The 55,543-nt window shown below is 72.2% G+C and carries 53 protein-coding genes and 1 pseudogene; 28 read left to right on the top strand and 26 right to left on the bottom strand.

Translation table 11 applies throughout. The features are described 5' to 3' along the window. The first annotated feature begins 289 nt into the window (after nt 1-289). Both ABEA87_RS07310 and ABEA87_RS07305 read left to right on the top strand, forming a co-directional pair. Nucleotides 290-574: a hypothetical protein gene (locus tag ABEA87_RS07310; RefSeq protein ID WP_345627252.1), complete on the top strand. Its 285-nt coding sequence runs from the start codon at nt 290-292 to the stop codon at nt 572-574. Next, nucleotides 541-975, top strand: a pseudogene (locus tag ABEA87_RS07305) (dihydrofolate reductase family protein); the annotation flags it as partial. The gene ABEA87_RS07310 and the pseudogene ABEA87_RS07305, both read left to right, overlap by 34 nt. Before the next feature lie 53 nt (nt 976-1,028). Here the strand turns inward: ABEA87_RS07305 and ABEA87_RS07300 are convergent. After that, entirely contained in the window at nt 1,029-2,558 is a 1,530-nt protein-coding gene (locus ABEA87_RS07300) for an MFS transporter (protein ID WP_345627251.1), read from the bottom strand. A gap of 124 nt (nt 2,559-2,682) precedes the next feature. Here ABEA87_RS07300 and ABEA87_RS07295 point away from each other — a divergent pair, with 124 nt between their 5' ends. From ABEA87_RS07295 to ABEA87_RS07270, 6 genes are all read left to right on the top strand, one after another. Beyond that, nucleotides 2,683-3,414 (top strand): TetR/AcrR family transcriptional regulator, encoded by a 732-nt coding sequence (locus ABEA87_RS07295; protein ID WP_345627250.1) that lies wholly within the window; start codon nt 2,683-2,685, stop codon nt 3,412-3,414. Nucleotides 3,415-3,981: 567 nt separating this feature from the next. Continuing rightward, the gene (locus ABEA87_RS07290; protein WP_345627249.1) at nt 3,982-4,962 is read left to right on the top strand and encodes an ABC transporter substrate-binding protein; all 981 of its coding nucleotides are present in this window, start codon (nt 3,982-3,984) and stop codon (nt 4,960-4,962) included. A gap of 61 nt (nt 4,963-5,023) precedes the next feature. Next, the gene (locus tag ABEA87_RS07285) at nt 5,024-5,836 is read left to right on the top strand and encodes an ABC transporter permease (protein ID WP_345627248.1); all 813 of its coding nucleotides are present in this window, start codon (nt 5,024-5,026) and stop codon (nt 5,834-5,836) included. Between the two features lie 5 nt (nt 5,837-5,841). After that, nucleotides 5,842-6,717: an ABC transporter permease gene (locus tag ABEA87_RS07280; protein ID WP_345627246.1), complete on the top strand. Its 876-nt coding sequence runs from the start codon at nt 5,842-5,844 to the stop codon at nt 6,715-6,717. Then, the gene (gene mdlC / locus ABEA87_RS07275; RefSeq protein WP_345627244.1) at nt 6,714-8,318 is read left to right on the top strand and encodes a benzoylformate decarboxylase; all 1,605 of its coding nucleotides are present in this window, start codon (nt 6,714-6,716) and stop codon (nt 8,316-8,318) included. Before ABEA87_RS07280 ends, mdlC begins: the two co-directional genes overlap by 4 nt. Before the next feature lie 5 nt (nt 8,319-8,323). Further along, nucleotides 8,324-9,082, top strand: a complete 759-nt coding sequence (locus tag ABEA87_RS07270; RefSeq protein WP_345627242.1) for an ABC transporter ATP-binding protein — start codon at nt 8,324-8,326, stop codon at nt 9,080-9,082. Between the two features lie 72 nt (nt 9,083-9,154). Here the strand turns inward: ABEA87_RS07270 and ABEA87_RS07265 are convergent, their stop codons facing one another. The 5 genes from ABEA87_RS07265 to ABEA87_RS07245 form a co-directional block, all read right to left on the bottom strand. Beyond that, nucleotides 9,155-10,585, bottom strand: a complete 1,431-nt coding sequence (locus ABEA87_RS07265; RefSeq protein WP_345627240.1) for a UbiD family decarboxylase — start codon at nt 10,583-10,585, stop codon at nt 9,155-9,157. 13 nt (nt 10,586-10,598) lie between these two features. Continuing rightward, nucleotides 10,599-11,435, bottom strand: a complete 837-nt coding sequence (locus ABEA87_RS07260; RefSeq protein WP_345627239.1) for an ABC transporter permease — start codon at nt 11,433-11,435, stop codon at nt 10,599-10,601. Continuing rightward, on the bottom strand, nt 11,432-12,289 hold the full coding sequence (locus ABEA87_RS07255) for an ABC transporter ATP-binding protein (protein ID WP_345627238.1): 858 nt from the start codon (nt 12,287-12,289) through the stop codon (nt 11,432-11,434). The genes ABEA87_RS07260 and ABEA87_RS07255 overlap by 4 nt, the downstream gene beginning before the upstream one ends. Nucleotides 12,290-12,299: 10 nt before the next feature. After that, the gene (locus tag ABEA87_RS07250) at nt 12,300-13,355 is read right to left on the bottom strand and encodes an ABC transporter substrate-binding protein (protein ID WP_345627237.1); all 1,056 of its coding nucleotides are present in this window, start codon (nt 13,353-13,355) and stop codon (nt 12,300-12,302) included. 778 nt (nt 13,356-14,133) lie between these two features. Beyond that, the gene (locus tag ABEA87_RS07245) at nt 14,134-15,501 is read right to left on the bottom strand and encodes a cytochrome P450 (RefSeq protein WP_345627235.1); all 1,368 of its coding nucleotides are present in this window, start codon (nt 15,499-15,501) and stop codon (nt 14,134-14,136) included. A gap of 64 nt (nt 15,502-15,565) precedes the next feature. Between ABEA87_RS07245 and ABEA87_RS07240 the strand changes: the two genes are divergently transcribed. From ABEA87_RS07240 to ABEA87_RS07230, 3 genes are all read left to right on the top strand, one after another. Next, the gene (locus ABEA87_RS07240) at nt 15,566-16,246 is read left to right on the top strand and encodes an ArsR/SmtB family transcription factor (protein WP_345627233.1); all 681 of its coding nucleotides are present in this window, start codon (nt 15,566-15,568) and stop codon (nt 16,244-16,246) included. 80 nt (nt 16,247-16,326) lie between these two features. After that, nucleotides 16,327-16,596 (top strand): hypothetical protein, encoded by a 270-nt coding sequence (locus tag ABEA87_RS07235; protein WP_345627232.1) that lies wholly within the window; start codon nt 16,327-16,329, stop codon nt 16,594-16,596. Beyond that, nucleotides 16,593-17,009 carry a hypothetical protein gene (locus tag ABEA87_RS07230; protein ID WP_345627230.1) on the top strand — a complete coding sequence of 139 codons (417 nt, stop codon included), beginning with the start codon at nt 16,593-16,595 and terminating at the stop codon, nt 17,007-17,009. Before ABEA87_RS07235 ends, ABEA87_RS07230 begins: the two co-directional genes overlap by 4 nt. Nucleotides 17,010-17,098: 89 nt before the next feature. On the opposite strand, the gene ABEA87_RS07225 is transcribed toward ABEA87_RS07230, so the two are convergent. The 3 genes from ABEA87_RS07225 to ABEA87_RS07215 all read right to left on the bottom strand — a co-directional run bounded on the left by ABEA87_RS07225 (nt 17,099) and on the right by ABEA87_RS07215 (nt 20,075). Next, nucleotides 17,099-18,214, bottom strand: coding sequence for a coiled-coil domain-containing protein (locus tag ABEA87_RS07225; protein ID WP_345627228.1), 1,116 nt, complete (start codon nt 18,212-18,214; stop codon nt 17,099-17,101). Nucleotides 18,215-18,285: 71 nt separating this feature from the next. Then, nucleotides 18,286-19,578, bottom strand: a complete 1,293-nt coding sequence (locus ABEA87_RS07220) for an APC family permease (RefSeq protein WP_345627226.1) — start codon at nt 19,576-19,578, stop codon at nt 18,286-18,288. Beyond that, the gene (locus ABEA87_RS07215; RefSeq protein ID WP_345627225.1) at nt 19,575-20,075 is read right to left on the bottom strand and encodes a hypothetical protein; all 501 of its coding nucleotides are present in this window, start codon (nt 20,073-20,075) and stop codon (nt 19,575-19,577) included. Before ABEA87_RS07215 ends, ABEA87_RS07220 begins: the two co-directional genes overlap by 4 nt. 108 nt (nt 20,076-20,183) lie before the next feature. Here ABEA87_RS07215 and ABEA87_RS07210 point away from each other — a divergent pair, with 108 nt between their 5' ends. Continuing rightward, nucleotides 20,184-21,173: a helix-turn-helix transcriptional regulator gene (locus tag ABEA87_RS07210; protein ID WP_345627223.1), complete on the top strand. Its 990-nt coding sequence runs from the start codon at nt 20,184-20,186 to the stop codon at nt 21,171-21,173. Nucleotides 21,174-21,340: 167 nt separating this feature from the next. Here the strand turns inward: ABEA87_RS07210 and ABEA87_RS07205 are convergent, their stop codons facing one another. Both ABEA87_RS07205 and ABEA87_RS07200 read right to left on the bottom strand, forming a co-directional pair. Continuing rightward, nucleotides 21,341-22,636: an MFS transporter gene (locus ABEA87_RS07205; protein WP_345627222.1), complete on the bottom strand. Its 1,296-nt coding sequence runs from the start codon at nt 22,634-22,636 to the stop codon at nt 21,341-21,343. Further along, a complete protein-coding gene (locus ABEA87_RS07200; protein ID WP_345627220.1) occupies nt 22,633-23,172 on the bottom strand; it encodes an ArsR/SmtB family transcription factor in 540 nt (179 codons plus the stop codon). Before ABEA87_RS07200 ends, ABEA87_RS07205 begins: the two co-directional genes overlap by 4 nt. Before the next feature lie 798 nt (nt 23,173-23,970). Here ABEA87_RS07200 and ABEA87_RS07195 point away from each other — a divergent pair. Then, the gene (locus ABEA87_RS07195; protein ID WP_345627218.1) at nt 23,971-24,945 is read left to right on the top strand and encodes a tyrosine-type recombinase/integrase; all 975 of its coding nucleotides are present in this window, start codon (nt 23,971-23,973) and stop codon (nt 24,943-24,945) included. A 141-nt stretch (nt 24,946-25,086) separates the two neighbouring features. Here ABEA87_RS07195 and ABEA87_RS07190 read toward each other — a convergent pair whose 3' ends face one another. Beyond that, nucleotides 25,087-25,938, bottom strand: coding sequence for a helix-turn-helix transcriptional regulator (locus ABEA87_RS07190; protein WP_345627216.1), 852 nt, complete (start codon nt 25,936-25,938; stop codon nt 25,087-25,089). Nucleotides 25,939-26,026: 88 nt separating this feature from the next. On the opposite strand from ABEA87_RS07190, the gene ABEA87_RS07185 reads away from it, so the two are divergent. Beyond that, nucleotides 26,027-26,827: an SDR family NAD(P)-dependent oxidoreductase gene (locus ABEA87_RS07185; RefSeq protein WP_345627215.1), complete on the top strand. Its 801-nt coding sequence runs from the start codon at nt 26,027-26,029 to the stop codon at nt 26,825-26,827. Nucleotides 26,828-26,899: 72 nt separating this feature from the next. On the opposite strand, the gene ABEA87_RS07180 is transcribed toward ABEA87_RS07185, so the two are convergent. Together ABEA87_RS07180 and ABEA87_RS07175 are read right to left on the bottom strand one after the other, a co-directional pair. After that, entirely contained in the window at nt 26,900-29,956 is a 3,057-nt protein-coding gene (locus ABEA87_RS07180; protein WP_345627214.1) for a Tn3 family transposase, read from the bottom strand. Nucleotides 29,957-30,407: 451 nt separating this feature from the next. After that, nucleotides 30,408-30,896, bottom strand: coding sequence for a MarR family winged helix-turn-helix transcriptional regulator (locus ABEA87_RS07175; RefSeq protein ID WP_345627212.1), 489 nt, complete (start codon nt 30,894-30,896; stop codon nt 30,408-30,410). Between the two features lie 168 nt (nt 30,897-31,064). On the opposite strand from ABEA87_RS07175, the gene ABEA87_RS07170 reads away from it, so the two are divergent. The 3 genes from ABEA87_RS07170 to ABEA87_RS07155 all read left to right on the top strand — a co-directional run bounded on the left by ABEA87_RS07170 (nt 31,065) and on the right by ABEA87_RS07155 (nt 32,950). Next, complete coding sequence (locus ABEA87_RS07170; protein WP_345627368.1) at nt 31,065-31,415, top strand: antibiotic biosynthesis monooxygenase family protein; 351 nt, start codon at nt 31,065-31,067, stop codon at nt 31,413-31,415. A 119-nt stretch (nt 31,416-31,534) separates the two neighbouring features. Then, nucleotides 31,535-31,921: a VOC family protein gene (locus ABEA87_RS07165; RefSeq protein ID WP_345627210.1), complete on the top strand. Its 387-nt coding sequence runs from the start codon at nt 31,535-31,537 to the stop codon at nt 31,919-31,921. A 180-nt stretch (nt 31,922-32,101) separates the two neighbouring features. Next, nucleotides 32,102-32,950, top strand: coding sequence for a carbon-nitrogen hydrolase family protein (locus ABEA87_RS07155; RefSeq protein ID WP_345627208.1), 849 nt, complete (start codon nt 32,102-32,104; stop codon nt 32,948-32,950). A 218-nt stretch (nt 32,951-33,168) separates the two neighbouring features. Here ABEA87_RS07155 and ABEA87_RS07150 read toward each other — a convergent pair whose 3' ends face one another. The 3 genes from ABEA87_RS07150 to ABEA87_RS07140 form a co-directional block, all read right to left on the bottom strand. Further along, nucleotides 33,169-33,894 carry an alpha/beta hydrolase family protein gene (locus tag ABEA87_RS07150; RefSeq protein ID WP_345627206.1) on the bottom strand — a complete coding sequence of 242 codons (726 nt, stop codon included), beginning with the start codon at nt 33,892-33,894 and terminating at the stop codon, nt 33,169-33,171. Between the two features lie 564 nt (nt 33,895-34,458). Next, nucleotides 34,459-34,782 (bottom strand): YciI family protein, encoded by a 324-nt coding sequence (locus tag ABEA87_RS07145; RefSeq protein WP_345627204.1) that lies wholly within the window; start codon nt 34,780-34,782, stop codon nt 34,459-34,461. A 55-nt stretch (nt 34,783-34,837) separates the two neighbouring features. Then, nucleotides 34,838-35,446, bottom strand: coding sequence for a dihydrofolate reductase family protein (locus ABEA87_RS07140; RefSeq protein ID WP_345627202.1), 609 nt, complete (start codon nt 35,444-35,446; stop codon nt 34,838-34,840). Between the two features lie 388 nt (nt 35,447-35,834). Between ABEA87_RS07140 and ABEA87_RS07135 the strand changes: the two genes are divergently transcribed. The 4 genes from ABEA87_RS07135 to ABEA87_RS07120 all read left to right on the top strand — a co-directional run bounded on the left by ABEA87_RS07135 (nt 35,835) and on the right by ABEA87_RS07120 (nt 39,617). Then, the gene (locus tag ABEA87_RS07135; RefSeq protein ID WP_345627200.1) at nt 35,835-36,902 is read left to right on the top strand and encodes a tyrosine-type recombinase/integrase; all 1,068 of its coding nucleotides are present in this window, start codon (nt 35,835-35,837) and stop codon (nt 36,900-36,902) included. Between the two features lie 11 nt (nt 36,903-36,913). Further along, the gene (locus ABEA87_RS07130) at nt 36,914-37,315 is read left to right on the top strand and encodes a hypothetical protein (protein WP_345627198.1); all 402 of its coding nucleotides are present in this window, start codon (nt 36,914-36,916) and stop codon (nt 37,313-37,315) included. A gap of 96 nt (nt 37,316-37,411) precedes the next feature. Further along, complete coding sequence (locus tag ABEA87_RS07125) at nt 37,412-38,368, top strand: RNA polymerase sigma factor (RefSeq protein WP_345627197.1); 957 nt, start codon at nt 37,412-37,414, stop codon at nt 38,366-38,368. Between the two features lie 85 nt (nt 38,369-38,453). Continuing rightward, nucleotides 38,454-39,617, top strand: coding sequence for an acyl-CoA dehydrogenase family protein (locus tag ABEA87_RS07120; protein WP_345627196.1), 1,164 nt, complete (start codon nt 38,454-38,456; stop codon nt 39,615-39,617). A 55-nt stretch (nt 39,618-39,672) separates the two neighbouring features. Here the strand turns inward: ABEA87_RS07120 and ABEA87_RS07115 are convergent, their stop codons facing one another. Together ABEA87_RS07115 and ABEA87_RS07110 are read right to left on the bottom strand one after the other, a co-directional pair. Next, entirely contained in the window at nt 39,673-40,020 is a 348-nt protein-coding gene (locus ABEA87_RS07115) for a putative quinol monooxygenase (protein WP_345627194.1), read from the bottom strand. After that, entirely contained in the window at nt 40,017-40,433 is a 417-nt protein-coding gene (locus tag ABEA87_RS07110) for a VOC family protein (protein WP_345627193.1), read from the bottom strand. The genes ABEA87_RS07115 and ABEA87_RS07110 overlap by 4 nt, the downstream gene beginning before the upstream one ends. Before the next feature lie 63 nt (nt 40,434-40,496). Between ABEA87_RS07110 and ABEA87_RS07105 the strand changes: the two genes are divergently transcribed. The 4 genes from ABEA87_RS07105 (at nt 40,497) to ABEA87_RS07090 (ending at nt 46,150) form a co-directional block, all read left to right on the top strand. Next, a complete protein-coding gene (locus tag ABEA87_RS07105) occupies nt 40,497-41,465 on the top strand; it encodes a helix-turn-helix transcriptional regulator (RefSeq protein WP_345627192.1) in 969 nt (322 codons plus the stop codon). A gap of 338 nt (nt 41,466-41,803) precedes the next feature. Continuing rightward, a complete protein-coding gene (locus tag ABEA87_RS07100; RefSeq protein ID WP_345627191.1) occupies nt 41,804-43,324 on the top strand; it encodes an IucA/IucC family protein in 1,521 nt (506 codons plus the stop codon). After that, entirely contained in the window at nt 43,324-44,994 is a 1,671-nt protein-coding gene (locus tag ABEA87_RS07095) for an IucA/IucC family protein (RefSeq protein ID WP_345627189.1), read from the top strand. The genes ABEA87_RS07100 and ABEA87_RS07095 overlap by 1 nt, the downstream gene beginning before the upstream one ends. Continuing rightward, nucleotides 44,984-46,150, top strand: a complete 1,167-nt coding sequence (locus tag ABEA87_RS07090; RefSeq protein WP_345627187.1) for a type III PLP-dependent enzyme domain-containing protein — start codon at nt 44,984-44,986, stop codon at nt 46,148-46,150. The genes ABEA87_RS07095 and ABEA87_RS07090 overlap by 11 nt, the downstream gene beginning before the upstream one ends. A gap of 30 nt (nt 46,151-46,180) precedes the next feature. Here ABEA87_RS07090 and ABEA87_RS07085 read toward each other — a convergent pair whose 3' ends face one another. The 5 genes from ABEA87_RS07085 to ABEA87_RS07065 form a co-directional block, all read right to left on the bottom strand. Continuing rightward, nucleotides 46,181-47,092: a cation diffusion facilitator family transporter gene (locus tag ABEA87_RS07085; protein ID WP_345627185.1), complete on the bottom strand. Its 912-nt coding sequence runs from the start codon at nt 47,090-47,092 to the stop codon at nt 46,181-46,183. A gap of 56 nt (nt 47,093-47,148) precedes the next feature. Then, complete coding sequence (gene treY / locus ABEA87_RS07080) at nt 47,149-49,515, bottom strand: malto-oligosyltrehalose synthase (RefSeq protein WP_345627183.1); 2,367 nt, start codon at nt 49,513-49,515, stop codon at nt 47,149-47,151. Further along, complete coding sequence (gene glgX, locus ABEA87_RS07075) at nt 49,512-51,638, bottom strand: glycogen debranching protein GlgX (protein ID WP_345627181.1); 2,127 nt, start codon at nt 51,636-51,638, stop codon at nt 49,512-49,514. Before glgX ends, treY begins: the two co-directional genes overlap by 4 nt. A gap of 284 nt (nt 51,639-51,922) precedes the next feature. Next, nucleotides 51,923-52,108: a hypothetical protein gene (locus ABEA87_RS07070; RefSeq protein WP_345627179.1), complete on the bottom strand. Its 186-nt coding sequence runs from the start codon at nt 52,106-52,108 to the stop codon at nt 51,923-51,925. Between the two features lie 3 nt (nt 52,109-52,111). After that, nucleotides 52,112-52,327, bottom strand: coding sequence for a hypothetical protein (locus tag ABEA87_RS07065; protein WP_345627177.1), 216 nt, complete (start codon nt 52,325-52,327; stop codon nt 52,112-52,114). Nucleotides 52,328-52,625: 298 nt separating this feature from the next. On the opposite strand from ABEA87_RS07065, the gene ABEA87_RS07060 reads away from it, so the two are divergent. Further along, nucleotides 52,626-52,970, top strand: coding sequence for a TraR/DksA family transcriptional regulator (locus ABEA87_RS07060; protein ID WP_345627366.1), 345 nt, complete (start codon nt 52,626-52,628; stop codon nt 52,968-52,970). Between the two features lie 110 nt (nt 52,971-53,080). Here ABEA87_RS07060 and ABEA87_RS07055 read toward each other — a convergent pair whose 3' ends face one another. After that, nucleotides 53,081-53,497, bottom strand: coding sequence for an organic hydroperoxide resistance protein (locus ABEA87_RS07055; RefSeq protein ID WP_345627175.1), 417 nt, complete (start codon nt 53,495-53,497; stop codon nt 53,081-53,083). Continuing rightward, entirely contained in the window at nt 53,494-53,949 is a 456-nt protein-coding gene (locus ABEA87_RS07050) for a MarR family winged helix-turn-helix transcriptional regulator (RefSeq protein WP_345627173.1), read from the bottom strand. The genes ABEA87_RS07055 and ABEA87_RS07050 overlap by 4 nt, the downstream gene beginning before the upstream one ends. A 99-nt stretch (nt 53,950-54,048) precedes the next feature. Here ABEA87_RS07050 and ABEA87_RS07045 point away from each other — a divergent pair, with 99 nt between their 5' ends. Together ABEA87_RS07045 and ABEA87_RS07040 are read left to right on the top strand one after the other, a co-directional pair. Beyond that, the gene (locus ABEA87_RS07045) at nt 54,049-55,062 is read left to right on the top strand and encodes a YihY/virulence factor BrkB family protein (RefSeq protein ID WP_345627172.1); all 1,014 of its coding nucleotides are present in this window, start codon (nt 54,049-54,051) and stop codon (nt 55,060-55,062) included. Between the two features lie 233 nt (nt 55,063-55,295). Beyond that, complete coding sequence (locus tag ABEA87_RS07040; RefSeq protein WP_345627170.1) at nt 55,296-55,499, top strand: DUF5999 family protein; 204 nt, start codon at nt 55,296-55,298, stop codon at nt 55,497-55,499. Nucleotides 55,500-55,543 lie beyond the last annotated feature (44 nt).

Genomic DNA, 55,543 nt, shown 5'->3' with positions numbered 1-55,543 from the left:
GCCTACGGCCCGGACGTCACCTACCTGGCCCTCCTCGCACCGTTCCGGATGGTGCAGATCGGCTGCCGGCAGAAGAAAACATCAGGGTCGCCACCCTGACGCGCCCGACCGGTATTCGCCGCATGCTGTGCGACCGACAGCTTCGGTGCCGACACTGCGGGGAGCGAACTATGAACAGGAACAAGGCGGTACACCAGGCGGACGGCCAACTGGTCCGCCACGGCCGGCCCACCACCCCGTTCGTGCGGCCAGCTTCGCCTCCTGGGTCCGGCGGCGCCGCACCGCCGCGATGCTGACCCAGGAGGACCTGGCCACGCTCACCACCGTCTCCGTCCGTACCATCCGCATCATCGAGGCGGGACACGGCGCACGAGCCCAGACGCTGCGGCTGCTCGTGAGCAGTCTGACCGGCGCAGACGTCGCCACGGCCGAGCGGGTCCGGCCGCTGCTGCCCGGCACGGCCGGCGCCGCGGTGCTGATCACCTCCCGTGGCCGTCTCGCTGAGCTGGCCGTCCGCACGAGCGCGCGCGTTCGTCGCGCCGGAGCTGGTTCGAGCGCACCGGCGCGAGCGTGATGGGCAAGCGCATGTTCGACGCCGGCGAGCAGGCGTGGCCGGAGGAGGCGCCGTTCCACACGCCGGTCTTCGTCGTGACGCACGAGAAGCGTGAACCTTGGCAGCGGGCGGGCGGAACCACCTTCCACTTCGTCAACGACGGCATCGAGCCCGCGCTCGACCAGGCCCGCGAGGTCGCCGGTGACCGGGACGTCCGCATCGCGGGCGGCGGCGCGACGATCCTGGAGTACGTGAACGCCGGCCTGATCGACGAGTTCGCGATCGCGCTCTCACCCGTGCTGTTCGGCTCCGGAATCCGCCTGTTCGAGGGCGTGGACGCGGGCCGCGTGGCTTTGGAGCCGGTCCGCGCGGAGCCGACGCGGCGGGTGACCCACCTGACCTACGCGGTCCGGGAACGGTAACTGTCTCGACCTCAGCGCTCCCCCGCCGAGGTCGGCGGCAAGGAGGCTCTGGCCTACAGCCGGCTCGCGTCGGGCTCGGGCGCAGGTACCGGCGCCGGTTCGGCGGCCGGTTTGGGCTTCGGCCGGAGTACCGCGACCGCGAGGAGAACGGCGGCGACCCCACCGACCACCCCGACGATGGACGCGATCGACATGGCGCTGACGAAGGCTTCCCGGGCGGCGTGCGCCAGCCCCGTGTCGCCGGTGGCCGCGGCGATGGCCAGGGCCTCGCCGATCGAGTGCCGGGCCGGCCCGGTGACGTCGTGCGGCATCGCCGCGGAGTAGGCGGCGGTCAGCACGCTGCCCAGGATGGCCACGCTCAGCGCCTGGCCGACCTGCTGAACGGTGTCGTTGACCGCCGACCCGACACCGGCCCGATCTGGCGGCAGCGCGCCGAGCAGGGTGCCGTACAGGCCCGGCCCCGCCGTGCCGCTGCCCGCGCCGATGACCACCAGTGCCACGACGAGCTTCCCGTACCCGTCGGTCGGCGAGAGGGTGGCCAGTACCCCGAAGCCGACCGCCAGCAGCCCGAGCCCGATGCCGGCCGCGGCCCGTACCCCGAGCCTCTTGTCCACCAGCACGCCGACCCCGTTGAACACGATCGCGGCGGCGAGCAGCGGCGCTAGGGCGAATCCGGCCCGCAGCGGGGTGAATCCGAGGACGAACTGGAGGTACTGGGTCAGCGCGAGCATCACCCCGCCCGCCGCGAACGACAGCAGCACGACCGACAGGCTCGCGCCGGAGAAGTTCCGGTTGCCGAACAGCGCCATCGGCAGCATCGGGTGTGTGCAGTGCCGTTCCCACACGGCGAACAGGGTCAGCATCACCACCGCCGCACCGAATCCGCCCAGCGTCTGCGGCGAGCCCATCCCGTCCTTACCGGCGTTGATGACGCCCCAGACCAGGGAGGTCATGCCCACTATGGACAGCAGCGCGCCGATCGGGTCCGGTTTCGTCGCGGGGCCGCGCGACTCGGGGATGATGGCCAGCGCGGCGATGATGCCCAGCGCGGCGATCGGCACGTTGAGCAGGAACACCGAGCCCCACCAGAAGTGGGCGAGCAGCAGGCCGCCGAGGGTGGGGCCGCCGACCGCGCCGAGCGTGAGCACCGAGCTCCAGATGGCGATGGCCTTCTTGCGCTCGCTGTCGTCGAAGATCGTGGTGAGGATCGACAGGGTGCCCGGCATCAGGAACGCGCCGCCGATGCCCATCAGCGCCCGGGTCGCGATGAGCTGGCCGGGGCTGTGGGAGAAGGAGGCGGCCAGTGAGGCGCCGCCGAACACGATCAGACCGATGATCAGACCGCGGCGGCGGCCGTGCCGGTCGGACAGGCTGCCGGCGGTGAGCAGCAGTCCGGCGAACACCAGGATGTACGCGTCGATCATCCACTGAATGTCGGAGTTGCTGGCGTGCAGGTCGCGGATCAGTGTGGGGATGGCCACGTTGAGCACCGTGTTGTCCACGACCAGCACGAGCAGGCTCAGGCACAGCACACCGAGGATCACCCAGCGCCGTGGGTGAGCCGTGGGAGTTGGTGCTGACATGACGGAACGCACCCTTCGCTAGCACGTTGTCCAGTTCGCTCGAACAAAGTACCACGGGGGTGAACTTAGTTCGAGAGTCGGTAGAGTCGTACGCAGTACCAACCTTCGGACGGAGAACACGCGCATGCCAGGAGCCAGCAACCCGATCGCCGGCTCGGTCTGGGTCCGCCCCAGCCGCTCCCGCGGCGGCCAGCCCACGCTCAACCGCGAGCAGATCGTGAAAGCCACCGTCGAACTGCTCGACGAACTGGGGCTGGGCGGCCTGACCATGCGCAGGCTCGGTGCCAAACTCGGCGCCGGGGCGACGTCGCTGTACTGGTACGTGTCGAACAAGGACGACCTGCTGGAGTTGGCCATCGACGAGGTGATGGCCGAGGTCGAGATCCCGGACCTGACGCAGGCCGGCTGGCGGGAGTCGGCAGCCGCGCTCTCCCGAGGGATTCGCTCGATGATCCTTGCGCACCCGTGGTTCACCGGCCTGCTGGGCACCACGCCCAACATCGGCCCCAACGCGATGCGTGCCACCGATCGCTCGATCGCGGTCCTCACGGCCGCGGGCTTCTCCGGCATGGACCTGGGGTACGTGAGCCAGATGCTGATCTGCCACGCGATCGGCGCGGCAACGGTGGAGGCGGCGTGGCGCAAAAACGCGGCGACCCAGGTGAGCGTGACGGAGATGGCCAAGTCGCTGTCGGAGTATTACGAGCGGGACCACGCCGCGAAGTACCCGAACTACGTGGCCTGGTGGGAGGAGAACCGGTCGCTGGACGTCGACAAGATGCAGCAGGACAGCTTCGAGTTCGGGCTGGAGCGGCTGCTGGACGGCCTGGCGGTCTGGCTCGAACGCCCGACGTGACGCGGACCGGTCCGAGCCAAGCGGCACGTTGGCGCGTACCCGCGGCCGCGGCGGCGTGCGAGCCGTCGCACAGCCGCAGCCGCAGCAGCTGCGGCACGGCCCGTTCGTCGCCGTGCCGGGCCAGTACCCGCGCCGCGCGGTCGCGGACCACGGGTTTGCGGGTCGTCGCAGGCGACGATGGCCGCGTCGACGACGCGGGGATCGCCTGTGGCGGGCGATGCGGTGAACCTTGGCGATCCCCGTCACCGGATTGAACCGCAATCGTCGCCACCGTGGTGTGCCCCGACCGGACGGTCCGCGCGTGGCCCCTTTCCGGAGACCGGAATTTGACGATAGTCGCGACCTGCCCGCATTGACCGGAAAAATCGATCGGGGTATGTTGATTTTTCGATATTCCGCTAGGCCCGCCGCGCGTGGCTGGATTGCCCATCGGGTGAGAACGGTCGATTGACCGCCGTTTCCACCGCTGCCCACGCGCGTTCGATCGCCGGCGCGGCCACCCGGAGCCCGCCTGTCCCCCGCGCCGTCACGCCGCTCCGCCTGCCGCCGAGAAGCTGGAGGATTGCCATGAGACGACACCGGCTGCGGTCGGCCCTCGCCGCCTGCTCCTTTCTGGTCGCGGGCCTCGCCACGGGCTGCGGGCATGCGACGAGGACGCCGGCCGGCCCGGGTCTGGAGAAGAAGACCATCACCGTCGCCGAGGTGCCGCTCGTGGACGAAGCGGCGCTACACGTCGCGGTCACCCAGAAGCTCTTCCAGGCCGAGGGGCTCAACGTGCGGGTCGAGCCGGTCACCCAGAGCATCGCGGCCCTGCCCGCGCTGAAGCGGGGCCAGCTCGACGTCATCGCCGGCGCCAACTACGTGACGTTCCTGCAGGCGCACCAGCAGGGCACGATCGACTTGCGGATCATCTCGCCCGGCGCCGCCGAGGCGCCCCGGTTCATGCAGCTGCTGGTGCTGCCGAACTCGCCGATCAGGACACCGAAGGACCTCGAAGGAAAGACCGTCGCCGTCAATATCCTCAACAACATCCAATCGCTGACCCTCAACGAGGTCCTCAAGGCGAACCACGTGGATCCGGCGAAGGTCAAGTACCGGGCGGTGCCGTTCCCGTCGATGGACAAGGCGCTGAAGAACCACGATGTCGACGCGATCCACACCGCCGACCCGTTCACGACGAATTTCCAGCAGGAACTGGGTACCCGCATGGTCGTCGACGGCGGCGGGGCACCGGTCACCGGCCTGCCGGTCAGCGGCTATGTCACCACGCGGGAGTTCGTCAGCAAGTACCCGAAGACGGCCGCGGCCTTCCAGCGTGCCATGGAGAAGGCGCAGTCCCTGGCCGGAGACCGGGCGCGGGTCAACGCCGTACTCCCGTCGTTCGCGCACGTGGACGCGGCGACCGCGGCGAAGCTGAACCTGCCCCAGTACCCCACGTCTCTGGACCCGGCCGGTTTCCAGCGGCTGGCCGACCTCATGCTCAGCGCGGGGCTGCTCAAGGGCGCCATCAACGTGTCGGACGTGCTGTTCCAGGCGCCGGCGAAGTGACCCGGCCACGCGTAGCGCACCGGGCACCGAGCGGGGTGCGGGTGCCGGCCCGGTCGCCACGATGACCGCGGGCGCCACGCCGCCGGGCCGTGGGAACGCGCGTACCGGCAGGTGGCTGCGCGGGTTGGCCGGGCTCGCGGCCGTGGCGGCGGCCAGCGAGGTCGCGTCGGTCACCGGGCTGGTCCCCCGCGCCTTCCTGCCGCCGGCCTCGGCGGTCGTGCTACGCGCGGCCACGCTGGCCGGGGACGGCCAGTTTCGCCTCGACGTCGCCGACACGTTACGGGCGTGGGCGGTGGGCCTGGCCGTCGCGGTGGCCGCCGGCGTGCCGCTGGGCGTGTTGCTGGGCAGCGTCCCGGTGGTCAATACCGCCATCCGTGCCGTCGTGGAGTTCCTGCGGCCGATCCCCTCCGTTGCCCTCATCCCGCTGGTCAGCCTCATTCTCGGGGTGGGCCTGGCGACCGAGTCGACGCTGGTCGCCTATGCCGCCATCTGGCCGGTGCTCTACAACACCGTCTACGGCCTGCGCGACGTCGACCCCGTCGCCACCGAGACGTTGCGGGTGTTCGGTTTCGGCCGCCTCGGCGTGTTGCGCCGGGTCTGCCTGCCGGCCGCCGCGCCGTTCATCGCCACCGGGGTCCGGCTGGCCGCCGGCGTCGCGCTGATCCTGGCGGTGGGCACCGAGATCCTCGCCGGGTTCGGCGACGGCCTCGGCGTGTTCATCGCCCAGGCGCAGCAGTTCCCGGACGGTACGACGGACGTGCTGGCCGGCACTCTCTGGGCCGGGCTGCTGGGGGTGGTCATCAACGCGGTGCTGGTCTTCGGCGAGCGGCGGCTGTTCGGCTGGCAGGTCGCGCTGTCCACGGCGGGGCGGTGACGGCGGTGGTGGCACCGGCTGGCCGCGGACGGTGGCAGGGCGCGGCGGCCGCCGCCGCGCGGCCGGTGCGTGGCGGCGCCGGGGCGCTGCTGGCGGTCGCGCACCGGTGGCTGATCCTGGCGGTGCTGGTGCTGGTGTGGGAGGCGGGTACCCGGCCGGCGCGCAACGTCTTCTTCCCACCGCCGTCGACGATTGTGGTACGGATGTACCACCTGTGGTTCTCGGGTCCGGCCCGGCACGGGTTCCTCACCGCCGCCGCGATCGGCAACATCCTGCCGAGCCTGGCCCGCATGGCGGTCGGGTTGGGCGTGGCCACCGTCGCCGGGGTGTTGCTCGGACTGGCCCTGGGCCGGTCGCGGCGGGTCTTCGCGTACCTGGACCCGCTGCTGCAGTTCCTGCGGGTGATCCCCCCGCCGACCCTGGTGCCGGTGTTCATCGTGCTGCTGCATCTGGGCACCCCGATGCAGGTGACGTCCATCGCCTTCAGCGTCGTCTGGCCGATCCTGCTCAACACGGCCGACGGGGCGCGTTCGATCGACCTGGTGCAGCTGGACACCGCGCGGGTGTTCCGGCTGTCCGCCGCCACCCGGCTCCGGAAGATCATCATTCCGGCGGCCATGCCGAAGGTGTTCGCGGGGCTACGGCTGAGCCTGACCCTGTCGCTGATTCTGATGGTCTTCTCCGAGCTGCTGCCGGGCACCGCCAACGGCATCGGTTTCGAGCTGACCGACGCGCAGAGTCGCTCGGACCTGCGCACGGTGTGGGCGGCGATCGTGCTCCTCGGGATCCTGGGGTACCTGCTGAACGCGCTGCTGCTGCTGGCCGAGCGCAGGGTGCTGGCCTGGCATCGCGCGGCACGGGATGGGGAGGGTCAGCCATGACCAGCGAGGTCAGCGTGCGCCGTAGCGTGTTCGACTTCTTCCGCCAGGTCGGGGTGACCACGATCTTCGGCAATCCGGGCTCCACGGAGCTGCGGATGCTGCGGGACTTTCCCGAGGACTTCAGCTACGTGCTCGGGCTGCAGGAGTCCGTCGTGGTCGGCGTCGCGGCCGGTCACGCGATGGGCACCGGCCGGGGCGCGGTGGTCAGCCTGCACTCGGCCGGCGGGGTGGGGCACGCGCTCGGGGCGGTCTTCAACGCCTACCGGGACCGGATCCCCTTGCTGATCATCGCCGGTCAGCAGTCGCGGACCATGCTGCGGACCAGGCCGTTCCTGTCCGCCGACGAGCCGTCCCTGTTTCCGCGCCCGTACGTCAAGTGGAGCGTCCAGCCGGACCGGGCGCCGGATGTGCCGGCGGCCGTGGCCGAGGCGTACCGGGTGGCGATGATCGCCCCGCGCGGCCCGGTGTTCGTGTCCGTTCCCGAGGACGACTGGGACCATCCCGCGCTACCGGTGGCCGCCCGCGAGATCCATGACGGCTTCACCGCCGACCCGGCGGTGCTGCGCGCCCTGGCCGAGGCGATCAATTCCGCGCGCCGCCCGGCGCTGATCATCGGGGCCGGCGTGGACGACGACGCCGCGTGGGAGGCGGTGGTCGAGTTGGCCGAGCGCACCGCCGCCGCGGTGTGGATCAGCCCGCTGTCCGGACGGTCCGGCTTCCCCGAGGATCACCGGCTGTTCCAGGGGTTCCTGCCACCGGTACGCGACCAGCTCGCCCGCCGGCTGGACGGGCACGACGTGGTGATCTGCCTCGGCGCGCCGATGTTCCGGTACCACGTGCACGCCGAGGGGCCGTACCTGCCGCCGGGGGTACGGCTGTTCCACCTGGACTGCGACCCGGCGCAGGCGGCGTGGGCACCCGTGGGCACCAGCGTGCTCAGCACGGTGCGGGCCGGGGTGACCGGGCTGCTCGACCTCGTGCGCCCCGGCGACAGGCCGTTGCCCGGCCGGCGGGTACCCGCGCCCCGGGCGGCGGCGCGTGACCCGATCACGCCGGCGCTGGTGTTCGACACGCTGCGGGATCTGGTGCCGCCCGACGCGATAGTGGTCGAGGAGGCGCCCAGCCACCGGGAGGAGTTGCACGCGCGGCTGCCCATCACCCGGCCCGGCGGTTTCCTGACCACGGGCAGCGGCGTGCTCGGCTGGGGCCTGCCGGTGGCGGTCGGCCGGGCGCTGACCGCGACCGGCCAGCGGGTGGTCTGCGTGGTCGGCGACGGGTCCAGCATGTACTCGATCCAGGCACTGTGGACCGCGGCCCGGCACCGGGTACCGGTGACGTTCGTCGTGCTGAACAACAACGGCTACGAGGCGGTCAAGGCGTTGGGCCGGCGCATCGACATCCCGGACGTGCCCGGCACCGACCTTCCCGGGATCGATTTCGTGGCCGTCGCCGCGGGGCTCGGCTGCCCCGGCGGCCGCGTGCCGGACGCCGCACGGCTGCCGCGGATGCTGGCCGAGGCGCTGGCCGCCGACGGCCCGTACCTGGTGGAGGTGCCGGTGACCGACAGCGGGCTGCCCGCGTACGACCCGTCGGCCGGGTGAGCGCCATGCTGGAGATCGACCGGCTCGGCCACGCGTACGCGGGGCACACCGCGCTGTCCGGGGTGAGTCTGCGCATCGCCGACGGTGAACTGGTCAGCATCGTCGGCCCGTCCGGCTGCGGCAAGTCCACCCTGCTGCGCTGCGTCGCCGGGCTGGTGCGGCCCACCCAGGGTCGCGTGCTGCTGGACGGCACCCCGGTCTCGGGCATTCCCGTAGGCCTGGCCGTCGTGTTCCAGGACTACAGCCGCTCGCTGATGCCCTGGCTGAGCGTTCGGGACAACGTCATGCTGCCGCTGCGCCGGCAGGGCACCAAGCAGCGGCGACGCGAGGCCGCCCTGGCCGCCCTGGACGCGGTGGGCCTGGCCGACGCCGCCGGCCGGTACCCGTGGCAGCTGTCCGGCGGCATGCAGCAGCGGGTGGCGATCGCGCGGGCCCTGGCCCGCCGACCCACCCTGATGCTGATGGACGAACCGTTCGGCTCGGTGGACGCGCAGACCCGCGAGGACCTGGAGGATCTGGTGCTGCGCGTGCGGGGCACCGGCATGACGATCCTGCTGGTCACGCACGACATCGACGAGAGCGTCTACGTCGGGGACCGGGTGGTCGTGCTGGGCGGTACGCCGGGCACCGTGCTGGCCGACCTGCCGGTGCGGCTGCCGGTGCGCGGGGACCAGATCACGACCCGGGAACTGCCGGAGTTCGTACACCTGCGGGCGGAGGTCGGCCGGCTGGTGCGCGGTCGCGCGCCGGCACCGGCCGACTGACCTGCTGATCGGCCGCCCCCGCCCCGCCGCTCGCAGCCCGCGCCGCGCCGCCGACCCGGCGCGCGGGGTGCCTCACGCGTCCAGTTGCGGCCATCGCTGGGCGGCGGCGCGCAGCGACTGCGGGGACGCCTCGGCCACCGGCGGGAAGTCGTCGAGGCGCTCGTACGGGCGGCAGGCGTCGATCAGGACGCGGCTGTTGTACCGCGGCCCCCCGGTGTACAGCGGGTCGACCCGGCTCCCCCACGTCCGGCGCATGATCTCGATGTCGGTGCCGGGGTCGCACCGGGTCGACGCGGCCCACATGACCTCGTCGAGCCGCCGCGGGTTGATGTCCGCGTCCACGGTGATCACGATCCGGTTCATGTACGCCGCGGACGGGTGCTGGGCGGCCAGGTAGCCGGCCTGCCGCGAGTGCCCGGCGTAGGCCTGCTCGATCGCCACGATGACGATGGACCGGCCGCCGCCGGCCTCGTGCGCCCACACTCCCGCGACTCCGGGCAGGCCGGCGTCCACGAGCGCATCGGTGATCATGGCGGATTTCATCACCGACCGCATGTACGAGTAGTCGTGCGGCGGCTTGCCGGGCGGCGCGCCGAGCAGGATCGGGTCGCGGCGGGCGTAGAAGCGCTCCGGTCGCAGGAACGGCGCCGGGGTGACGCCGCCGGAGTAGTAGCCGGTCCACTCGCCGAACGGCCCCTCGGGCCGGGTCTGGTCCGGGTACAGCCAGCCCTCGATGGCGATCTCGCTGGTCGCGGGGATCGGCAGCCCGGTGGCCTCACCCCGGACCACCTCGACCGGCGCGCCGCCGATCGCGCCGGCGTAGTTCAGTTCCGAGGTGCCCAGGGGCACCTCGGTGCCGGCGACGACCAGGAAGACCGGGTGGTGGCCGAGGGAGACCGCGACCGGGGCGCGGCCTTGCCGCTCGAACCACCGGCGGATGTGCTGCGCGCCGTGCTTGCCCTGTTCGATGTTGATGGTGGCGCCGGCGCCGCCGTCCTGGACCTGCATCCGGTACGCACCCAGGTTGATCACGCCGGTGTCGTGGTCGCGGGTGATGACCGCGCAGCCGGTGCCGATGTACCGGCCGCCGTCGCCCTCGTGCCACAACGGCGCCGGGATCCGCTCCAGGTTGATGTCCTCGCGCAGCACGGTGTCGAATACCGGGCCGGCGCCCACCTCGGTGGGGGTGAACTCGGCGGCGGCCGCGAGCCACCGTGAGGGCCGGCCGCGCAGCGTGTTCACCAGGTCGGCGTCGGAGTTGTCCGCGCCCAGATTCAGGGCGAGCCCGAGCAGGGCCGGGCCGGACAGGCTGGAGGTCAGCACCCGGGTGCCGCGCGGGTAGCCCGGAATGTCGTCGAACAGCAGGGCCCGTGGCGTGGCGCGGCGGTAGTTCAGTTGGCTGGCGGCGCCGATCTCCAGGTCGCGGTCGGCGCCGGCCAGCCGCGTCAGCAGCCCCGCCGCGTCCGCCTCGTCGAGCCATTCCCGCAGGTCGTACCGTGACATGCTCGCCCTTTCGTCAGCGGTTCGGCTGGCTGCCGGACCAGTGCGTCAGCCGGCGTTCCAGGTAGCCGATGGCGCGGGTCAGGATCAGCGCGACGACCGCCATGATCACGATGCCGGCCATGGCGCCGGTCATGTCGAAGTTCGCCGTCGCGGTCTGCACGAAGTACCCCAGGCCACCGCTGGCCAGGAACAGCTCGGCCACGATCGCGCCGACCAGGGCGCGGGCCAGCGCCAGCCGTACTCCGGTGAGGATGAACGGCAGGGCCGCGGGCAGCGCGACGGCGCGCATGAAGAACAGGCGGCCCGCGCAGAAGACCTCCGCGACCCGCACGAAGTCGCGGTCCAGGTGCTTCACGCCGGCGATCGTGTTGATGATCAGTGGCAGGATGCCCGCCCACACCACCAGCAGAACGCGGGAGGTGTTCCCGATGCCGAACCAGAAGATGATGATGGGCAGGAACATCACGTACGGCACGGCGTTGAGCACGTTGATGACCGGCTGGGCCATCTCGTCCAGGAACCGGACCCGGCCCAGCAGGACACCGATCGGGATGCCCGCGACGATCGTGATACCCAGACCCAGGCCGAACTCCAGGCCGGTCAGCCGCAGCGGCGCCCAGATCTCGCCGCTGCCGAACAGGTGCCCCTCGGCGGCGGCGATGCGCAGCGGGGTGCTGCTGATCGTCTCGTCGACGACGCCGGTCGACGCGCAGACCTGCCAGGCGGCGAGCATCACGAGGATGCCCAGGGTGCCCAGCAGCAGCGGCCGGCGGCGGCGCAGGAACGCCTTCGCCCGGGATCCGCGGGCAGCCGGCAGCGCTCGAGTCGCCTCGACGGTTGTGGTGGTCACGGCCCCTCCGTCCCGGCACCGCCGGGCACCGCGGCCGCCCCGTACAGGGCGGTCAGGATCTGGTCGCTGAGTTCGACGAACTCGGCGGAGCGTTTCCACTGCGCCCGGCGGGGCCGGGGCGCGCCGATCCGGATGTCGGCCCGGATCGACCCGGGCGCGGGTGAGAAGACCAGCACCCGGTCGGCCAGGAAGACGGCCTCCGCCACGTCGTGCGTGACGAAGATAGCGGTGCGCCGCTGCTCCGCCCCCTCGGCCTGCCACACCCGCACCAGCTCGTTCTGCATGATCTCGCGGGTCTGCGCGTCCAGCGCGCCGAACGGTTCGTCCAGCAGCAGCAGGCTCGGCGCGGTGACCAGCGCCCGCGCCAGGTTCACCCGCTGCCTCATCCCGCCGGACAGTTCGTGCGGGTACTTGCGCTCCGCGTGTTCCAGGCCGACCAGCCGGATCAGTTCATGGACGCGTTCGCGCCCCGGCCGGTTGAGCCGGCGCTGGGCCTGCAGGCTGAACTCCACGTTCTGCCGGACGGTGCGCCACGGGAGCAGCGAGGCGTTCTGGAACACCAACGACCGGTCGGTACCCGGGCCCCGCAGAGCCTTCCCGGCCAGCCGGATCGTGCCGCCGTGAAGCGGTACGAGGCCGGCCAGCGCTTCGAGCAGTGTGGTCTTTCCGCAGCCGCTGGGCCCGACGATGACCACGAACTCGCCCCGCGCCACGGTGACGTTGAGGTCGCGCACGGCCAGGACGACCTCGCCCGTACGCGGCGACGGGTAGCCCAGGAACACGTGCTCGACGCGCAGGGCGTCCGGGGTCGGGCCGCCGGCCGGTGGCTGGTCGGGACGCGAGAGTGTCGACATGGCGGGCTCCTCAGCGGGAGGGGAGCGCGCTCGCGGCCGACGGTGCCAGAGTGCCGTTCGGATACAGCCGGTTCAGGGTGCCGTTGCTCTTCAGCGGCGCGGTGAACGAGTTGTCGATATACGGGGTGACGTCCGCCGGCGCGGTCGCCTTCGCCTTCGCGGCCGCCTGGGTGAAGGCGTCCTTGATGACGTCGGTCGGCACAGACGGGTCGGTGGCCCACACCGAATTGAAGAATTCCCAGGAGTACTCGGCGAGGTCCGGATCCGAGTTGCCGCTGTACTTCTCGATGATGCTGACCGCGCCCGCCTTGTTGTTGTGCAGGTACGCGAGGTTCTCCGCCTCGGCGGCCATGAATCTGGTGGCCGCGTCCCGGTTGTTGGCCAGGAACTTGTCCGTGGCGGTGAACGCGCCCAGCGCGAACGGCAGGTCGGACAGGGCGCTCAGGAGGTGGTATCCGCGGCCTCGGGTCTGGGTGCCGTTCGGGGGCTGGGTCAGGATCGCCGACACCGCGTTGCTCTCCAGCGCCGAAATCTCGCCGGGGATCGTCTTGACGTACGCGGTGGTGATGTCGTTACGGGGCAGGCCGGCCTGGGCCAGCAGTGCGGTGAGCCCGAAATCGGCCTCGGAGCCCGGCGCGGTGATGGCCACCTTCTTCCCCTTCAGCGCGGCCACGGACCGCACCGACGGGCTGGCCCACATCTCCAGGTTGTAGTGCGCCTGCGACATGCCGATGAAGGTGAGCTTCTCGCCCTTGAGGATCGCCGCGGCCGTGCTGCTGGCCGGGCCGACGCCGATCTGCACGCTGCCCGACAGCAGGGACGGCACCAGTTGGGTGGCGTCCGGCAGGTGCTTGAGCGTCACCCGCAGACCGTGTTTGGTGAAGATGCCGTCCTGGACGCCGACCTCAAGGTCGGAGTAGCCGGCACCCGGCGAGGTGTCGGCGACGGTCAATCTGATCAGTCCGCCGCTGGCCCGCGCCGCCGATCCGGTGTGCTGCGCGCACGCCGTCAACGACACCGCGACGGCGAACCCGACCGCACCCGCCAGGACCTTACCGACCTGCATGTGACACCACTCCTCGCCGAGCTGACGTTGCCCTTGTGGAAGTCGTGCGCCGCAATTACGGAAGTGAGCCGGGCCGATCACAGGCGCGGATCGTGCCAGCACGTTGTCGACACTTGGAACTTTTTATCCGCCGACGGGTAAAGTCAAGATTTTCGGCGCTTTTCGCTGTGCATCCGAAACCACCCGCCGCCGCGCCGTGCTGAAGGGCCTGTTCACGGCCTTTTGCGCCCATGGCGTCTTTTGAGGCGCGGCACGCGGGGTGGCACCGGGCGGCGACCCGCTCGGGTCGCGGCGCGGCTACGGTGACCTGAGCGCACCAGCCATCGCCACGGGGGTCCATTGTGGAGACAGCCCGCTTCGACCTGCCGACCGGACGCTGCCCGCCGCGCTCGGCCAGGTCGAGTCGACGCAGCCGTTGCGGCACAACGAGGGCAACGCGGCGACCGGCGGGGTCTCGCGGGTACGCGGCCCGGCCGGCACCGCCGAACTGCTGACCACCCGGCAGCGCCCCGACGGCACCATCGAGCTGTGGCTGGCCGACGCGCCGGTGGCGCCCGCCGGGCATCTCCTGGCCGGTGCCCCGGCTGGCCGATTTCGCCCGGCAACTCGGTGCCGCGCAGGCCCGGTGGGCCGGGCGGGTACCGGACCTGCCGTGGCTGTCGCGGCACTGGCTGGACCAGTACCTGACCGGCCGGCGGTTCCCCTCGCCCCTGGACGACGTGCCGTGGGGCCACCCGGCCGCGGGTGCCTGGCCAGAACCCGCTCGCCCGTTGGCGCGTCAGCCCTTTGGGGCGGCCGCGTCGGTGGGCGTGAGGTCGCCGACCGCGTCGGCGTAGAACACCGACCCGGCCAGGTGGAAGGCGAGCTGGCGGAAGCTCCACCCGGGGCCCGGTGACCGGTCGAGCTGTTCGGCGGTCAGGTCGTCCAGGCGCCGCGCCCAGATCAGGGCCAGCCGGCTGAGCCGGCTGCGCGCCTCGTCGAGGTCGTGCGCGGTGAACGGGGCGAGGTCGGCCGGGGTGGTGACCATCGAGGCGTGCCAGTGATCGGGTGGCGGGGCCTGGCCGGCCAGCCGGGCCTCGATCTCGGCGAGGTGGTCGACCAGGTGGTCCGCGACCCGGCGGATCGCCTTGTGCGGGGTGTAGACGCGGTCCCCGGCCGGCCGGGGGCGCCCGTCCCAGGCGGTCCAGGTCCCGGCGCGGGTCAGCACCTGCTCGACCAAGCCGGTGACCAGGGTGGCCGGGGCGTCAAGATACCGGTCGAGGACTCCGGCGGCGATGGCCAGCGCATGCTCGGTTCCCGGGCACGCGCGGGGCGCGGCGCCGAAGGTCAGGGATGCCGGGCCGGGGCGCCGCGGGTCGAAGACGTCCGGGTCGGCGAACACCGCCGGGTCGCGGTTGGCGGCGGCCACGTCGAGCACGACCCGCTCGCCGGGGGCGAGGTTCGCGTCCGCGACGCGGGTGGCGGCGGTGGCCACCCTGTGCAGCGCGGGTACCGGCGGGTCGTGGCGCAGGGTCTCGGCCAGCAGCGCCTCGACGCCGGTTGCGGCCGGGCAGCCGACCGCGGCCCGCCGGGCGTGGTCGACCAAGGTCGCGGTGGCGTCGCAGGCCTGCACGAGCAGCCCGATCCGGTTGGCGGCGACCTCGGCGGCGGCCCGCGCCGCCTCGGTGGCCCCGGGCGGCGCGGGCGCGCCGGCCGCGACGCCACCGTCGAAGCCGTCGTGGCCCGTGGGGCCGGTGGGCAGCATGAGGGGCAGCAGTCGGGCCACCGCCCGGTCGGCCGCGGGGTCGGCGGCGTCACCGAAGTACGCCCCCGCCACGACACCGATCGCCTCGGCGACCGCGTCGGGGTCGGCCAGCCCCAGCGCCTGGGCCAGGGTGCGCACCGCGACCCGGCGCGGGTCGGTGTCCGGGTCGCCGGCCGCGGCCCGCCGCAGCGCGGCCGGGTCCAGGCGAGCAAGGTCGGCCACCACCAGCGCCCGGCGCCGGTCATGGGTCTGGCCGTGGCTGAACCGGGCCACCGTGGCGCGCAGCCAGGCCACTCCGCCGGTCGGCCCGGGCGCGGCGGCGGGCGGCGGGACGAGGCGCGGGTCGGCGAGGGCTGCCTCGACGTCGGCGTACCGGCGCAACCGGTGGGGGGTCGTGGTCATGCGGCGACGGTAGGGCCGGAAAGGTTCGGTGGGTGCCGAACTGTGCCGCGGGCATGATGGGGGCATGTCTCTGGCTGTGACCGCGGGGCTGCTCGCCGACCGTACCCGGGCGGCGTTCTGCCTGGCCCTGCTCGACGGGCGGGCCTGGACCGCGGGTGAGCTGGCCCGGCGGGCCGGGGTGTCGGCGTCGACCGCGAGCGAGCACCTGTCCCGGCTGGTCGGCGGTGGCCTGCTGGTGGAGCAGCGCCAGGGCCGGCACCGGTACGTGCGGCTGGCCGATCCGAGGGTGGCCGCCCTGATCGAGGATCTGTCGTCGTACTCCCCGCCACCGCCGAAGCCCCGCGGCATGCGGGAGTCGGTGCGGATGAGCGCCGAGGCGCGGGCCCGGACCTGCTATGACCACCTGGCGGGCGCGCTGGGTGTGGCCGTCGCGGACGCGATGTTCGGGCGGGGGCTGATCGCCGACGACCGGGGGCTGGTGGTCACCGGGGCGGGCGTGGCGTGGCTGGCCGAGGCCGGCGTCGACGTGACCACCCGGCGGGGGTCGCGGCCGATGGTCCGGTCCTGCCTGGACTGGACGCAGCGGCGCCCGCACCTGGCCGGAGTGATCGGGGCGGCGCTGTGCGACTGGACGCTGAGCCGCCACCTGGTCGAGCGGGTGGGGTCCGGGCGGGCGCTGCGGGTCACCACGGAGGGCCGGCGCGCCTTCACGGACCTCCTCGGCATCACGCTCGAAACGGAGTAACAGGGGCAAATCCGGCGTCGCGAGGGGTCCGCACCCGCGACGCGGGTCGCCGGGCCGCCATCGATTGGTAGGATCGCGGTATGACCGCCAAACGGAGCATCAGTGTCCCCGACGACGTCGCCGCCTGGCTGGACCAGCAGGGCAACGTGTCCGCCGCGGTCACCGACGTGGTGCGCGCCCACATGCACGCGGAGCGCACCGACGAGGTGCTGCGGGCGGCCGGCTTCGACGTCACCGAGGCGGGCAAGCGCCGCTGGCGTGACCGGCTACGCGAACCCATCCCGGCCGAGGCGCTGAGCCAGGCCCGCCGGATGCTCGGCCGCGACGCCGCCGCCGGCGAAGCGGCGTGAGCGATGTCGCGGCGGTTCTGGACACCTCGGCCCTGCTGGCCTACGTCGCCGGCCACGTCGCCGTCGGCGAGCTGATCGCCGAGATCAGCGATGAGCGCCGGATGCTGGGCGTACCGGCGGCGTGCCTGGCCGCGGCCCGCGCGGCGGTCGACGACGACACCTCGGCGGCGCACCTGCGGCTGCTGACCACCGCCTCGGCCATCGTGGTGCTCGCGCTAGAACCCGACAAGCTGGGCCGCGTCGACCCGGTCTGGCACGTGGGTGAGCTGGCCCGCGCGGCAGGCGGCGACCTGGGCGTCGGCCACGCCGCCCGGGCGGCCCTGGAGCACGAGGCGTACTACGCGACCACCCAGCCGCGGCGCGCCGCGGCGGTCCTGCCGCCGGGCTGGGGAATCCTCGACCTGGCCGGCTGAGCCGTCGCCGACCCGAACCCCAGCGGGCCGCCGGGGTTCGCCCCAAACCGTTGGATGGCCCCAGCCGCCCCAAGGTCACCCGCTCAACGTCACCCGGCCGGCGGGGCGGGCGCGGCGGCGGGGGCCGGGCCTAGCGCGGCCAGCAGCCGGTCCACCCGTGCCTCGGCGACCGACAGGCGCGCCGCGGTCGACTCGGCCGCCTGCCTGTCGACGGCCGCCGCGGCACGCGCCTCGACCAGGGACTGGCGCAGCCCATCGATCTCGGACCGGTCCGCGTCACGCTGCCGAGCCGCCCGCTCCACCTCGGCGACCAGGGACTGGGCCCGCGCGTCCAGCGACTGGGCCCGCTCCCCCGCGGCCCGCGCCTCCCGCTGCGCCTCGTCGAGGCGCTGCCGCAGGTGCCCGGCCTCGGTCTCGGCCAGCTCCGCCCGGCCCCGGGCGGCGGCCAATTCGGTGCGCGCCGCGGCCTCGGCGGACCGGGCGAGTTCCAGCTGCCCGCTCAGCTCATCCAGCCGCGCCTGGGTCCGCGCCGCGGCGCGTTCGGCGTCCTCGCGCCGACGCGCCTCGCCGGCCTGCGCGTCGACCGCCGCGGCGGCGACGGCCTGCGCCTGCCCCCGGTCGCGTTCGTGCGCGGCCACCAACGCCATCGCCTCACGGACCCGTTCCTCGGCGGAGCGCTGGGCGTCGGTCGCGCGCCGCTGCGCGTCGTCGGTGGCCTGCCGGGCGCGTTGCTCGGCCTCGGCGGCGCGCTCCTGGGCCCGGTCCCGGTCGGTCTCGGCCTGCCGCTGCTGGTGCGCGGCCCGGGTGGCGTCCGCGGCCGCCGTCTCGGCCCGCCGGTCGGCCTCGGCCGCGGCGCGTTCGGCCTCACCGATGCGGCTCATCGCGCCGGCGGTCAGGTCGTCCAGGCCGTCCTGCACCTGGCCGAGCAGTTCGGTGACCGGGTCGGTGGCCTCGGCGAGCCGGTCGGCGAGCACCCGCAGCGCGTCCAGTGGCGCGTCGAGGCCGGCGGCGCGGCGCCCGGCGCGTTCGGCGGCGGCCATCTCCTTGCAGCTCTTGCCGCCCGGCCAGGTCTGGTCCGGGCAGTACCGGTACTTGGGGCCGCGCCCCTCGCGGTGCGGCAGGACGCGGCCGCACTGGCTGAAGCCGCACTTTGGTTGGCCGGGGGCGGCGGGGGCGGGCACGGGCTCGGTGATCTCGACGGTCACCGCCCCACCTTAGGCAGCCCCGCGGACCGGGCGGCGCGCCGATGCCCGCCGGCGCGCCGACCGGTGCGCTGCTACCCGGGCGGCACGGGACCGGTGGCGCGACGCCGACGCAGGTACACCAGGGCGCCCACGGTCACCAGCAGCGGCCAGAGCAGGTACCGGCCGGTCAGGACGAGCAACGCGCAGACCGCGACCAGCGCGACCAACGCGCAGCGGCGGGCCACCCCGGCCGGCAGCAGCCGCAGGGCCGCGGCCGTGCCCAGCGCGTACACCGTCACGAACGACCCGGTGGTCAGCAGCACGAGCGGCCGCGGGCCGACGCCGGCGACCGTCGCGGCGGCCAGCGCGAGACCGGACAGTCCCGTCACCGTGGCCAGGCTGCGCCGCGGCACCTCACCCGCGCTGCCGCCCCGAGCCAGCCAGGCCGGCAACGCACCGTCGCGGCCGAGCGCCGCGCCGAGTTTCGCGGCCCCGGCGACGTAGGCGTTCATCGTGCCGAGGGTCAGCAGCAGCGCGGCGGCCGCGGCCAACGCCTGGACTGTGCCGCCGATGCCGAGGGCGAGCAGTTCGGCCAGCGGGGCACCGGTCGTGCCGGCGGCCGGACCGAGCACCAGCACGCTGGCGGCGGCGACGGCCAGGTAGAGCACGCCGACGACCACGACCGCCACGCCGGTGGCCCGGGGCAGATCCCGCCCTGGGTGGCGGAAGTCGGCGGCCAGATGGGTGATCGCTTCCCAGCCGGCGAAGCTCCAGACCAGCAGGGTCGCCGCCCCGCCGATCGCCAGCCAGCCGTGCGGGGCGAACGGCCGCAGGTTGTGCCAGTGGGCGTGCGGCAGCGCGGTGAGCGCGGCGGTCAGCAGCAGCGCGACGAGCAGGACGGCGAGCACGAGTTGCAGGCGGCCGGAGACGGTCACACCGAACCCGTTGGCCACCGCGACGACGATCAGCAGCACCGCCGCGGTGGCCGTCACCGTGCGCGCACCGCCGCCGAGCGCGGCCGCGACGTACGCCCCGGCGAACATGCCCGCCGCCGGGGCCCCCGCCGGTACGGCGAAGTAGAAGCACCAGCCGACCACCGCCGCCGCCCGGGGGCCGAAGGCGTGCCGGACGTAGGTGGACACGCCACCCCCATCCGGGTACCGCGCACCCAGCGCGGCGAAGGTCGCCGCGAGCGGCACCGACAACAGCACCAGCCCCAACCAGGCCAGCAGCGACGCCGGCCCGGCCGCCTGCGCCGCCAACGCGGGCAGGGCGATCACGCCGGTACCGAGGACCGCGCCGATGTACAGCGCGGCCCCCTGCCAGACACTCAGCCGCCCGACCGATGCGGCCGTGACGTCGCGGGCGTCCACCCCATCGATCACGCGGAACCTCCCGGGACCCGCCGCAGATCCATCGTCCAGTTAGTCTCCCAGTTCGTCGCGCCGTCAACCGAGAACGCCTGCTCCCAGTGCGCCGAAGTCGGCGTGATCCCCGACCAGATGAACCGGCACCGGATCGGGGTGCCCTCGTGGGTGTCGTCGCCGTAGAACTCGCCCCGCCCGTCCTCGCCGAACCGACCGCACACGGGCGGCTGCAACAGGCCGGTACGGTTGCTCACCCAGTTCAACGACCACTCCTCGCGGACCGGGTCGAACAGCCGCAGCGTCAGGCCGGTGAAACCCCGGGTCGGAAAGGTGATCTCGTCCAGGTTCGCGGCCCCGGCGAACAGGGTGCTGTGACACACGGCGGTGGCCGGGAACTCGTCCCACTCGGTGCTGCCGGTCAGCGGCGCGACGAGTCGCCGGTTCGTCACGTCCCAGGTGCCCACCAGGAAGTCGAAGTCGCCGATGCCGGGCTTACGGGCGGATGGGTTGGTCACGGTGCTGGTCCTCTCGGGGGAAGCCGGTTGCCGGGCGAATGGCCCGGCCGGAAAGTTAGCCCGCCATCCCTGACAACTTGTGTCAGTGGAGCGCGGCAGACTTCCCCCATGCGTGCGAGCCGGCTGCTGTCCACCCTGTTGCTGCTCCAGGCCCGCGGGCGGCTGACCGCCCAGCAACTGGCCGACGAGCTCGAGGTGTCCGTGCGCACCGTGTACCGGGACATGGAGTCGCTGGCCGCGGCCGGTGTCCCGCTGTACGGCGACTCCGGCCACGACGGCGGTTACCGGCTGGTCGACGGGTACCGGACCCGGCTGACCGGGCTGACCCGCGACGAGGCGCAGGCACTGTTCCTGACCGGGCTACCCGGAGCGGCGGCCGACCTGGGGCTGGGCACCGTGCTGGCCACCGCACAGCTCAAGCTGCTGGCCGCGCTGCCCGACGAGCTCCGCGACCGGGCCGGGGCGCTGCGGCAGCGCTTCCACCTGGACACCTCCGGCTGGTACGCCGCGGCGGATCCCACTCCGCATCTGGCGGCGGTGGTCGAGGCGGTGTGGCACCAGCACCGGGTGCGCATCCGCTACCGCCGCTGGAAGGCCCCCCAGGAGGTGACCCGGACGCTCACGCCCTACGGGGTGGTGCTCAAGGCCGGCCGCTGGTACCTGGTGGCGGGCCAGCCGGAATCCGTGCACACCTACCGCGTCTCCCAGATCCTGCGGATCCGGGTACTGGAGGACCACTTCGACCGGCCACCCGGGTTCGACCTCGCCGCGCACTGGGCGTGCTATCTCGACGAGTTCGACGCCCGCCGCTACCAGGGTGAGGCGGTGCTCCGGCTGTCACCGGAAATCCTGCGACGGCTGCCCGACCTCATGGAACCGGCGCTCGTGCGCGCCGCCCGTGACAGCGCCGGACCGCCGGGCCCCGACGGCCGGGTCCAGGTCGTCATCCCGATCGAGTCCGTCACGCACGCCGCCGGCACCGTGCTGCGCCTCGGCGCCGACGCCGAGGTCCTGGCCCCCGCCGAGCTGCGGGCGCTGATCGCGCAGACGGTCACCGCACTGGCCGAGACGTACCGGGGCGCACCAGGCCCCACGTGACGTGCCGTGCCACCGGCCGCACCCGTGTGGCTCGCCGCCTACGGTCCGGTCGCGCCGGTGGCCAGGGCCCGCGACCGGACGCCGAGCCGCGCTCAGCGCAGGCTCGACGACCTCGCGCAGCCCTACCCGGCCGAACTTTCGTGACGCCTTCCGCTGTCGCGAAAGCGTCACGCCAAGTCGAGTACACGCTCCTGAACGGAATCTTCGGATTCCGCCAGCTCAGGACCGACGGTCGAGGCGGCAGCACGCAGCGCCGCCTCGACCCGGTGGTTGCTGGTCATGGTCGCGGTGACGGCGGTCATGGCCAGGAGGAGGCCGGCGGCGGCGTAGAGCGGGGTGCGGATGTCGTAGGTGGTGGCAAGCCAGCCACCGAGGAAGGCGCCGAACGGGGCGGCGCACATGGCGAGCATGCGGGAGGTGGAGGCGACCCGGCCCATCAGGTGGGGCGGCACGATCGCCTGGCGGAGGGAGGGCCCGAGCACCATCGTGGCGCCCATGCCGGCCCCGCAGACGGCGAGCGCGAGCCCGGCCACGTACGGATTCGGGGCGGCGGCAAGCCCCAGAATGGCCAGCCCCTCGACCGCGGCCGTGCAGGTCAGCGCGGTGCCGGTGCCGAGTCGTCGGCCAAGGTAGGAGGCGATTCCTGCGCCGAGCAGGCCGCCGGTGGCGTCCGCCGTGAGGAGCAGACCGTAGCCGTAGGTGGCGATGCCGAGACGGTCGTGCGCGAAGAGAGCGAGGACGGTCTCCACGGCGAGGAAGGCGATGTTCCCGACCGCCGGGCGCAGCGCCAGCCCGAGCAGCAGTCGGTCCCGGAAGACGTACGAGGCCCCGGCTCGTGCCTGCCGAAGCAGCGACTCGCGGGCCTCCGGTGCGGGCCGGGGCTCGGCGGGAAGCGACCGTACCAGCAGTGCGGAGAGGGTGAACGACACCGCGTCGGCGAGCAGCGGAACCGCCCGCCCGAGCGCGAGCAGCGCACTGCCCGCGGGCGGCCCCGCGAAGCCGGACATGGCGGTCTGGGCGCCGCGTAGGCGGGAGTTGGCACGCTCCAGGAGGGCCGGGTCGCGGCGGAGCAGCTCCGGCAGATAGGCCGTGGCGGCCGTGTCGAAGAAGAGTCCGCCGAGGCCGAGGACGAAGGCGACGGCCGCGAGCAGCGGAATGCTGAGCACGTCGAGCGCGGCGGCCGCCGCGGGTATCGCGAGCAGCACCGCACGCGCCACGTCGGCGACCCACATGGTGCGCCGGCGGTCCCAGCGGTCCACCAGCGCACCGCCCAGCACCCCGAAGAGCAGCCACGGCAGCGTCCCGGCGGCCGTGACGACGGCGAGTGCCATCGGATTGCGAGTTAGCGTCAACGCGAGCAGTGGCAGCGCGGCCTGTGTCACCCCGTCGCCGAGCGAGGACACCGTCTGCGCGGTCCACAGTCGTCCGAACCCAGTCGGCAGCTTCCTGGCATCCAGGGTCATTGGGAGTCTCCCTCGGCCTGCTCGCGCGGCGCCGGCCGGAACAGCGCGAAGGCGAGCGACGCGTCCGGCAGCGATGGATCGGACAGCTCCCGGTACTCGTCCGCCAGTGCCTCCAGCCGCGCCCCCAGCTCCGCGAACTGCTCCTCGGTGAGCCGCAGATGCGCCAGCTGTACGTGCCGCTCGCCATCCACCGGCGCTGCCTCCAGGTCCGCCACCGCATGCCGCATCAGCACGTCGGGCTGCCCCGCCCCCGGATCCGGCAGCACGATCGCCCGCGCGGCCATCGCGTAGTACCGCTCGGTGACCCCCCGCACCTTCCGCGTCCGCACCACCGTCACCAGGCCGGCCCGTTCGAGCAGCCGCACGTGATAGCTGGAGCTCCCTTTCGCGAGGCCGACCCGCTCGGCGATCTGCGTAATCGTCGCCGGCTCGAAGCGGAGCACGGCCATGATCCGGTGACGCGTCAGATTGGAGACGGCGCGTAGCTGCTCGTCGGTGGTGACGTGAAACGTCTCGGGACGTTCATCGATAGGCATGCGAGCAATGGTCAACGATTCTTGACCATTGCGCAAGGGGGGTTCGCGCGGGCTTCCGGAACCCGCCGTCCGGCGCGCGAGGCCTCCTGCGCAAGGTGATCGTCCGCACCACCCGCGACCTGCTGCCTGACCCGGGCCGCTCAATCACCTCGATCGCCAAGCCGTTGGACCTGTCCCCGGGCAACCGCAACTACTCACACCCGGCGGCCCTGAGCCGCCCCCACCTCGACCGTCGGCGTGGAGAAATAAGAATTATGCCTATTCCGTAATCAAATACGTTCGCGTGTAATTGCATTAAGGATCCCTCACGCGTGTTAGATAATGTCCGTTATCCTTCACGGACGCGCGACGCGACACCTCGGGGTACCGGTGGGGCTGTGTTGGCTCAACGCATGGTGCTGCGCCCTCCGCAGCCGCGTCCGACAGGCTGCGTCGCGCCACCCGGGCGCAGCGGCGTGAGCGCCACCGCGCTGACGCCGAAGAGTGGGCCACGGCGGAGCAACGCGGTTTGCTGCTTCACGTGTCCGTGGAGGGATCTGCTGCCGTTTCCTGGACGACGTCGACCGTGACCTGATTGCGCTGCGGCGGACCAGGGGGTTGAGGAACATCCGTGTCAGATCGTGCGCTAAGCCCTCGTCGGCCCTGGTGGGCGGCTGACGGAGCGGCGGCGGCCCGACCCGTCTGAAGCCGTCCCACAGATAACACTCCAATATCTGCGGTAGCTTGATGCGTCACCTGCGGTGACGTTCTCTGGTCGCTGCGTGAAGTGGCCCTGTTATCTGCGGCAAGGGGGAAGTGGTGCCCACCGTCGTGCAGCTGCCAGCGGGGAAGGCGTTGACCGTCCGGGCTGCGGCGGACGTGTTCCTTGACTCGCTCGGCAACCCGAACACAGTCCGGAACTACGGGATCGGGGTCGGCAAGACCGCCGAACGCCTCGGTGAGACCCGTCCGCTGGCGACCGTGGCGGACGACGAGATCGGTGAGGCCCTGGAACTGCTGTGGGGCACCGCGGCGGTCAACACCTGGAACACCCGTCGGGCGGCGGTGCTGTCCTGGCTCGGCTGGTGCCGGGATCGTGGCTACGAGGGACCTGCGGTGCCGGCTTGGGCAAAGCGGCTGGCCGTGCCGGACTCCGAGACCCCGGTTCGGTCAAAGATGGCGATCGACCGGCTGATCGCCCGCCGGAAGGTGCACCTGCGGGAGAAGGCGCTGTGGCGGATGCTCTACGAGACCGCCGCGCGGACCGAGGAGATCCTGGGCGTCAACATCGAGGACCTGGACCTCGCCGGTCGCCGCTGTCCCGTCAAGGCCAAGGGCGCTCGCACCAAGGCCCGCCGCCGCGGCCAGGCGCGTGAGGACTACGTGTTGGAGACTGTGTACTGGGATGCGGGCACCGCCCGGCTCCTGCCGCGCCTGCTGCGCGGCCGCACGCGCGGGCCGGTGTTCGTCACCCACCGACGCCCAGGGCCCGGCAAGGTCGTCAGCCTGCCGGACGTCTGCCCGGATACCGGCTTGGCACGGCTCTCCTACGGCCAGGCCCGTGCCCTGCTGGACGAGCACACCGCCATTCGTGGGCCGGGCACCGGCTGGGATCTCCACGAGTACCGCCATTCCGCCCTGACCCACCTCGGTGAGCAGGGCGCGTCACTGCTGATGCTGATGGCCAAGTCGAGGCACAAGAAGCCGGAGAACGTCCGCCGCTACTTCAAGCCCTCTGCGGAGGCGATCGCTGAGGTTACCCGCCTGCTCGCCCCCGGCGACAGCAGGCGCTGAGGGTCTCTCGCTCGCTGTTGCTCGGCCGCCCCGACGCAAGCGTGGCGCAGGGGCCGATGCACATTGAGCGGCAGCTGGGTCGAATCGGACGCGTCCTGAATGGCGGGTGCCGTACGTGACCGGACTGCCACCCGGCTCGACTCAACCGGGCACGTCCATACGCTGCGTGCCGATCACCGACAGTAGCCGTAGCGCCTCCTCTGCGGGAGAACCGGGCTCGGCCGTGTAGATCACGACTTGTTGGTCTCGGTCGGTGATGTCGAGGACATCGCAGTTAACGGTGATGGGGCCGATCAGCGGGTGGTGGACGGTCTTGTGCAGAGTGGGCTCGGCGAGTATGTCGTGGGCGGTCCACAGCCGGGCGAACTCCGCGCTGCCGACGAGGAGGTCATCCACCAGCGTGGCTACCTCGGGATCTTCGGGGTAGCGGGCGGCGGTGACACGCAGGTGCCGGGCCGCGGCGCGGGCAAACGCCTCCGCGTCGGACGGGTCGTACAGCAGCCGCTCCCGCGATTGCGGTGCGAGAAAGGCACGGCGCACGAGGTTGCGCTCGTGCCGGGACAGAGCGGAGAAGTCCTCCAGGAGAGCTGCCGCCAGGTCGTTCCAGGCGATCACCTCGTAGGTCGCGGACAGCACGATCGCCGCGGCGTGCGGCAGCCGCCGCAGCAGGTCGAGGATGCTCTGCCGCACTTCACGTGAGGGCCCGGCCGGCGGACCGGGCGGGGCGCCGGCGAGATAGTGCAGGTGGTCGCGCTCGGCGTCCGACAGGCGCAGGGCCCGGGCCAGACCGGCAAGCACCTCGCGCGACGGGCGCGGGCCCCGTGCCTGCTCCAGCCGGGTGTAGTACTCGGTCGAGATGAACGCCAGCTGCGCCACTTCCTCGCGCCGCAGCCCCGGGGTACGGCGGCGCGGCCCGGCGGGCAGACCCACGTCGGCAGGGGTGATGCGCTCACGCCTGCTGAGCAGGAAGCCAGCCAGCTCTCGTCTGTCCACGCCACCCAGTGTGCGCTGGTGCCGCGGAGCTGATCCAGGTACCGCTGGTGCCTGGATCAGCTCCGCGGCCGGACGCAGGCTCGCTGCCATGAACAACGCACAGACCACCGACACCTCCACCCCAGCCGCCGTGGGCCTGCTGGCCGGCAAAGTTGCCTTCATCACCGGTGCCGGTCGCGGTATCGGCGCCGCCGCGGCGCGCCTGTTCGCCCGTGAGGGCGCCCGGGTACTGCTTGCCGCCCGCACGCAGGACCAGCTCAAGGCGGCGACCGAGGAAATCCGGGCGGCCGGCGGCACCGCCGAGTACGCGGTATGTGACCTGGCCGACGGGGCCAGTGTCCGTGCCGCCGTCGACCGCACCGTCGACCTGTACGGCCGGCTCGACGTCGCCTTCAACAACGCAGCGACCAGCGTGCCCCCAGCCCCGATGGACCAAGTGCCCGAGGCGGATTTCGACCACGTCTACGCCGTGAACCTCAAGGGTCCGTGGCTGGCCATGTCCGCCGAGGTCGCCGCCATCCGAGCCACCGCCGGCACGGGTGCGATCGTCAACAACTCGTCCGTCGGCAGCCTGATGGGCAACCCCATGCTGCCCGCCTACGGTGCGATGAAACGGGCGGTCAACAGCCTCACCGAGTCGGCCGCCATCACCTACGGCCCGGAGGGCATCCGCGTCAACGCCATCGCTCCCGGCACCACCCTGACCGAGATGGTGCGTGCATGGAACGACCGCTCACCCGGCGTCATCGACCAGCTCAACGCGCGCACCCCGCTACGCCGTGCGGCCGACCCTGACGAGATCGCCCAGGCCGCCGCCTGGCTCCTGAGCGACCGCGCCTCCTACGTGACCGGGACGGTACTCCCGGTTGACGGCGGCATGCAGGCATGAGCCGGAGACGCGCCTGCTGCCCACCTGGCGAGCCGGACCCGCCAACTGCGGAACCGTTGCAGTAGAGCCTCATCAAGCCTCCTCGGCGGCGTCCGGGTCGCGCAGGGGTCGCATGCCGCCAGGCATATCGGGCAGGTGGAAGGAGTACCGGCCGAGCATGTTGATGTGGTGCCGCACGAACGGCGAGAGGCGGGCCACGTCTTCGTCACGGACGTCGAAGCCATCCGCGCGCAGCTGGTTCACTGCGGCGTCCATGTACCGTGTGTTGAACAGCACGAGGGCGTTGAGGACCAGACCCAGGGCGCCGATCTGGTCTTCCATGCCGTCCTGATAGCGCTGGTAGAGCTGCCCGCTCCTGCCGTGGAAGATCTTCCGGGCGAGGGAGTGGCGGCCCTCCTGGAGGTTGGCCTGGCTCTTGATCTGCCGGCGGTAGCCGGGCTCGTCGGCCAGGCGCAGGATGTGAAGGGTCTTGGAGATCCGCCCGTAGTGGGCGATGGCGTCGCCGAGCGGGGTGGGGCGGCCGTCGCGGGACAGCATGCGGATCACGTCGTACGCGTGCACGGCGTCGGTGTGGATGGAGCCGATGATCCGCAGGATGTCCTCCCAGTGGCGTTCGATCCTGGCGAGGTCGACCCGGCCGCGGGCCGCGTCCTGGAAGGCGCCGTAGTCGGCGGCGCGGCCGATGCGCCACATCTTCTGATCCGGCAGGTCAGCGAGCTGCGGCGCGTACGCGAACCCCGCCAGGGTCAGCAAGCCGAAGACAATGTCGCTGTATGAGGCGGTGTCGGTGATGATCATCTCGGGGCGCTTGCCGCCGTCGCGGTCGTAGAGGACGTCCAGTACGTACAGCGAGTCGCGCGGGGTGCCGGCCACCACCTTCCCGCCCAGCTCCGCAGCCTGGTCGTTGATCATGTTCAGCCAGGTCGCCCCGCCCCGGCGCCCGAAGTACTTCGGGTTCGGCCGCGCGTACACGCTCGGCACGGGGACGATGAACCGCATGCCGTCCACGGAGGCGACCAGGCCGCCGCCCCACGCCTGCGCGAGCGGGATGGCCGCCTGGTAGTCGATCAGCGTGGCGTTCGCGGCCCGGTACGTCGCCAGCCGCAGATACGTCTGATCGACATGGGACAGGCGCCCGTACTTCAGCGCGTCCGCGGCTCCGATGACCGGGGTGTAGCCGACGTTGCAGCTGTGCGCGACCAGGAGCGCGGCGATCGTCACATGCAGGTCCTTCAGCCGGGCTTCGCTGCCGGTGACCGAGGTGAACGCCTGGTCGGCGCCGGTCCACGAGAACACCTCCAGCAGGGCCTCCGGCAGGTCGACACGGGGCAGCATCGCCTCCACTGCCTCGCGCAGATGGCGCAAAGAGGCAGGTTCGGGCTCCGGTTCCAGGGCGGCGAAGTGCAGGCGGCCGTGGTCGTCGAACACGATCTGGGAGTTCGCCGGCACCCGCGCGGCGACCTCGCGGTAGGTGCCGTCCAGCAGCGCGGCGCGCGCCGCCAGGTGCTCACCCGCCTCGGCGGGCAGGTTGAGCGAGGCGAGTACGGTCGGCTTGGCCTGCTCCCACGCTTCCCCGTCCAGCAGCTTCGCCCTCGGGTCACCCCACTTGGAGGAGTTCTTCGCGAACACCTGCTTGCTGCGCAGCATCCGGTGCACCTGCTCCAGCACGCAGAATGCGTACGCCTTCCAGTCAACCGTGCCCGGCTCCAGGTGCGGCGCGGACAGCACCAGGCGCCGCCATGACCCGGTGAGCAGGCCGGTGTCGATCTCCGCCGGGCCGACCTTCTTGCGTCCCATCAGGTCCGGCAGAGACTTCAACGCCTTCAAGACCGGCAAGCCCTCCGGCGTGGCGCCGAAGTCGACCACCGTCACTAGGAGCTTCAGGAACGGCCGTACGGTGCCGAACCGGGTAACCAGCTGGGCCCGCCATGCCTCGTCCGTGTCCGAGTCGAGCGGCGGAGTCAGCTCGAACAGCGCGGCGATCGCCGCCGCCAGCTCGTGCCGGGGCACCACCTGCTCGATCCGCTCCCACATCGCCTCCAGCGTCTCCACCTCGGGCGGGCTGATCTCCCCGGTGTCGGTGTCGACCTGCTCGCTGGTGCTGTCGAACACGATCTGGAACGCGGCGGCCAGCTTCGCCGATGCCCGCTCCACCCGCGGCAGGGTCTTCAGCTTCTCCTTCGCCGTCTCCCGTTCCGCCCTGGCCAGCAGCTTCGTCGCTATCAGCACCTCCAGGAGGTCCAGAGCGTCATCGACCGCCCGGGACGTCAGGTAGACGGCAGAGGCCAGCAGCGTGGCCAGACGCCGGGAGTCGCCGTGCCGCCTGAGCAGCGACGCCTTGCCATCGATCCCGTACCGGGGCAGCTCCTCCAGCCGTCGCGGCGGTATCGCGGACACGTCCACCTCGCCCATCCCGAAGGCTGCAATCTCCTCCGCCCGCTCCAGCGCCCACTTCATCTGAGGCCCGGAGATCCGCACCGGCCCCCGGCGCAGCCGGTCCAGCTCCGACACCCGGGCGCCCGGCGGAACGGACAACAGCGAGTCCAGCACCGCCCGCTGGCCGGTGCTCAGCAGGCCGTACAGGGTGTCCCACAGCCGGTTGTTCGCCGCCTCCCGGATCGTGCCCACCAGCCGGGCCAGGCGGCTGGCCCCGGGCAGCAGCACCCGGCGCTCACGCAGCCACCCAGCCGCCGCGTCGAACAGCGACTTCGGGCCGTCGCCGGTCGTCCAGGCCCGCGCGTCCAGCCACTCGCTCAGTTCGTCCCGCACCTCGGCGAAGTCACGCCAGCCTCCGGCCTCCTGGATCTCCCCGGCGTGCGTACGGGCCGTCCCGTCCCGCTCGCCGTACTCCTTGAGGCACGACGGATCGGCGATGCCCAACTGCTCGGCCAGGTACTCGGCCACCTCCGCCGGCACCTGCCGCGGGTCCGGCATGAACCGGCCCAAGTAGCGCACGCTCGTCAGCTGGACCGCGAACCCGAGCCGGTTGTGCGAACGCCGTTTGGCCTGCACTTTCTCCAGATCCGAGTCATCCAGGAAGAAGTACCGCTCCAACTCCGCACGTGACGGCGCTCCGTTGAACGCCGCGTACTGGGCTGCCTGTTGATCCGACAGGAACTCGACCGCCACCAGGTCCTTCGAAGATCGACGACATCGACCCGCGAAGGCTGCGCCGTACGATCAGCGCAGGTCAAAGCGTCAATCGATGCCGCGAGGGCTTAGCGCACGATCTGACATGGACGTTCCTCAACCCCCGATCTGCTGCCGTTTCCTGGACGACGTCGACCGTGACCTGATTGCGCTGCGGCGGACCACGCACCATCAGCTCGGGTTCGCGCTTCAGATGTGCACGGGTTGCGTGCGCCTGTTCCTGGAGCGACGCGCCGCGGTGCCGTGGCGGTGGTCGAGCACTAGGCCACGTAGCTCGGCATCGAAGACCCGTCGGTGGTGAAGCGGTACACCGAGCGGCGGCAGACGTTGTACGACCACGCCTGGGAGATCCGGGGTGCCTACGGCCCCCACCCGTACGAGGACGCCGAGTGGGGGCGGCGGTTCCGCAGGACGTTCAGCTCGGCTCCGGTCAGTAGTGCTGGACTTCTTTGGCCCAGGCGCTCATGCCGGCTGCGAAACCCTGCCGGTCGCGGGGTGACAGGGTGGCCAGTACGCGCAGCAGCGGCGCGGCCCGTTCGGCGACGAAGCGTTCGACGGCGGGGCGGTGCTGTTCGGCGAGCGATACCAAGGTGCGGCGGCGATTGTCCGGGTCTTCCTGGCGCTGCACCAGACCGGCTCTGCTGAGGGTGCCGACGATTTCGCTGACCGTCGACAGTGACACACCGATCCTGGCCGCCAGTTCGGACACGCTGAGCGTGCCTGAGGCCGCCAGCTGTGGCAGGACCGCGCCGTGGCGGCCGGTGAGCCCGTGCGCCTGGAAGATCTCGGTCAGCTCTTCGGGCATCTCGCTGGGGCCGCGGCGGAAGAAGGCCTCCACCAAGGGCACGAAGCCGATGATTTCCCGGACGTCGTCGGCCCCAGGCAGTTGCGGATCGCTCGGGTCGGGGTCGCTTGTCATACGCCAACCTTATCTCTTATGATCTCCAAACAGTTTGGAAATCCAAAGCGATTCGGGTCGTGTACGCAACCCGGCGCTCTACGAGGTCGACGTCAGCCAGTCCCGCTCGACCACGACTGAGACGCGCAAGCCGAGCGGGCTCCCGCCCGATGAGAGGAAGTGTCGAAAATGGCCAAGCTGCAGAGTCTCGACCCGCACACGCCGATGTTCGCGCAGTTCAAGGAGGAGACCGGGCCCATCGTCCTGGCCAACACCTTCCTCGTCCCGAAGGGGAGGGCTGAATCGTTCCTGGCCCTCTTCCAGAGGCAGGCCGAGTTCATGAAGGCTCAGCCGGGCTTTGTCTCCCTGCAGATGCACGAGGGAACGGGGGACAGTCAGCTTCTGATGAACATCGCGGTCTGGGAGTCGACAGAGGCGCTCGCCAGGGCGTTCGGCAGCCCAGAGTTCCAGCGCATGGCGGCCGAGTCCCCCGACGACATCGTGTCGTACCCGCACATCTTCGAGCAGATCAACGTATGACCCGACGGCTGGAACCGGTGGAGGGCAGCCGGAGAAACCCTGCCCCGCGCACCATGCCGGGTCGCCAAGGCCGCCGAGCACCCCACCACGCGTAGCCCCGTCCCTGAAAAGGAGTCACTATGACCGTGGAACTGAACCACACCATCGTCCCCGCCCGTGACCCGCAAGCCTCGGCGCAGTTCCTGGCCGAAATCCTCGGCCTGAGTATCGATCCGCCGGTCGCGCACTTCACGCCGGTCACGCTGGCCAACCAGGTCAGCCTGGACTACGACCAGCTGGACGACTTTGAGCCACACCACTACGCGTTCATGGTCAGCGAGCAGGAGTTCGACGCCGCCCTCGCCCGCATCCAGCACAGTGGAACCACCCACTACGGCGATCCCGCATGCCAGGAGGTCGCGCAGATCTATCACAGTAAGCGCCCCGAAGGCCGCAGGGGCACTTACTTCCACGACCCCGACGGGCATCTCATGGAAATCCTTACCCCGGGCGGCGCCGGGTCGTGAGGCCGATGGCGGCCCAGCGGATCATGGCTTCGCCGGTGGCGGGATCGCGTTCATGGTCGCGGCCGAGGCGGCGATGCGCCCTCAGCCACGCCCGCGTCCGTCCGTGCGCAGAGGGTGAAGGCGCGTGACGAGCTCGAACAGCTGGCTCCCCGCCAACCGTCCATCCGTTACGGTGCCGCGGTGAGCACAACTGGAAAGATTCGGATCGCCGTCGCGCAAACAGAGGTCGCCACTGATCCGGGTGCTAACGGCACGGCGATCCGCGCCGCGATGCGGCAAGCCGCTGGCCAGGGGGCACGCCTGGTTCACCTCGGCGAGGGCGCCCTGTCCGGCTATGCCGGCGCTGCGAAGCCGTATTACACCGGATGGCGTATCGATTGGGCGCCGGTCACCGAAGAGTTGCATCGCACGATGGCCCTTGCCGCGGAGCTCGGCGTCTGGGTAGTAGCGGGCGGCAACCACCGGTTGACCGGCGGTCATCGACCGCACAACTCGCTATGGGTAATCAACGACCGTGGCGAGCTGATCGATCGATATGACAAGCGGTTCGTGTCGCATGCGGAAATCACCGGCTTCTACACACCCGGCGACCACGCCTGCACCTTCGAGGTGGACGGGTTCCGGTTTGGGTGCCTGATCTGCATCGAGGTGAATTTCCCCGAGCTGTGGATGGAGCAACGGGCACTCGGCGTGGACTGCGTGCTCTTCTCCACTTTCTCCGAGGATCCGATCTTCGAGGTCATCGCCCGCGCCCATGCTGCCGTGAACGGGTTCTGGGTCAGCATCGCGGTGCCCGCCCAGTGCGCACCGACCACGCCGTCGGCGGTGGTCGGCCCACACGGCTATCCGCTGCGGCACGCCCGTTCGGATGGGCCCGACGTGATCTGCGTCGACCTGGACCGCGCCGACCCCGCGCTCGATATCGCGCTGAACAAGGCCCGACCGTGGCGGGACACGGCACGTGCCGGTGACATCTACGCCGCCCGCCGGGTCAGCGATCCCCGCAGCACCGATCGCACCGGCACCTGATGGCACCGTGCCCGGCCAAGCGGCGAAACTACCGAGGTTCGGATGTCGTCCAACAGACCTGATGCCGGACCGGCGGCACCGCCCATCGGCGGTACCGCCGCGATCGGCGGTTGTGCGTCCGCTGGCCATAGCCGTCGAGCAGGCCCGGGACCTGTCCTCGATGAGCGGCACCCCGGCCGACAGTTCCTATCGTCTGCTGCCGGCCTGACGGCCTGGCCTCACTTCAAGTGCCGGGCGAAGAACCGGTTCCCGCCGTCCCCCTCGAACTGCGGCACGCCGGTGTGCCCGCCCAGGTTGGCGTGCAGCGTCTTCTCCCTGGATCCGAAGGCGTCGAACAGGTCCAGGGCGAGCCGCCGATCGTTTCCCTCGTCGTCCCACTGCAACAGGACCTGCAGCGGAATGGTGACCTGCCGGGCCTCCTCGAACATGGTGCGGGGCACGAAACTCCCGGCGAACAGGAGGGCGGCCGAGATGCGCGGCTCGACCACCGCCAGCCGCACGCCTATGGCGATCACCCCTCCCGCGTACCCAACCGGGCCGCCGATCTCGGGCAGCGACAGGAGGGCGTCCAGGGCGCTCCGCCATTCCGGGACCGCCCTTTCGACCAGTGGGAGGACGAGCCGGTCGACGATCTCGTCGTCGACCGGCTCGCCGGCCGCCAGCGCCCGGCGCAGGTCGGCGCGAGCCTCCTCGGCGGCGGCGGAACGGGGCCGGCCACCGCTCCCGGGCAACTCGATGGTGGCCGCGGCGTAGCCCTCCGCCGCGCAGTGCCGGGCGCGGGCCACCAGTCGGGGGTACATCTTGTGCAGTCCGCCGGGGTGGCCGAGCAGGATCAGCGGTACCGGTGCGGATCCGGGCGTCCACAGGATGCCGGGGATCTCGCCGAGGGTGAATTCGCGTTCGAGGACGCCGTCGTCGAAGCGCTGTTCGGAAATGAATCGCATGGTCGTGCCTTTCGGGAGTGCTCTTGAACGGCGCTCCCGGACGACCTATCGCCCGACCGTGATCCCGGGGGGGAGCACCCATGTTGATACGTTCACGGGTACCACCTCCTCGTTCTCTCGCACGGCCTCTGGGAAACTAGCAGCGGTCGCCGGCCTCCGCCAACAGATTTTGGCGGAGGCCGGGTGCCACACAGCCACTCGCCTCACGGTCAAGGCCGGGGGTGTTCAGCGCTCATGGCCGTACCGACCTGTACCGGGCGGGGTACGCGAAGATCGCCGACAAGATACGCGAGACCGAGCAGTTCAACGACCCGGGACAGTGGCGATTCGACTGGGAGCAGCCCTACCCGCGCGACCAATGGCTGGACCTGCTCCCCACCACCGGCGGCCTCACCCAACTTCGTTCCGATCGGCTGGCCGGGATACTGGGCGCGGTCGGCCGGGCCATCGACGCGCAGCTGCCTCCCCGGCGAGGTCGACGTCGCCCGAGCGCCTGGTCGGGGTGGCGATCAGGCGCGCCCACACGTCGTGGTGAGGGCTGGGTGATCGCCTCCTCGACGTCGCTCACTGGAACGGCCGCACCTCGAGCTTCCGATCGCAGACCTTCGACGCCTCGGCGGCGAGCCTGAGCGCCACATCCAGATCGGGGGCCTCCCACACCCAGACGCCGGCGAGGTACTCCTTCGACTCCACGAAAGGCCCGTCGCTGAACACCGCCTGCTCACCCCGGTTGTCGACGACCGTGGCCGCGTCGGTGTCCGCGAGTCCGCCCGCGAAAACCCAGTAGCCCTCGGCGATCAGTCGTTCGTTGAACGCGCTGATGGCAGGCCGCCTGTCCGTGCTGCCGGGATTGCTCTTGTCATCGATCACGGAAACCAGGTACCGCATCTGAAGATCATCTCCTGTGGTGTGTCAAGACAGCTCGGTATCGGTGGTAGGGACTTCAGGCCGTTACATACCGCGGGCGCCCGGCCGGCCGGAAGACCTGGATCGTCACGCCCTTCGAGTCCACCCGCGACTCGACCAGGTCGAGCGCGAGATCCGGACCGGTCTCCGGGAACAGTCTCGCGCCCTGGCCGAGGATCACCGGGATCACGATCAGAATCATCTCGTCGACCAGGTCGTTGTCCAGTAGCCACCGGGTCAGGGCGCCACTGCCGTGCACCTGCAGCTCACCCCCGGGCTTGGCCTTCAACTCACCGATGGCCGCCGCGAGGTCACCGCCCAGAACGATCGTGTCCTCCCATCCCGGCGCGGTGAGCGTGGTGGAGGCAACGTACTTGGGGGCCTCGTTCAAGGCCACGCCGATGGGGTGTGCGCGCATCTGGTCGATTGATCCCCAGGAGCCGGCGAACAGCTCGTAGGTTCGCCGACCGAACAGGAACGCCTCGGCGCGCTGGTAGGTCTGCGTGATGAACGTCCTGGTCTCGTCGTCGCCCTTCCCCCGGGCCCATCCGCCGCGCTCGAATCCGTTCCTGCGGTCATCCGACGCGGCGCCGTTTCCCTGCATCACTCCATCGATGGTGACCTGAGTCATGGTCGTCAGCTTCATGATCGCGGTTCCTCTGCCTTGGCGCCGCCCCTTGCGGGCGGCCTCACCCCTGCTACGAACACCACCGTCCCGATCCGACACCTCCCCCCGGACTTCTTCGAAGAATTTCCGGGACGCCGGCCGTCGTGGATCCGACGCCTCGGGCTCCTGCTGTGGGCGTTCACTCGACACAGCACCCCGGACGCCGCCGCCACGGTGACCCCGCACCGCGAAGCGTGAGAGCGGCCGGCCGGACCACCCCGACCTCATCGAGGACCTGTTGACCTGAGCGTTACCCGCCACGGGGCGGGGTGGGCAGGCCGCGAGCCCGCACCCGGGCACGACGAACCCGAAGGCGACTACGGTAACCGTGTCACCATCTCGCCGGACTGGAAGGTCGACGACCACCATGGGATCGACACCGCGCGCAGGGGCAGGACTGCAACCCGTCGCCAACCGCCACAACAGATCCCTGACCCCCGGCGACACACCCGGCACCGACCTCGACACCGCCGCCGCGACCCGCGACGCCGCGAACCGGCTCGCCGCGCTCACCGCGACCTGGCTGACCATCAAAACCTCCGTACACACCCAGCGGGCATACCGGCGGGACCTGCGCGACTGGCTGACCCACTGCGAACGGGCCGGCATCGACCCCCTGGCCGCCCGCATCGCCGACGTCGACGCGTGGATCGTCACCCAGCGCCGGGAACCAGCCCGCGGCGGCCGCCCCGCCTCCGAGGCCACCATCGCCCGCCGGGTCGCCGCCGTGTCCTCCTGGTACACGTACCTGATGGCCAACACCGCCGACGACCCGCAGCCGCTGGCCACCCGCAACCCCGCCGCGGCCGCCGGCCGGCCCAAAATCGACCCCGACTACTCCGCCACCGTCGGGCTCACCGCCACCGAGGCCGACCGGCTCCTGGAAGCCGCCGACGCCGACAGCGCCACCTCCTCCGCCCTGATCCGGCTGGTATTCACCGCCGGCCTGCGCGTCGGCTCCGCCCTCGGCGCCCGCGTCCAGGACCTCGGCCACGACGGCGGGCACCGCACCCTGGACATCCACGTCAAAGGCAACCGGCGCGACCGCATCCCGCTGCCACCCGTGGTCGCCGAAGCCGTCGCCGACATGCTCACCGAACGCGGCAACCCCACCACCGGCCCACTGTTCCTCACCCCCACCGGCCGACCCATCTACCACATGTACGTGTACCGGCTCGTCCAACGACTGGCCCGGCAGGCCGCGCTGCCCGCCGCCGACCGCCTCACCCCCCACGGGCTGCGGCACAGCGCCATCACCGCGTTCCTCGACCAGACCCACGGCAACCTACGCGGAGCCCAACGCTTCGCCGGCCACGCCGACCCACGCACCACCGGCCGCTACGACCGGGCCCGCCGCGGCCTGTCCGACCACGGCGCCTACGTGCTGGCCGCCCGGTTCGGCGAACGCACCCACCCCACCCCCACGGAGCAGTGAGGCCAGCCGGCATGCGCCACGAACTGCTGCACCACCACAACCCCGTCTCCGACTGCGTGCTCGACATCTGGCTCGACTTCGACGCCGGCGCCCACGACGACATCGACATCACCGAGTACTACGACTACGCGTCCCGCCCCGACAGCGGCGGCCGGGAATACGCCTACTCGGTGCACTTCCCCGAACGGGACCTACCGCGCGTCGTCCAGGCCCTGACCCGCCGCTGCGGCGACATCACCCCCGACCCCGACCCGCGCACCGCCCTGGTCAGCTGCCTGCGCACCCTCATCGACCGCGGCGAACTCGGCGTCCACCTCGGCATCGAGGGCAGCGTGCGGGCCCTGCGCGCCTGGCTCGACGAGGCCGGCATCGGCCACCGCGAAGGCCGCTGGGCCTGGTTCGACAGCGACTGAACCCGACCCGACCCAGCAAGCGGACACCCCGGCCGGTACCAGGCACCACCGCGCGAAGCGGCGACCCGCCCCGCCGCCCCCCGTATCCTGGGGAAGATGACCGGCACCCTGCTCGACGAACCCTCCGACCCGCGACTGCTGCGCGCCGCGGCCGCCGGCGAGGTGGCCGCCGTCGGCGCGCTCATCGAACGGCACCGGGCCGGCATGCGCGCGGTGGCCCTCAGCGTGCTCGGCAACCGCCCCGAGGCCGACGACGCCGTACAGGACGCCACACTGATCGCCCTACGACGCATCGGCGACGTGCGCCAACCCGACTCCGTCGGCGCGTGGCTGCGCACGATCGTGCGCAACGTCTGCCGCACCCACCTGCGCTCAGCCGCCACCACAACACCCGTCGCCGACCTGACGACACTCGCGACGCACACGAACCCCGAACGGATCATCGACCAGCACGCCACCCGGGACTGGCTCTGGCGAGCCATCGACGAACTGTCCCCCACCCTGCGCGCCACGGTCATGCTGCGCCACTTCAGCCCCCGCACCCCCTCCTACGACCAGATCGCCGCCCTGTACGGCGTACCGGTCGGCACCGTTCGCAGCCGGCTCAACGAAGCCAGAACCAAACTCACCGAGGCGCTCGCCGCCACCGCCGACACGGCACACGACGACGCCGCCGCGGCCGCCCGAACCAGCGCCCGGGAGGCCGCGGAAACCCTGGCCGCCGCCGAACAGGGACGCTTCGCGCAGCTCACCAGCGAGCGGTGGGCACCGAACGTCGCCTACTACTCCGGCCGGCAGCGCGTCGGCGACCGCGACTTCCTGATCCGCGGCATGGAAGGCGACCTGGAGGCCGGCGTCCGCCAGCGATTCGTGACCGCCGTCACCAGCCGGGACACCACCATCTGGGAAATGGACCTGGTCAACCCGCCGGACAACCCGGACCACTGCCCACCGGCCGTCGCCTGGCTGATGTCCACCAAAAACGGCAGGGTGCACCAACTGCGGCTGTTCCACGCACCCAGAACCGCGGCCACCCCAACCGCCGCGCGGTGACCCAGCTCACCCACCACCGACCGAACTTCCCGGCGACCCGCGCGTCTTGTGGGTGTCCCAAGCGCCACCCGACCGGGAGAACCCGATGCCCAACGACACCACCCAGCGGCCCAACCCGCTGGACCTGCCCGCCCAACTCGAACCCGCCATCAGGGCGGCCGCCGACCAACTGGAAACCGACCGGAACCTACCCGAACACCTCGTACACCAACTCCGCGAGGCCGGCGCGTTCCGCCTGCTCACCCCCCGCGAACTCGGCGGCTTCGAAGCACCCCTGGAGACCACGCTGCGGGTGTACGAGGGATTCGCCCACCTCGACGCCTCCGTGGCATGGCTGGTGTGGAACGCCAACTGGGGATTCCTCGGCGCCCTGCTCGACGACGCGGGCAACGCCCGGATCTGGAAAGACGGCCGCGAACCCGTCTTCGCCAACTCCGGCATGCCCGGACTCGCCGAACCCACCGACGGCGGCTACCTGCTCACCGGCAACTGGCGAATCGTCAGCGGCATCGACCGGGCCGACTGGCTGGCCGTCGTGGGCGTCATCACGCACGACGGAACCCCCCGCCTGACAGACGCCGGCACTCCGGACATCCGGCTCTTCACCCTCCACCGCGACCAGCTGACCATCAAGGACACCTGGAACGTCAGCGGCATGCTCGGATCGGGAAGCAACGACGTCCTCGTCGAGGGCGCCCTGGTACCCGACGAACTCGTCGCCCGCTTCGACCTGCCGGCCCGCATCAAACGGCCCCTCTACCAGGGCTTCATCCCCGCACTCGTGTTCCCCGGCTGCTCCGCCGTCACCCTCGGCGTCGCCCAGGCCGCCATCGACGCGACGGTGGCCCTCGCGACCACGAAGCACACCTTCACCGGCGCCACCCTCGCCGAATCCGCACACACCCAGGCGGTCATCGCACGATCCGACGCCGCCCTGGCCGCCGCCCGGCTGCTGCTGCGCTCCGCCGCGCACACCCTGGACCTCGCCGGCCACAACGCGCAACCCGTCACCCTCGAACACCGGGCCGACCTGCGCGCCGCGATGAGCCACGCCGCGCAGGTCAGCCGGGAGGTACTGGTCGCCATGTACGAACTGGGCAGCTCCACCTCGATCTACCGCGGCAACCCCGTCGAACGGCTCTTCCGCGACGGCATGGTGGCACTCCAACACGCCAACCACTCCGCCGGCTTCTTCGAAGCCGCCGGACGGGTCCGCCTCGGCATCGACCCCGGCGTTCCCCTCTTCTGACGGACACCGGCGCCAGGGTGGGGGCCGGGGCGTCTCACCCCGGCCCACACCGGAATCAGGCCAACCCGACCCCGCCCAACGGCACGAAATCCACCCGCGACGGCGCACCATCCACCATCGCCAACACCTCGGTCATCCGCGCCTTACCCTCCGGCGAAGCACCCGCCGCCGACAGGGCCGCGGCAACAGCCGCCTCGTCGGACCACACCTCCACCACATACACCACGTCCGCGTCCGCGCGGTCCTGACTGATCAGGTACACCTCACAGCCGGGAAACCCGCGCAGCCCCCCGGCGACCTCCACCAGGACACCCGCCAACTCGCCGCCGCGCCCCGGCCTCGCCCGCATCGTCATCAGCCGGCCCACCCGGCAACCGGCACCCTGCGCCGCCACCCCGCTCACGCCCGAGTCGAGATGCAAAACGGATGGCCGGCCGGGTCCAGCAGCACCCGCCACCGATCCGGCTCAGGCTGCCACGGCGCCGCCGTGGCACCCAGCCCCACCAGGTACGCCTGCCCCTCGTCCAGGTCATCCACACCCAACTCCAGGTGCGCCTGCTTCGGCACCGCACCCTCCGGCCAGGTCGGCGGCCGATAATCATCAATCCTCACGAAGGCGAGATACGTCCCGCCCTCGCGGCCCAACAGCACGAAATCATCCGTACTGGCCGCGACCGGCAGACCCAGCGCCGTCCCGTAAAACCGGCCCAACTCGGCCGGGTCGGCACAGTCGAAACCCACCCCGCCATAACGCACCTTGCCCACCTCCGGCGCGGACGTCGCACCCGAGGCCACCTCGATCGAATTCTCCGTCATGACCCAGAGGCTAGGACCAGACCAGGACAGAAACAGTCCTGGTCGTCCGGCACACTCACACCCGTGCTCCACGCCTCCGCCCGCCTACTGCGCACCCTGTCACTCCTGCCCACCAGGCAAAGCTGGACCTGCGCCGAACTCGCCGAGAAACTCGCCGTCACCGAACGCACCGTGCGCCGCGACATCGCCCGCCTCCGCGAACTCGGATACACCATCGAGTCCGAAGTCGGCCCCTGGGGCGGCTACCGACTCGCCCCCGGCGCCAAAACCCCACCACTGATCTTCGACGACGAGGAAGCCCTGTCCGTCGCCATCGGCCTACGCGCCGCCGCCCTCAACGGCGTCTCCGGCAGCGACCAGGCCGCCCTGTCCGCGCTGCTCAAACTGCGCCAGGTACTGCCCGCCCGCATCGCCGAACGACTCGCCGCCCTCGACGCCGTCTTCACCCACACCCCACCATCCACCCAACGGATCACACCCGCCCTGCTGCTCAACCTCGCCACCAGTTGCCGCGCCGGGCACCGCGTCCGCCTGGTCTACACCGACCGCGCCGGCCAACCCTCCGACCGCGACGTCGACCCCTACCGCCTGGTCTACACCGGCCGCCGCTGGTACCTCGTCGCCCACGACACCACCCGCCACGACTGGCGCACCTTCCGCGTCGACCGCATCCGCGACGCCACCCCCACCGGCCAACCAACCGCCCTACCCGACCCCCCCGAGGCCACCACCCTGGTCACCGAGGGCATGGCGCTACGCCCGTACCCGGCACACGTCACCATCCGGCTCGCCGTACCGGCCGACGAAGCCCGCCGGCTCATCCCACCCACCGTCGGCGTACACCGGCCCGACGGCGAACACGCCACCATCGTCGACATCGGCGGACCCGACGCCGACGGCCTGGCCCGCTACCTGATCAGCCTCGCCCACCCGCTGCGCATCCTGCGCCCCGACGACGTGCGGCAGGCATTCCTGACCCGTACCCGCCAACTGCTCGCCGACAACCAGGACCCGGCCGATCAGACCCGGTAGACCTTCACGCTGCCCAGCACCGTGTCCACCCGCAACCGCAACAGCGGCGTTCCCAGGTTGCCCGGCTACGCTTCGGTGCGCCCCTGAAGAACTCCACGCCCGGTGATTGCGAGGCCGCACCGATGCTGCTCAAGGCCCTCTGCTGCGCGATGTCGCTGTTCACCGTGATCGGCGTGATCGCCGTACGCATGCGCGGCACCTCCGGACGCTGACCCGGTAGGAATGTATTTATTCCGTTGTGGCTGTTTCCTGGCCGTCGCCGGTGGGGTCACACTCCCTGGGGCATCCTAGGACGCTAGGTTAAGTGGGTTGCCAGGAGGGACGGCCATACTTGCCACATGACGATCTCGGCCGCCCGGGCGGCGGTACTGGGGCGGGTATGGGGCGCCCTGGCCCGCGAACCGATCCCGGGCGTCGTGGCACGCGACGGCGACGGTGCCACGCTGACCGTCCGGCTGGCCGGGGGCCGGACGCTGTCCGGGCCGTCCGCCGCCGCGGAGCCGTTCGCGACGGCACCGCAGGGGCTGCGCGTCGACGGGCACGACGACCCCACGGCCCTGGTCGCCGGGCTCGGCTGGGGGCCGGTCGGCGACCAGCTGGCCGCCGACCTGGCCGACAGCGTGACCAACCTCGCCGCCGCCCGGGCCGCCCAGCCCGAGCCGGACGGCGGCCCGCCCTACCTGACCCGCTCCCCCAGCCTGGCCGACCTCGAACAGTGCGTCGTCGACGGTCACCCGCTGCACCCGCTGTGCCGCACCCGCACCGGCATGTCCGCCGGCGAGGTGCGCGCCTACGCCCCCGAGTACCGGCCGGTCGTCGCGCTGCGCGAGTACGCCGTGCCGGACGGGCGGTGGCTCGCCACCGGGCGGCCGCTGGCGCCCCGGCTGCTGGTACACCCGTGGCAGCACGAGCACGTCCTGCCCCGGTACCCCTGGCTGGTGCCCACCGGCCGGGTGGTGCCGGCCCGGCCGCTGATGTCGCTGCGGACCCTGGCACCGTTGGACCACCCGACGCGGCACGTGAAGACCGCCGTCGACGTGCAGATGACCTCCGCGCAGCGGACCGTCTCGCCGGCCGCCGTGCGCAACGGCCCGGCCGTCTCCGCGCTGATCGGCGACCTGGCCGCCGCGGCCGGGCTGGACGTGCTGCGGGAACTCGCCGCCGGCGCGGTCCTGGTCGACGGCGCCCCGAGCCGGCACCTGGCCATGGTGTGCCGCCAGGCGCCGGTCACCGGCCCCGACGAGGTGGTCATGCCGCTGGCCGCGCTGTGCGCCCCGTCGCCCGCCTCCGGCCGGGCGCTGCTGACCGAGGCCGTGACGATCGGGTACGCCGGCCGGCCGGAGCCGTTCGCCGCCGACCTGATTCACCTGCTGTTACCGCCGCTGCTTCGCCTGCTCCACTCCGGCGTCGCGCTGGAGGCACACGGGCAGAACACGCTGGTGGTGCTGCGCACCGGGCAACCGGTCCGGCTGTACTACCGCGACCTCGGCGGCGTGCGCCTGCACCCGGGCAGGCTGGCGGCCGCCGGGCTGCCGGCGCTCACCCTGCACGGCGACCTGGAAAGCGGCCAGCCCGCCGAACTGCGCACCAAACTGTTCGCCGCGGTGCTGTCCACCGTGGTCGGGCAGCTGGCCGCGACCCTGCACAGCGAGTACGGCACCGATCCGGACACCTGCTGGAAACTGATCGCCACCACCGCCCGGGACACCTACGCCACGCTGCCCGCCACCGCCCGCGCGGACGAACGGGCACTGTTCGGCACCGAACTGCCAGTCAAGGCGATGACCGCCATGCGGCTGGCCACCGATCCGCTCCACGACATCTGGACCGCGCTTCCCAACCCCCTGGCAGGCCGATGATGACCGGCACCACCGACCCGGTGACCCTGGCCGGAGCCGAGCTCGCGCGGCACGCCCCGCACCTGCTCGACGCGTACCACGCCGCGCTGCCCAGGGCGGCCGACGTGGTCACCACCAGGCTGCTGGGCGCCGCGTGGCGCGAGGACCTCGGCCGGGCCCGGCACCTACTGCGCCCCGCCCGCCGGCACGGGTTCGACCGGGTCGAGCCGGCCGGCCCCCACCGCCATGGGCCGGCCACCGTCCTCGCCGAACTCGGCGTGCCCTGCGCCGCGCTGACCGCCGAACTGGTCGACGCCGCCGGCAACCTGGCGCTGGGCTACGCCCGCCGGGCCGGCATCGACGCGCGACTGCGCGCCCAGGCCAGCGCCGCCGGCGACCCCGACCTGTACGGGCTGGCCGCCACCCTGGGCACCGACGAGCAGATGCTGATGTTCGAACGGCTGGCCACCGAGGGGCACAACCTGCACCCGTGCGGGCGCACCCGGCTGGGCTGGCGGGTACCGGACCTGCTGGCGCACGACCAGGAGTCGCCGGCCACCGGGGTCGGGTTCGTGGCCGTCCGGTCCGGCCTGCACACCGGCGACGACCTCGGCGCGCTTCTGCGCGACGGGTACCCATGGCTCCCGCCGCCCCCGGCCGGGTACCGGCTGCAGCCGGTACACGCCTGGCAGCTGGAGGCCGTGCTGGCCGACCGGTACGCCGGGCTGTTCGCCACCCGGGACCTGATCCGCGTCGAGGGCGCCGTGCTGCGCGCCGCGCCGACCATCGCGCTGCGCACCGTGCTGCTGGAGCCGGACCGGCACGGGGCGCGCCGCTACCTCAAGCTGTCCCTGGACATCCAGGTCACCTCCACCCGGCGCACCATCTCCGCGGCCAGCACCCGCAACGGCCCGGCCATCTCGGACCTGCTGCACCGGCTGCTGGCCGACGAGCCGCGGGTGCTGCTGCTACCCGAGGTGGCCGGCGCGGCGGTGGACGCCGGCGACGGGCGCGACGTGTCCGCGATCGTGCGTGGCGGGCTGTCCGGCGCGCTGACCCCCGGCGAGGTGGCGATCCCCGGCCCGGCCCTGGTGGCCACCTCACCGGTCACCGGCGGCAGCGTGCTGTCCGAACTGCTGGCCCGCGCCGGCCTGGACCCGCTGGAGTTCCTGGCCCGCTACGCCGGCCTGCTGCTGCCGCCGCTGCTGCGGCTGGCCGCGGCCGGGGTCGGGCTGGAGGCCCACCTGCAGAACAGCATCCCCACGTTCGTCGGCGGGGTCCCGCACCGGGTCGCGTTCCGCGACTTCGCCGGGCTGCGGCTGCACCTGCCCCGGCTGGCCGCCCGCGCCGGCGGCGCGCCGCCGCTGGCGCCCGGCTCGGTGGTGGGCACCGACGAGGTGGACGTGATGCGCGCCAAGCTCGGCTACACCGCGCTGCAGGCCCACCTGGGCGAACTGGTCGCGCACCTGGCCGACGCGCACGGCCTGGACGAGGCGGCGGGCTGGCGGGCGGTGCGTCGGGTGCTCGACGAGGCCGGGGCCGACCCGGCCGACCGGGCGTTCCTCACCGCCCCCCGGGTGCCGCACAAGGCGCTGGTGCGCATGCGGCTGGCCCAGGCCGGTGCCGCCGGCCGGCACGGCGGCACCGGCGACCTCTACGTCCCGGTGGACAATCCCCTGCATGCTTCCTGATCGGGTGGTCGGCGCCCTGGCCACGGCGCCGCGGCCGGTCTGCGCCTACGTGTACGACACCGGGGTGGCGCGCGGGCGGGCCGCCGCCGTGCGGGAGGTGCTGCCGGAGGGCGCCGCGCTGCTGTACGCGGTCAAGGCCAACGGGGCGCCCGCGGTCGTGGCCGCCCTGGCCGGGGTGGCCGACGGGCTGGAGGTGGCCTCGGGCGGCGAGCTGGAGCTGGCGGTACGGGCCGGGGCCGGGCGCACCGCGTTCAGCGGCCCGGCCAAGACCGACGCCGAGCTGGCCGCCGCGATCGAGGCGGGCGCCACCGTGAACGTGGAGAGCGTGCTGGAACTGCGCCGGCTGGCCGCCCTGGCCTCGGCCGGGAAGGGTGGGCGGGACGGGAAGGCCGGACGGGTCCGGGTCGCGCTGCGGGTCAACCGGGCCGGCGCCGCCCTGCCCGGCAGCCACCAGATGACCGGCGTACCCACCCCGTTCGGGCTCGACGAGTCCGCCCTCGACGAGGCGGTCGCGCTGGTACGCGGGCAGCCCCTCCTGCACCTGGCCGGGTTCCACCTGCACGCGGTCTCCAACAACCTGGACGCCGCCGCGCACGCCGCCTTCGTCGCCGGCGCGGTGGACTGGTCGCTGCGCGCCGCCACCCGGTACGGGCTGCCGACCCCGGAGGTCAACGTCGGCGGCGGCTTCGGCATCGACCACGCCGGGGCCGGCCGGTTCGACCTGGCGGCGCTGCGCGGGGCGCTGCCCACCGCCGCGCCGCTGGTCTTCGAGCTGGGCCGGTACCTGGCCGCCCCGGCCGGCTGGTACGCCGCCGAGGTGCTCGACCTCAAACGCAACCACGGCCGGTGGTTCGCCGTCCTGCGCGGCGGTACCCACCACTTCCGGCTGCCCGCCGCGTGGGGCTACAGCCACCCGTTCACGGTGCTGCCCACGCCCGGCTGGCCGTACGGGTTCGCCCGGCCCGAGGTGCGTGACGTGGAGGTCGACGCGGTCGGGGAGCTGTGCACCCCCCGCGACGTCCTGACCCGCGGCCAACGGGTGGACCGGCTGCGGGTGGGCGACGTGCTGGTCTTCGGCAACGCCGGCGGGTACGGCTGGGACATCTCGCACCACGACTTCCTGCGCCACCCGTACCCGGAGATGATCGTCATCTGACCAGGGGCGCGCGGGCCGGCCCGGGTGGGCTCAGTGCGGGGGGCGGCGCAGGCCGATCTGGAGCACGCCGCCGTCGGCGTGGTCGACCTGCAGGGTGGTGTGCTCGATGCCGTACGCGTCGCGCAGCAGCCGCTCCAGCGCCCGGCGGGTGTCGTGGCAGTCCCCGCCCCGGTTGACCAGCACGTGCGCCGACAGCGCCGTGGAGTCCGACCCGATCTGCCACACGTGCAGGTCGTGCACCTCCTTGACGCCCGGCACCCCGGCCAGCGCGGCGCCCACCTGCTCCGGGTCGATGCCGGCCGGCGCGGCCTCCAGCAGGATGCGCCCGGAGGCGCGCAGCAGTCCGACCCCGGCCCGGACCATGAGCGCGGCCACGACCAGGGTCGCTATCGCGTCCGCCCGGCGGTAACCGGTCAGCACGATCACCAGGCCGGCCGCCGCGGTGGCCAGGAACGCGTACAGGTCGGTCACGATGTGCGCGAAGGCGCCCCGGATGTTGAGGTTGTTCCGGTTGGCCCGGCCGATCAGGACCGTGGCGCCCAGGTTGACCAGCACGCCGACCAGCGCGGTGACCAGCACCAGGCCGCCGGCCACCCGGGGCGGGGCGATCAGGTGCCGGACCGCCTCCACCGCCAGCACCACCGACAGGATCAGCAGGGCCAACCCGTTGGCCTGGGCGGAGAGGATCTCCGCGCGGCGCAGCCCGTAGGTGTAACCGCCGTGCGGCGGGCGGGCCGCCAGGCGCATGGCGACCAGGGCCAGGATCAGCGCCGCCGCGTCGGTGAGCATGTGCGCGGCGTCCGACAGCAGCGCCAGCGAGCCGGCGACCAGGCCGACCGTCACCTCCCCGACCATGAACGCCAGGATCAGCGCGAGGGCGCCACCGAGCAGCCGGTGGTCCCCTCCGGCCACCGGACGATCATGCTGGTGCGCGTCGCTCACCCGTCAAATATATGCGATGTTTGCAATATGTGGGGACGGTGAACCCCGGCGGGCGGTCAGGAGCACACCAGCAGCGCCACCGGGTACCGGGACAGCAGGTCGGCCACCCGCGGCGCCCGGCCGGTGAACGAGGCACCGGTCAGCGCGTCGGTCCACGTCCCGTCCCGCAGCGGCAGGTAGGTGTCTCCCCAGCCGCCGCGCTGGCGCAGCCGCGCCGGCAGCCTGGTGGCCACGGCCACCACCCCGCCCCGGTCGAACGCCACCAGATGCCCGGCCGCCGGACCCCGGGCCGGCACCGGGGCGTACCCGGAGAAGCGGTGCGAGGCCCGCCGCCGCAGCCGCAACACCCGGCTGACCAGCAGCAGCTTCGCCGCCCCCGACTCGTCCACCGGCGGCAGCCAGCCGGCGTCCAGGCGCGACAGCAGCGCCCGGCGGGCACCGAAGTCGACCGGCCGCCGGTTGTCCGGATCGACCAGCGAGTTGTCCCACACCTCGGTGCCCTGGTAGACGTCGGGCACCCCCGGCATGGCCAGCTGCAACAGCTTCTGCCCCAGCGAATTCGACCAGCCGTCCGGCGCGATCCGGGCGGCGAAGGCCTCGACGTCGGCGCGCAGCCCCGGGTCGTCGTACACGGCATCCACCACCGAGCACAGCTCGAGCTCGAACACCTCACCCGGGCTGTCCCAGGACGTCCGGGTCGACGCCTCCCGGGCCGCCTTGAGCAGGTACGACCGCAGCCGCTCACGCGAGATCGGCCAGGTACCCGCGACGGTTTGCCACAGCAGCCGGGACAGCGCCTGATCCGGCAGCGGCGCGGCCGAACTCCACCGCGCCTGTGCCTGCAGCCACTGGCCGGGCAACTCGGCCAGCACCGCCAGCCGGGCCCGCACGTCCTCGCTGCGCTTGGTGTCGTGGGTGGACAGCGTGGTCATCGTCCGCGGCCAACGCCGGTGCCGGGCGGCCGTGGCGGCGTGGAACTCGTCCGCCCCGACGCTGAACCGGTCCGGCGACCCGCCCACCTCGTTGCGGGCCACGAACCGGGTCCACCGGTACAACGCGGTGTCCTCCACGCCCTTGGCCACCACCGCGCCGGTGAACTGCTGGAAGCGCACGGCCAGCTCGCCGTCCGGGTCGCGCAGCCGGGGCATCAGCGCGGCCAGAGTGCCCCCCAGGTCCGGCCGACGGGCGTACGTCTCGCGTAGCGCCCAGTCCAGCGCGCCGGTGTCGGGCAGGTACGCCCGGTACACCGGGAAGCGGGAGGCCACCTGCGCCAGGGCCAGCGTGGCGTCCGGTACGTCCGGTGCCAGCCGGCCCATCCGGGCCAGCTCAGCGGCCAGCAGGGTGGTGGCCGCCTCGTACCTGGCCACCCGGGCCACCTCGTGCCACGGCAGGTCCGGCGCCATCGCGGTCAGCGGCGGCTCCCCGGCCGGGTCGACGAACAGCCCGCACACCTCGTCGCCGGCCTCATAACCGGTGTTGCCCTCGACCGGCCAGTCGGCCGGCCGCTCCCCCGGCTTCAAGATCTTCTCCACCACCAGCCACGCGCCCGGTACCGCCTCGCGTAGCCGCCGCAGGTACCCGGCCGGATCGGCCAGCCCGTCCAGGTGGTCGACCCGGATGCCGTCCACCCACCCCTCACGGCACCAGCGCAGCAGCTCGGCGTGGGTGGCGTCGAACACCTCCGGGTCCTGCACCCGCAGCGCGGCCAGCGTGCTGACCGCGCCGAACCGGCGGTAGTTGACCTCGGCGTTGCCCCGGCACGCGGGCACCAGCTCGTAGTGCTGGGCCTGGTGCGCCTCGCGCGGGGTGGTCTCCGGGCTGCCCGGCCGGACCGGGAACCGGTGCCCGTCGTAGCGCAGCTCGCCGTCGACCAGCTCCAGGGCGTCCAGCGGGTCCGGGGCGTCGGGCGCGTCCGGGTCGCCGGCCAGCACCGGCAGCGCCAACCGGCCCCGCGACCAGTCGATGTCGAACCAGCCCGCGTACGGCGACTCCGGACCCTCGCGCAGCACGCTCCACCAGGCCGCGTTGGCCTCCGGCACGGCCACCCCCACGTGATTGGGCACGATGTCCACCACCAGGCCCATGCCGGCGCCGCGCAGCCGCTCGACCAGCCCGACCAGCCCCTTCTCGCCGCCCAGCTCCGGGTTGACCGCGCCGTGGTCCACCACGTCGTACCCGTGGGCCGAGCCCGGCGCGGCGGCCAGCAGTGGGGCGCTGTACAGGTGACTGACGCCCAGGCTGGCCAGGTAGTCGACGATGTCGGCGGTGGCCGCCAGGTCGAAGTCGGGCCGCACCTGCACCCGGTAGGTCGAGACGGGCTCGCTCACCCGACCCGCGCCGGCCGCCGGACCCGGCGCCAGCGGACCGGGCGCCAGCGGACCAGGCTGCGGCGGACCACCGGCCGCCGGGCCGGGCGTGGTCATCCGGCCGCCGGTCCGACCAGCCTCCCCAGCACCATCAGGGACCGCTCGCGGACCGGAATCCGGGCGCCGGGGGCCACCACGTCCGGCTCGGCCGCCGGCACCGGATCCACGGTGTCGATCACGACCTGCCATTTGTCGCCGTACTCCTGTCCAGGCACCACGAACTCGAGCGGGATCTCCGAGGCGTTGAAGAACACCAGGAAGGAGTCGTCGGTGTACCGCTCGCCGCGCGAGCCGCGCTCGTTGATCCCGTCCCCGTTGAGGAACAGCGCCACCGACCTGCCGAAGTCGGTTTCCCAGTCGTCATCGGTCATCAGCCTCCCGTCGAAGGTGAACCACTCCAGGTCCGGGATCGGCGTGCCGGCCGCGCGGCGCACCGGACGCCCGGTGTAGAAGTGCCGGCGGTGGAACACCCGGTGCTCCCGGCGCAACTCGATCAGCCGCCGGGTGAACTCCAGCATCCGCTCGTCCGCGCCTTCCCAGTCCACCCAGGTCAACGAGCTGTCCTGGCAGTAGGCATTGTTGTTGCCGCGTTGAGTGCGGCCCAGTTCGTCGCCGTGGCCGATCATCGGCACGCCCTGCGACAGCAGCAGCGTGGCCATCAGGTTGCGCCGCTGCCGGGCCCGCAGCGCCAGGATGTCGGGGTCGCCGGTCGGGCCCTCCGCCCCGCAGTTCCAGGACCGGTTGTGGTTCTCCCCGTCCCGGTTGTCCTCGCCGTTGGCCTCGTTGCGCTTCTGGTCGTAGGACACCAGGTCGGCCAGCGTGAACCCGTCGTGGCAGGTGACGAAGTTGACGCTGGCCACCGGTTTGCGCCCGTCGTCCTGGTACAGGTCGGCCGAGCCGCAGACCCGGCTGGCGAACTCGGCCAGCGTGGCGGGCTGCCAGCGCCACAGGTCCCGGGTCGTGTCGCGGTACTTGCCGTTCCACTCCATCCACAGCGGCGGGAAGTTGCCCACCTGGTACCCGCCCGGGCCCAGGTCCCACGGCTCGGCGATCAGCTTGACCATGCTGACCACCGGATCCTGCTGCGCCACCTCGAAGAAGGTGGCCAGCCGGTCGACCTCGTAGAAGTCCCGGGCCAGCGTGGCGGCCAGGTCGAAGCGGAACCCGTCGACGTGCATCTCCCGCACCCAGTACCGCAGCGAGTCCATGATCAGCTGTAGGCAGTGCGGGCTGCCGGCGTTGAGGCTGTTGCCGCAGCCGGTCGTGTCGACGTACAGGGCCGGGTCGTCCGGCCGCAGCCGGTAGTACTGGGAGTTGTCGATGCCACGCAGGGACAGGGTGGGGCCCCGGTGGTCGCCCTCCGCGGTGTGGTTGTAGACCACGTCGAGGATCACCTCGATGCCCGCGGCGTGCAGCGCCTTGACCATGCCGCGGAACTCCTGCACCTGCTGGCCCAGCCGGTTCGTCGCGGCGTACTGCTGGTGCGGGGCGAAGAATCCGATGGTGTTGTACCCCCAGTAGTTGGCCAGCCCGGCCGCGACCAGCCGTTCGTCGTGTGCGAACTGGTGCACCGGCATCAACTCCACCGCGGTCACGCCCAACCGCCGCAGGTACTCGATCATGACCGGGTGGGCCAGGCCCGCGTACGTGCCGCGCAGCCGCTCCGGGATGCCCGGGTGGCGCGCCGTGAGCCCCTTGACGTGGGCCTCGTAGATGACCGTGTCGTGGTACGGCACCCGGGGCGGCCGGTCGCTGCCCCAGTCGAAGTACGGGTTGGTCACCACCGACCGGGGCACGTACGGTGCCGAGTCGCGCCCCGACCTGCGCCCCGGGTCGTCCGGGTCGTACCCGTACAGCGCCGGGCCCCAGCGCACCTGGCCGTCGATCGCCGTCGCGTACGGGTCCAGCAGCAGCTTGCTCGGGTCGCACCGCAGCCCGCGGCCCGGGTCGTAGGGCCCGTGCACCCGGAACCCGTAGCGGGTGCCCGGCTCCAGCCCCGGGGCGAACCCGTGCCAGACGAAGGCGTCCACCTCCGACAGCGCCACCCGGCGCTCGGTGTCCGCCTCGTCGAACAGGCACAGCTCGACGCCCTCGGCGACCTCCGAATAGATCGCGAAGTTCGTACCGGTGCCGTCGTAGGTCGCGCCCATCGGGTAGCGCTCACCCGGCCACAGCTGCATCGTCACTCCCGCCCCTCGGTGTCGGGTACGGGATTACCCGCGAGCGGATCAAGCCAATCCGGCCCCGGCGGAGGCCGCGCCCCACCGCGACGCGACCCCGCGGGCTCAGGGGACGCGCGGTCCGCCCACTTGGGGCCCGCTGGGTGTGGGCTCAGGGCACAGCGCGACCGCCGGTGGCGCGTGCGCCACCGGCGGCGTGGAACAGGTGAGGCGGGGCGTCAACCGGGGGCGAGGGTCACCAGAGGGCCAGGGCCGCCAGAGGGCGGGGTCACCAGAGGGCGGGGTCAGCGGCTCGCGTCGTTCGGGTCCTGGCCGGCCAGGCCCGACGGCACCGCCTCGTCAACGGCCCGCTCCGGCCCGCCGCGCAACGAGTCCGCGTGCGTCAGGTCGTCGTGCTCCTCGGCGAAGTCCCGCCCGTCCAGCTCGTCCTCATCCGAGCGGTACGGGCGCCTGGGCTGCTCATCCCCCATTGGTCACGCCCCGCGCCCCCGCCCGCCGACGGGCACCCGCGCCGTGGCCGCCCGCCGCGCCACGGCCGGCTCGACCTGCCCGCTGTGCCGGTGGGCCCAGCGCCGCAGTTCGCCCGGGTGGGCGCGGGACCAGATCAGCGTCCCGAGAAACGCCAGCACGCCGAGCGCCCACATCAGCAGCACGAGGGCGATCGTGATGGACGAGGTCTCGTTGGGCATCATCGCCTCCTCGGCAATTCGTATGTCGGCGCCTGGTACCCCCGCGATCCGAGGATCAATCACATCCGCCGACCCCCGATCTGGGTGTTTTGGCCGTCAACCGGGCGGGTATGGCGGGCTTCGCGGCGCCACCGGGACCACTCGGATGGCGCCGAATGAGATCCGTCGGGGACACAGGAGGGCTGCGGTGGGGGTCGTGCGAAGTAAGAGTCAGAACCAGAGAACCGGCCGGCCGGGCACGTCGACGGCGACGGCGACAGCCGAGCGCGGGGTACGCAGTCCCGAGGAGACCGAGCAGATCCGCGTGCTGCTCCAGGACCGGTACGACGAGTTGTGCGTCGAGTACGACGAGGCGACCGTCGCCGTGGAGGCGATGCGCCGGGAGCAGAACACCGACCGGGCCGGGGACGACGAGATCGACAGTGGCACCAAGGCGTCCGAGCGGGAACGGGCGCTGTCGCTGATCCACAGTATCGGTGAGCGCCGGCGGCAGGTCGAGTACGCCCTGGTCAGGCTGCGCGACGGCGGGTACGGCTGGTGCGAGGGCTGCGGGTCGGCGATAGCGGTCGAGCGGCTGGCCGTCTTCCCGTCGGCGACCTCCTGCGTGGCGTGCCAGCAACTGGCCGAGCGCCGGGTGGCCTGAGGCTCCGGCAGCGGCCGCGCGGCGTACCCCACCGAAACGCCGGGCCCCACGGCGACGCCAGGGTCCCGGCGCCCGGCCGGCAATCGAGCGGGCGGCGGGACCCTGGGCGCTCAGCGCACCGTCAGCGTGACGTCGATGTTGCCGCGGGTCGCGTTCGAGTACGGGCACACCTGGTGGGCCTGCTCGGTCAGCTTGGCGGCCAGGTCGTGATCGACGCCGGGCAGCGAGATCAACAGCTCGACGGTCAGCGCGAAGCCGCCGGAGCCGTTCGGGCCGATGCCCACCCGGGCGTCGACCTCCGAGCCCTCGACCTCGGCGTGCTCGCGGCGCGCGACCGCCCGCAGTGCCGAATGGAAGCAGGCCGCGTATCCGGAGGCGAACAACTGCTCCGGGTTGGTGCCGCCGCCCTGTCCACCCATCTCGGTGGGGACCGCGAGGTCGGCCTGGAACTGGCCGTCGGACGTGGCCACCTTTCCGCTGCGTCCGTCGCCGGTGGAGCGGGCCTCCGCTGTGTACAGCACCTTCATGATGATCGCCTTTCCGCCGTTCGGGGTTGATGGATCGCCATGGTCAGTGCGCCCAACCGGTCACGCAGGTCGCCGAATTCGTCCTCGGCGAGCCCGACCGCGGCAGCGATGGCGTCCGGCACCGCGGTGGCAGGCCGCCGCAGCGCCGCGCCCTGGTCGGTCAGGCGCACCAGCACCGACCGCTCGTCCTCGGGCCGCCGTACCCGGCGCACCAGGCCGGCGGACTCCATCCGCTTGAGCAATGGCGACAGTGTGCCGGAGTCGAGCATGAGCTCCGCGCCCAGGTCCTTGACCGTGGTGTCGCCGTGCTCCCAGAGCACCAGCAGCACCAGGTACTGCGGGTAGGTCAGGCCGAGGGGCTCGAGCACGGGCCGGTAGAGGTTGGTCATGGCACGGGACGCCGCGTAGAGCGCGAAGCACAGCTGCCCGCCCAACCGCAGATCGTTCCCCATGGCCCCAATGGTAGGGCACGATTCGATTGTGCACGATTGAAATGGCTCACACCGCGGGGCCGATGGTTGGCGGCGGGGTGGAGCGGGAATCGGCGGGGCATGGACCTGGTCGGCAAGCTGCTGCGCCCGATCGATCGGGCGCAGCAGCGCTGGGCCTGGGCCGCGTACCCCTACGCGGTGGTGAAGAAGTACCAGGAGGACAGCGGCAGCAACCTGGCCGCCCTGCTGACCTACTACGGCTTCCTGTCGGTCTTCCCGCTGCTGCTGATCTTCACCTCGCTGCTGGGCTACGCCCTGCGCGGCAACGCCGACCTGCAGCACCGGCTGGTGCACTCCGCCCTCGTCGAATTCCCGGTGATCGGGCAGCAACTGCGCACCAACGGGCTGCGCGGGCACTGGTACGTGCTCACGATCGGCGTATTGATCAGCCTCTGGGGCGCCCGCGGGGTGGCCATCGCCATCCAGAACGCCATGAACACAGTCTGGAACGTGCCCTACGCCCAGCGCCCGAACTTCCTCGTCGCGTCCATTCGGGGCATCCCCCTGCTGGCGTCCGTGGGCGTCGCCGTGCTGGTCACCGGCCTGCTGTCCGGCATCGGCAGCGCCACCAGCGAACTGGGCCTGACGGTCCGCGCCGCGGCCTTCCTCGGCTCCGCCGTGATCAACGTGGGCATCTTCCTGTTCGCGTTCCGGCTGGCCACCGCCCGAGACGTGCCGTACCGGGACTTCACCCGGTCCGCCTGCGTCTCCGCCGTGCTCTGGCAGCTGCTGCTGGCCCTCGGCACCCTGCTCGTCGCCCACCAGGTGCGCCACGCGCAGGCGCTGTACAGCACCTTCGGTGTGGTCATCGGCCTGCTGGCCTGGCTACACCTGCAGGCGCAGCTGACCCTGCTGCTGGTCGAGTCGGACGTGGTGCGCACCCGGCGACTGTGGCCGCGCAGCGTGGTGCCGCCACCGCTGACCCCCGCCGACCGCGACGTGCTCCGGGCCTACGCCTGGCAGACCCGTCGCCGGCCGCGCTCCGAGCAGGACGTCAGCGTTCGATTCACCGACCCCGACCAGCCCGACGGCCCACCGTCGGCCGAGCCTGGGAACGCTTCCAGAGACGAGTAACGGACACAGAGTGCGCGAGCGACTCCTTAACGGACAGGGCGTCCGGCGGGCGTGGTACGACCAGGTCGACCATGGTCAGCCGAAGGGTTGATTCTTGCGTCTTAGTGCCGTCACCTGCTCGAAACGGCGTCGTTCGGCAGAGTAGCGTGCGTCACTGGTCATGTGAGCGTAGCCACAACCCCCGGATACTCGCCCACCATCCAACGCCTAGCTGTACCGCCCGGAGCCCCCTGATGTGCCAGCACCAACCACCCTGCCCGCCCGCCGACGCGATCGACCGGGACGCCTCCCGCGTCCTCGCCTCATTCCCTGAGCAGGGGTGGAGCCTCCTCTGCAATGGCGTCATTTTCTTCGAGGACACCGGCGAACTGCTTCCCGACGGGAGCAGTGTGGCTCCCCACCGCGGCCCGGCCCCGCACACCCTCTGCCCCGCCTGAGCGCAGCCGCAGCCGTTCTCTGGCGAGGCGAGCACAGGCCACAC

The sequence above is a fragment of the Rugosimonospora acidiphila genome, from assembly GCF_039543385.1.
GTDB lineage: Bacteria > Actinomycetota > Actinomycetes > Mycobacteriales > Micromonosporaceae > Rugosimonospora > Rugosimonospora acidiphila.
The sequence above is the reverse complement of the archived record's forward strand: the minus strand, read 5'-3'. Positions and strand labels throughout refer to the sequence as shown.

Excerpts from the sequence above, each read along its gene's own strand:
- ABEA87_RS07045 (WP_345627172.1), top strand. The coding sequence starts at position 54,049 with ATGGACCTGGTCGGCAAGCTGCTGCGCCCGATCGATCGGGCGCAGCAG.
- ABEA87_RS07095 (WP_345627189.1), top strand. The coding sequence starts at position 43,324 with ATGACCGGCACCACCGACCCGGTGACCCTGGCCGGAGCCGAGCTCGCG.
- ABEA87_RS07100 (WP_345627191.1), top strand. The coding sequence starts at position 41,804 with ATGACGATCTCGGCCGCCCGGGCGGCGGTACTGGGGCGGGTATGGGGC.
- ABEA87_RS07295 (WP_345627250.1), top strand. The coding sequence starts at position 2,683 with ATGCCAGGAGCCAGCAACCCGATCGCCGGCTCGGTCTGGGTCCGCCCC.
- ABEA87_RS07135 (WP_345627200.1), top strand. The coding sequence starts at position 35,835 with ATGGGATCGACACCGCGCGCAGGGGCAGGACTGCAACCCGTCGCCAAC.
- ABEA87_RS07110 (WP_345627193.1), bottom strand. The coding sequence starts at position 40,433 with ATGACGGAGAATTCGATCGAGGTGGCCTCGGGTGCGACGTCCGCGCCG.
- ABEA87_RS07145 (WP_345627204.1), bottom strand. The coding sequence starts at position 34,782 with ATGCGGTACCTGGTTTCCGTGATCGATGACAAGAGCAATCCCGGCAGC.
- ABEA87_RS07290 (WP_345627249.1), top strand. The coding sequence starts at position 3,982 with ATGAGACGACACCGGCTGCGGTCGGCCCTCGCCGCCTGCTCCTTTCTG.
- glgX (WP_345627181.1), bottom strand. The coding sequence starts at position 51,638 with ATGCAGCTGTGGCCGGGTGAGCGCTACCCGATGGGCGCGACCTACGAC.
- ABEA87_RS07235 (WP_345627232.1), top strand. The coding sequence starts at position 16,327 with ATGACCGCCAAACGGAGCATCAGTGTCCCCGACGACGTCGCCGCCTGG.
- ABEA87_RS07245 (WP_345627235.1), bottom strand. The coding sequence starts at position 15,501 with ATGACCACGACCCCCCACCGGTTGCGCCGGTACGCCGACGTCGAGGCA.
- ABEA87_RS07300 (WP_345627251.1), bottom strand. The coding sequence starts at position 2,558 with ATGTCAGCACCAACTCCCACGGCTCACCCACGGCGCTGGGTGATCCTC.
- ABEA87_RS07270 (WP_345627242.1), top strand. The coding sequence starts at position 8,324 with ATGCTGGAGATCGACCGGCTCGGCCACGCGTACGCGGGGCACACCGCG.
- ABEA87_RS07240 (WP_345627233.1), top strand. The coding sequence starts at position 15,566 with ATGTCTCTGGCTGTGACCGCGGGGCTGCTCGCCGACCGTACCCGGGCG.
- ABEA87_RS07150 (WP_345627206.1), bottom strand. The coding sequence starts at position 33,894 with ATGCGATTCATTTCCGAACAGCGCTTCGACGACGGCGTCCTCGAACGC.
- ABEA87_RS07070 (WP_345627179.1), bottom strand. The coding sequence starts at position 52,108 with ATGGGGGATGAGCAGCCCAGGCGCCCGTACCGCTCGGATGAGGACGAG.
- ABEA87_RS07250 (WP_345627237.1), bottom strand. The coding sequence starts at position 13,355 with ATGCAGGTCGGTAAGGTCCTGGCGGGTGCGGTCGGGTTCGCCGTCGCG.
- treY (WP_345627183.1), bottom strand. The coding sequence starts at position 49,515 with ATGACCACGCCCGGCCCGGCGGCCGGTGGTCCGCCGCAGCCTGGTCCG.
- ABEA87_RS07065 (WP_345627177.1), bottom strand. The coding sequence starts at position 52,327 with ATGCCCAACGAGACCTCGTCCATCACGATCGCCCTCGTGCTGCTGATG.
- ABEA87_RS07130 (WP_345627198.1), top strand. The coding sequence starts at position 36,914 with ATGCGCCACGAACTGCTGCACCACCACAACCCCGTCTCCGACTGCGTG.
- ABEA87_RS07165 (WP_345627210.1), top strand. The coding sequence starts at position 31,535 with ATGACCGTGGAACTGAACCACACCATCGTCCCCGCCCGTGACCCGCAA.
- ABEA87_RS07170 (WP_345627368.1), top strand. The coding sequence starts at position 31,065 with ATGGCCAAGCTGCAGAGTCTCGACCCGCACACGCCGATGTTCGCGCAG.
- ABEA87_RS07120 (WP_345627196.1), top strand. The coding sequence starts at position 38,454 with ATGCCCAACGACACCACCCAGCGGCCCAACCCGCTGGACCTGCCCGCC.
- ABEA87_RS07125 (WP_345627197.1), top strand. The coding sequence starts at position 37,412 with ATGACCGGCACCCTGCTCGACGAACCCTCCGACCCGCGACTGCTGCGC.
- ABEA87_RS07255 (WP_345627238.1), bottom strand. The coding sequence starts at position 12,289 with ATGTCGACACTCTCGCGTCCCGACCAGCCACCGGCCGGCGGCCCGACC.
- ABEA87_RS07140 (WP_345627202.1), bottom strand. The coding sequence starts at position 35,446 with ATGAAGCTGACGACCATGACTCAGGTCACCATCGATGGAGTGATGCAG.
- ABEA87_RS07265 (WP_345627240.1), bottom strand. The coding sequence starts at position 10,585 with ATGTCACGGTACGACCTGCGGGAATGGCTCGACGAGGCGGACGCGGCG.
- ABEA87_RS07040 (WP_345627170.1), top strand. The coding sequence starts at position 55,296 with ATGTGCCAGCACCAACCACCCTGCCCGCCCGCCGACGCGATCGACCGG.
- ABEA87_RS07200 (WP_345627220.1), bottom strand. The coding sequence starts at position 23,172 with ATGCCTATCGATGAACGTCCCGAGACGTTTCACGTCACCACCGACGAG.
- ABEA87_RS07205 (WP_345627222.1), bottom strand. The coding sequence starts at position 22,636 with ATGACCCTGGATGCCAGGAAGCTGCCGACTGGGTTCGGACGACTGTGG.
- mdlC (WP_345627244.1), top strand. The coding sequence starts at position 6,714 with ATGACCAGCGAGGTCAGCGTGCGCCGTAGCGTGTTCGACTTCTTCCGC.
- ABEA87_RS07210 (WP_345627223.1), top strand. The coding sequence starts at position 20,184 with ATGCGTGCGAGCCGGCTGCTGTCCACCCTGTTGCTGCTCCAGGCCCGC.
- ABEA87_RS07175 (WP_345627212.1), bottom strand. The coding sequence starts at position 30,896 with ATGACAAGCGACCCCGACCCGAGCGATCCGCAACTGCCTGGGGCCGAC.
- ABEA87_RS07185 (WP_345627215.1), top strand. The coding sequence starts at position 26,027 with ATGAACAACGCACAGACCACCGACACCTCCACCCCAGCCGCCGTGGGC.
- ABEA87_RS07090 (WP_345627187.1), top strand. The coding sequence starts at position 44,984 with ATGCTTCCTGATCGGGTGGTCGGCGCCCTGGCCACGGCGCCGCGGCCG.
- ABEA87_RS07055 (WP_345627175.1), bottom strand. The coding sequence starts at position 53,497 with ATGAAGGTGCTGTACACAGCGGAGGCCCGCTCCACCGGCGACGGACGC.
- ABEA87_RS07285 (WP_345627248.1), top strand. The coding sequence starts at position 5,024 with ATGACCGCGGGCGCCACGCCGCCGGGCCGTGGGAACGCGCGTACCGGC.
- ABEA87_RS07310 (WP_345627252.1), top strand. The coding sequence starts at position 290 with ATGCTGACCCAGGAGGACCTGGCCACGCTCACCACCGTCTCCGTCCGT.
- ABEA87_RS07050 (WP_345627173.1), bottom strand. The coding sequence starts at position 53,949 with ATGGGGAACGATCTGCGGTTGGGCGGGCAGCTGTGCTTCGCGCTCTAC.